The 57,348-nt window shown below is 67.2% G+C and carries 45 protein-coding genes (1 of these 45 only partly in view); 22 read left to right on the top strand and 23 right to left on the bottom strand.

What is annotated here, in order from left to right:
* The 3 genes in view from AC1DCU_RS18870 to AC1DCU_RS18860 are tightly spaced (at most 22 nt apart) and all read left to right on the top strand, a layout consistent with a single transcriptional unit that may run on beyond the window.
* On the top strand, positions 1–880 hold the 3' portion of the coding sequence (locus AC1DCU_RS18870; RefSeq protein ID WP_032975414.1) for an MFS transporter. The gene continues 650 nt to the left of window position 1, outside the view; the window shows 880 of its 1,530 coding nt (coding positions 651–1,530); its start codon lies beyond the left edge, outside the window; it ends in the stop codon at positions 878–880.
* 22 nt (positions 881–902) lie between these two features.
* Positions 903–1,985 (top strand): HlyD family secretion protein, encoded by a 1,083-nt coding sequence (locus AC1DCU_RS18865; RefSeq protein WP_032975415.1) that lies wholly within the window; start codon positions 903–905, stop codon positions 1,983–1,985.
* Positions 1,982–3,391 carry an efflux transporter outer membrane subunit gene (locus AC1DCU_RS18860; protein ID WP_282279606.1) on the top strand — a complete coding sequence of 470 codons (1,410 nt, stop codon included), beginning with the start codon at positions 1,982–1,984 and terminating at the stop codon, positions 3,389–3,391. The genes AC1DCU_RS18865 and AC1DCU_RS18860 overlap by 4 nt, the downstream gene beginning before the upstream one ends.
* Positions 3,392–3,485: 94 nt before the next feature.
* On the opposite strand, the gene AC1DCU_RS18855 is transcribed toward AC1DCU_RS18860, so the two are convergent.
* From AC1DCU_RS18855 to AC1DCU_RS18830, 6 genes are all read right to left on the bottom strand, one after another.
* Positions 3,486–3,884 (bottom strand): hypothetical protein, encoded by a 399-nt coding sequence (locus tag AC1DCU_RS18855; protein WP_051584927.1) that lies wholly within the window; start codon positions 3,882–3,884, stop codon positions 3,486–3,488.
* Between the two features lie 171 nt (positions 3,885–4,055).
* Positions 4,056–4,394, bottom strand: coding sequence for a hypothetical protein (locus tag AC1DCU_RS18850; protein ID WP_025874099.1), 339 nt, complete (start codon positions 4,392–4,394; stop codon positions 4,056–4,058).
* Positions 4,395–4,472: 78 nt separating this feature from the next.
* Positions 4,473–5,414 carry a DegV family protein gene (locus AC1DCU_RS18845; protein ID WP_032975417.1) on the bottom strand — a complete coding sequence of 314 codons (942 nt, stop codon included), beginning with the start codon at positions 5,412–5,414 and terminating at the stop codon, positions 4,473–4,475.
* A 95-nt stretch (positions 5,415–5,509) separates the two neighbouring features.
* A complete protein-coding gene (locus tag AC1DCU_RS18840; protein WP_032975418.1) occupies positions 5,510–6,142 on the bottom strand; it encodes a 2-hydroxychromene-2-carboxylate isomerase in 633 nt (210 codons plus the stop codon).
* 19 nt (positions 6,143–6,161) lie between these two features.
* Positions 6,162–7,424, bottom strand: coding sequence for an amidohydrolase family protein (locus AC1DCU_RS18835; RefSeq protein WP_032975419.1), 1,263 nt, complete (start codon positions 7,422–7,424; stop codon positions 6,162–6,164).
* Positions 7,424–8,833, bottom strand: a complete 1,410-nt coding sequence (locus tag AC1DCU_RS18830) for an amidohydrolase (RefSeq protein WP_025874103.1) — start codon at positions 8,831–8,833, stop codon at positions 7,424–7,426. The genes AC1DCU_RS18835 and AC1DCU_RS18830 overlap by 1 nt, the downstream gene beginning before the upstream one ends.
* A 153-nt stretch (positions 8,834–8,986) precedes the next feature.
* Here AC1DCU_RS18830 and AC1DCU_RS18825 point away from each other — a divergent pair, with 153 nt between their 5' ends.
* Together AC1DCU_RS18825 and AC1DCU_RS18820 are read left to right on the top strand one after the other, a co-directional pair.
* Complete coding sequence (locus AC1DCU_RS18825; RefSeq protein ID WP_025874105.1) at positions 8,987–9,763, top strand: AMP nucleosidase; 777 nt, start codon at positions 8,987–8,989, stop codon at positions 9,761–9,763.
* 43 nt (positions 9,764–9,806) lie between these two features.
* Positions 9,807–10,346, top strand: a complete 540-nt coding sequence (locus AC1DCU_RS18820; RefSeq protein WP_032975420.1) for a DUF924 family protein — start codon at positions 9,807–9,809, stop codon at positions 10,344–10,346.
* A 120-nt stretch (positions 10,347–10,466) separates the two neighbouring features.
* Here the strand turns inward: AC1DCU_RS18820 and grxD are convergent, their stop codons facing one another.
* Positions 10,467–11,393 (bottom strand): Grx4 family monothiol glutaredoxin, encoded by a 927-nt coding sequence (grxD, locus tag AC1DCU_RS18815; RefSeq protein ID WP_025874107.1) that lies wholly within the window; start codon positions 11,391–11,393, stop codon positions 10,467–10,469.
* 60 nt (positions 11,394–11,453) lie between these two features.
* Between grxD and AC1DCU_RS18810 the strand changes: the two genes are divergently transcribed.
* The gene (locus tag AC1DCU_RS18810; RefSeq protein ID WP_282279607.1) at positions 11,454–12,233 is read left to right on the top strand and encodes a polysaccharide deacetylase family protein; all 780 of its coding nucleotides are present in this window, start codon (positions 11,454–11,456) and stop codon (positions 12,231–12,233) included.
* A gap of 253 nt (positions 12,234–12,486) precedes the next feature.
* On the opposite strand, the gene AC1DCU_RS18805 is transcribed toward AC1DCU_RS18810, so the two are convergent.
* The 3 genes from AC1DCU_RS18805 to AC1DCU_RS18795 are packed head-to-tail and all read right to left on the bottom strand — an operon-like array spanning position 12,487 to position 15,118.
* Entirely contained in the window at positions 12,487–13,218 is a 732-nt protein-coding gene (locus tag AC1DCU_RS18805; RefSeq protein ID WP_032975423.1) for a class I SAM-dependent methyltransferase, read from the bottom strand.
* A 4-nt stretch (positions 13,219–13,222) separates the two neighbouring features.
* Complete coding sequence (locus AC1DCU_RS18800) at positions 13,223–13,840, bottom strand: SGNH/GDSL hydrolase family protein (protein WP_032975424.1); 618 nt, start codon at positions 13,838–13,840, stop codon at positions 13,223–13,225.
* Between the two features lie 3 nt (positions 13,841–13,843).
* Positions 13,844–15,118, bottom strand: a complete 1,275-nt coding sequence (locus AC1DCU_RS18795; protein ID WP_025874111.1) for a pyridoxal phosphate-dependent aminotransferase — start codon at positions 15,116–15,118, stop codon at positions 13,844–13,846.
* Positions 15,119–15,230: 112 nt separating this feature from the next.
* On the opposite strand from AC1DCU_RS18795, the gene rsgA reads away from it, so the two are divergent.
* Entirely contained in the window at positions 15,231–16,340 is a 1,110-nt protein-coding gene (gene rsgA, locus AC1DCU_RS18790; RefSeq protein ID WP_478013651.1) for a ribosome small subunit-dependent GTPase A, read from the top strand.
* Positions 16,341–16,532: 192 nt separating this feature from the next.
* Positions 16,533–17,786, top strand: coding sequence for a flavohemoglobin expression-modulating QEGLA motif protein (locus AC1DCU_RS18785; protein ID WP_032975427.1), 1,254 nt, complete (start codon positions 16,533–16,535; stop codon positions 17,784–17,786).
* Positions 17,787–18,232: 446 nt separating this feature from the next.
* Here AC1DCU_RS18785 and AC1DCU_RS18780 read toward each other — a convergent pair whose 3' ends face one another.
* The 4 genes from AC1DCU_RS18780 to AC1DCU_RS18765 form a co-directional block, all read right to left on the bottom strand.
* Complete coding sequence (locus tag AC1DCU_RS18780) at positions 18,233–20,521, bottom strand: TonB-dependent receptor (RefSeq protein WP_081323768.1); 2,289 nt, start codon at positions 20,519–20,521, stop codon at positions 18,233–18,235.
* Positions 20,522–20,697: 176 nt separating this feature from the next.
* Positions 20,698–21,438, bottom strand: coding sequence for an acetoacetyl-CoA reductase (gene phbB / locus AC1DCU_RS18775; RefSeq protein WP_442252359.1), 741 nt, complete (start codon positions 21,436–21,438; stop codon positions 20,698–20,700).
* Between the two features lie 25 nt (positions 21,439–21,463).
* Positions 21,464–22,792, bottom strand: coding sequence for a CitMHS family transporter (locus AC1DCU_RS18770; protein WP_025874116.1), 1,329 nt, complete (start codon positions 22,790–22,792; stop codon positions 21,464–21,466).
* Between the two features lie 75 nt (positions 22,793–22,867).
* Positions 22,868–24,004, bottom strand: coding sequence for an OprO/OprP family phosphate-selective porin (locus tag AC1DCU_RS18765; protein WP_051584929.1), 1,137 nt, complete (start codon positions 24,002–24,004; stop codon positions 22,868–22,870).
* A 327-nt stretch (positions 24,005–24,331) separates the two neighbouring features.
* On the opposite strand from AC1DCU_RS18765, the gene AC1DCU_RS18760 reads away from it, so the two are divergent.
* The 4 genes from AC1DCU_RS18760 to AC1DCU_RS18745 all read left to right on the top strand — a co-directional run bounded on the left by AC1DCU_RS18760 (position 24,332) and on the right by AC1DCU_RS18745 (position 28,186).
* Complete coding sequence (locus AC1DCU_RS18760; RefSeq protein WP_025874118.1) at positions 24,332–25,021, top strand: response regulator transcription factor; 690 nt, start codon at positions 24,332–24,334, stop codon at positions 25,019–25,021.
* Complete coding sequence (locus tag AC1DCU_RS18755; protein WP_032975453.1) at positions 25,014–26,405, top strand: sensor histidine kinase; 1,392 nt, start codon at positions 25,014–25,016, stop codon at positions 26,403–26,405. The genes AC1DCU_RS18760 and AC1DCU_RS18755 overlap by 8 nt, the downstream gene beginning before the upstream one ends.
* A complete protein-coding gene (locus AC1DCU_RS18750; protein ID WP_478013649.1) occupies positions 26,402–27,457 on the top strand; it encodes an ABC transporter substrate-binding protein in 1,056 nt (351 codons plus the stop codon). Before AC1DCU_RS18755 ends, AC1DCU_RS18750 begins: the two co-directional genes overlap by 4 nt.
* Positions 27,458–27,529: 72 nt before the next feature.
* A complete protein-coding gene (locus AC1DCU_RS18745; RefSeq protein ID WP_033831979.1) occupies positions 27,530–28,186 on the top strand; it encodes a response regulator in 657 nt (218 codons plus the stop codon).
* Positions 28,187–28,245: 59 nt separating this feature from the next.
* On the opposite strand, the gene AC1DCU_RS18740 is transcribed toward AC1DCU_RS18745, so the two are convergent.
* From AC1DCU_RS18740 to AC1DCU_RS18730, 3 genes are all read right to left on the bottom strand, one after another.
* Positions 28,246–28,857 (bottom strand): hypothetical protein, encoded by a 612-nt coding sequence (locus tag AC1DCU_RS18740; RefSeq protein WP_152543283.1) that lies wholly within the window; start codon positions 28,855–28,857, stop codon positions 28,246–28,248.
* A 319-nt stretch (positions 28,858–29,176) separates the two neighbouring features.
* Positions 29,177–31,828, bottom strand: coding sequence for a hybrid sensor histidine kinase/response regulator (locus tag AC1DCU_RS18735; protein ID WP_032975434.1), 2,652 nt, complete (start codon positions 31,826–31,828; stop codon positions 29,177–29,179).
* A 68-nt stretch (positions 31,829–31,896) separates the two neighbouring features.
* A complete protein-coding gene (locus AC1DCU_RS18730; protein WP_059065060.1) occupies positions 31,897–33,066 on the bottom strand; it encodes an OprO/OprP family phosphate-selective porin in 1,170 nt (389 codons plus the stop codon).
* Between the two features lie 331 nt (positions 33,067–33,397).
* Here AC1DCU_RS18730 and AC1DCU_RS18725 point away from each other — a divergent pair, with 331 nt between their 5' ends.
* Both AC1DCU_RS18725 and AC1DCU_RS18720 read left to right on the top strand, forming a co-directional pair.
* Positions 33,398–34,753, top strand: a complete 1,356-nt coding sequence (locus AC1DCU_RS18725; protein WP_025874125.1) for a dicarboxylate/amino acid:cation symporter — start codon at positions 33,398–33,400, stop codon at positions 34,751–34,753.
* Between the two features lie 229 nt (positions 34,754–34,982).
* The gene (locus AC1DCU_RS18720; RefSeq protein WP_025874126.1) at positions 34,983–37,274 is read left to right on the top strand and encodes an NADP-dependent malic enzyme; all 2,292 of its coding nucleotides are present in this window, start codon (positions 34,983–34,985) and stop codon (positions 37,272–37,274) included.
* A gap of 504 nt (positions 37,275–37,778) precedes the next feature.
* Here the strand turns inward: AC1DCU_RS18720 and AC1DCU_RS18715 are convergent.
* Together AC1DCU_RS18715 and AC1DCU_RS18710 are read right to left on the bottom strand one after the other, a co-directional pair.
* Entirely contained in the window at positions 37,779–38,534 is a 756-nt protein-coding gene (locus AC1DCU_RS18715) for a basic secretory protein-like protein (protein WP_478014248.1), read from the bottom strand.
* Positions 38,531–41,875 (bottom strand): GH92 family glycosyl hydrolase, encoded by a 3,345-nt coding sequence (locus AC1DCU_RS18710; protein ID WP_442252230.1) that lies wholly within the window; start codon positions 41,873–41,875, stop codon positions 38,531–38,533. The genes AC1DCU_RS18715 and AC1DCU_RS18710 overlap by 4 nt, the downstream gene beginning before the upstream one ends.
* A gap of 436 nt (positions 41,876–42,311) precedes the next feature.
* On the opposite strand from AC1DCU_RS18710, the gene AC1DCU_RS18705 reads away from it, so the two are divergent.
* From AC1DCU_RS18705 to AC1DCU_RS18690, 4 genes are all read left to right on the top strand, one after another.
* A complete protein-coding gene (locus tag AC1DCU_RS18705; protein ID WP_025874129.1) occupies positions 42,312–42,509 on the top strand; it encodes a zinc-finger domain-containing protein in 198 nt (65 codons plus the stop codon).
* Between the two features lie 15 nt (positions 42,510–42,524).
* Positions 42,525–43,640, top strand: coding sequence for a glycosyltransferase (locus AC1DCU_RS18700; protein WP_025874130.1), 1,116 nt, complete (start codon positions 42,525–42,527; stop codon positions 43,638–43,640).
* Positions 43,621–44,952: an O-antigen ligase family protein gene (locus tag AC1DCU_RS18695; RefSeq protein ID WP_032975439.1), complete on the top strand. Its 1,332-nt coding sequence runs from the start codon at positions 43,621–43,623 to the stop codon at positions 44,950–44,952. The genes AC1DCU_RS18700 and AC1DCU_RS18695 overlap by 20 nt, the downstream gene beginning before the upstream one ends.
* Positions 44,953–45,367: 415 nt before the next feature.
* Positions 45,368–45,817 carry an REP-associated tyrosine transposase gene (locus tag AC1DCU_RS18690; RefSeq protein ID WP_025874132.1) on the top strand — a complete coding sequence of 150 codons (450 nt, stop codon included), beginning with the start codon at positions 45,368–45,370 and terminating at the stop codon, positions 45,815–45,817.
* Positions 45,818–45,920: 103 nt separating this feature from the next.
* Here AC1DCU_RS18690 and AC1DCU_RS18685 read toward each other — a convergent pair whose 3' ends face one another.
* On the bottom strand, positions 45,921–46,838 hold the full coding sequence (locus AC1DCU_RS18685) for an LpxL/LpxP family Kdo(2)-lipid IV(A) lauroyl/palmitoleoyl acyltransferase (protein WP_025874133.1): 918 nt from the start codon (positions 46,836–46,838) through the stop codon (positions 45,921–45,923).
* A gap of 60 nt (positions 46,839–46,898) precedes the next feature.
* Between AC1DCU_RS18685 and waaA the strand changes: the two genes are divergently transcribed.
* Positions 46,899–48,197 carry a lipid IV(A) 3-deoxy-D-manno-octulosonic acid transferase gene (gene waaA / locus AC1DCU_RS18680; protein WP_025874134.1) on the top strand — a complete coding sequence of 433 codons (1,299 nt, stop codon included), beginning with the start codon at positions 46,899–46,901 and terminating at the stop codon, positions 48,195–48,197.
* Between the two features lie 235 nt (positions 48,198–48,432).
* Complete coding sequence (locus tag AC1DCU_RS18675; protein ID WP_442252231.1) at positions 48,433–49,755, top strand: amino acid transporter; 1,323 nt, start codon at positions 48,433–48,435, stop codon at positions 49,753–49,755.
* Positions 49,756–49,839: 84 nt separating this feature from the next.
* Here AC1DCU_RS18675 and AC1DCU_RS18670 read toward each other — a convergent pair whose 3' ends face one another.
* From AC1DCU_RS18670 to AC1DCU_RS18660, 3 genes are all read right to left on the bottom strand, one after another.
* Positions 49,840–51,198: a TolC family outer membrane protein gene (locus tag AC1DCU_RS18670; RefSeq protein WP_025874136.1), complete on the bottom strand. Its 1,359-nt coding sequence runs from the start codon at positions 51,196–51,198 to the stop codon at positions 49,840–49,842.
* Positions 51,199–51,214: 16 nt separating this feature from the next.
* Complete coding sequence (locus tag AC1DCU_RS18665) at positions 51,215–51,862, bottom strand: protein-L-isoaspartate O-methyltransferase family protein (protein WP_032975442.1); 648 nt, start codon at positions 51,860–51,862, stop codon at positions 51,215–51,217.
* A gap of 136 nt (positions 51,863–51,998) precedes the next feature.
* Positions 51,999–52,679 (bottom strand): TetR/AcrR family transcriptional regulator, encoded by a 681-nt coding sequence (locus tag AC1DCU_RS18660; RefSeq protein ID WP_032975445.1) that lies wholly within the window; start codon positions 52,677–52,679, stop codon positions 51,999–52,001.
* 123 nt (positions 52,680–52,802) lie between these two features.
* Here AC1DCU_RS18660 and AC1DCU_RS18655 point away from each other — a divergent pair, with 123 nt between their 5' ends.
* Positions 52,803–53,939, top strand: a complete 1,137-nt coding sequence (locus tag AC1DCU_RS18655) for an efflux RND transporter periplasmic adaptor subunit (RefSeq protein ID WP_442252232.1) — start codon at positions 52,803–52,805, stop codon at positions 53,937–53,939.
* Between the two features lie 3 nt (positions 53,940–53,942).
* Entirely contained in the window at positions 53,943–57,104 is a 3,162-nt protein-coding gene (locus tag AC1DCU_RS18650) for an efflux RND transporter permease subunit (RefSeq protein WP_154881033.1), read from the top strand.
* Positions 57,105–57,348 lie beyond the last annotated feature (244 nt).

Raw genomic sequence — 57,348 nt, 5'->3', positions numbered from 1 at the left:
CGGCGTCGGCCTGATGCTCGGCCTGCCGGCGCTGGTGCTGCTGGTACTGGGCCTGGTGCAGGGCCCGCGCCTGAACTGGTTCGACTCGTCGTTGATCACGCTGATGCTGGGGGGTGGTGCGGGTCTGCTGGTGCTGTTCTTCATCAACGAGTGGTTCCATCCACTGCCGTTCTTCAAGCTGCAGCTGCTGGCCAACCGCAACCTCAGCTACTCGCTGATTACCCTCGGTGGCGTGCTGTTCGTGCTGCTGGCGGTGATCTCCATTCCTTCCGGCTTCCTCGCCAGCGTGCAGGGCTATCGCCCACAACAGACCGCGCCGATGCTGCTGTGGGTGGCGGTGCCGCAGGTCATCGCGCTGCCGTTGGTCGCCGCACTGCTGAACATCCGTGCGATCGATTGCCGTTGGGTGCAGGCCACCGGGCTGGCGCTGCTGGCGCTGGCCTGCTGGCTGGGCGCGCATCTGGACGTCAGCTGGATACGCGACAACTTCCTGTGGGTACAGCTGCTGCAGGTGTTTGCGCAGCCGATGGCGGTGCTGCCGCTGCTGATGCTGGCCACCGGCGGCTTGGCGCCACAGGACGGTCCCTTTGCCTCGGCGTGGTTCAACACGGTCAAGGGCTTTGCTGCGGTGCTGGCCAGCGGCGTGCTGGAAGCGGTCGCGCAGGGACGCCGCCATTTCCACTCCACCGTGCTGGTCGAGCGACTTGGCGAACAGCCGTGGCTGGCCGAAGGGCCGCAGCTTGGCGCGCGCCTGCATGCGCAGGTGCAGGCGTTGACCTCGGCCGATCTCTACCTGCTGGTCGCGTTGGTCGCGCTGGCCTTCATTCCCCTCATTGCCTGGATGCCCACCCGCATCCATCCGCCACGTGCCGTGGCCTGATCCCCTTCGCAGGAACTCCCCCATGACAATCAATCGAACGTATCTCAACGCGGGCCTCGGCCTGGGCGTACTGCTTCTGGCCGGTGGTGCCTGGCTGCTGCTGCGCGATGGCCGCCACCAGACCACCAACAACGCCTATGTGGTCGCCGACTACACCGTGGTCGCACCGAAGATCGCTGGCTTCGTCAGCGCGGTGGAAGTGCAGGACAACCAAGCGGTGAAGGCCGGTGACGTGCTGGCCCGCATCGATGACCGCGACTACCAGGTCGCGTTGCTGGCCGCCCGCGCCGACCTGGGCAATGCGCGCGCGCAGCTGGCCAACGCGCAGGCGGCGCTGGCACAGCAGGGCTCGCTGATCGAACACGCCCAGGCGAGTGTGGATGTCAGCCGCGCCGAACTGACCCTGGCCAGCGCCGACCAGCAGCGTTACCGCGAGCTGGCCCGCAACGGTGCCGGTACCGTGCAGAACGCGCAGCAGGCGCAGTCGAAGCAGGCCGTGGCCAGTGCACATCTGCAACAGGGACAGGCCGCGTTGTCGACCGCACGCCAGCGCACCGACATCCTCGCTGCCGGGGTGCAGGCCGCACAGGCGGCCGTGCAGCGCGCCGAAGCCGCGCAGGCGCGTGCCGAACTGGATCTTTCGCACACCGAGCTGCGTGCACCGATTGATGGCGTGGTGGGACGCCGCGCAGTGCGCGTCGGCGCCTACCTGACCCCGGGCACGCCGGTGGCCGCGGTGGTGCCGCTGCAGCGCGCCTTCGTTGTCGCCAACTTCCAGGAAACGCAGATGACCCGCATGCAGCCGGGGCAGCAGGTCGAACTGACGGTGGACGTGTTCCCCGGCACGCGGCTGCGTGGCCATATCGACAGCATCGCCCCGGCCACGGGGGTGACGTTCGCCGCGGTGGCGCCGGAAAACGCGACCGGCAACTTCACCAAGGTGGTGCAGCGCATTCCAGTGAAGATCGTGCTAGAGCCGGAGCAGGCATTGCTGGGCCAACTGCGTGCCGGCATGTCGGTGGAAGCCAGCGTGGATCTGCAGCGTCCGCAGCGGGTGCAGAGTGCGCAGCGCGAGCGGCACCGCACGGGCGGGGAAGGCGCATGATCCGCGTATTCCCGCGTGGACTGGCTGCAGCGGCACTGTGCACGGCGTTGACCGCCTGCACGCTGGGCCCGGACTTCGTGCGCCCGCAGGCCGAGCTGCCCACGCAGTGGCAGGGCGAAGCGGTGGCTTCAGCTGCGCTGGATGACGACGCCAGCTGGTGGTCCGGTTTCGATGATCCGCTGCTGGGGCAACTGGCGACGCAGGTACTGCAGGCCAATCTCGACCTGCAGCTGGCCGCCAACCGGGTGCAGCAGAGCCGCGCCGCGCGTGGCGTCACCGCGGCCGACCGGCTGCCCAGCGTCGGCGCCACTGCCAGTGGCGTACGCGCGCGCAACAGCGAGGTAGGCCTGAACGATCCGTCCGGTAATGGCGGTCGCGATGACTATGGGCTGTTCCAGGCCGGCATCGGCATGAGCTGGGAACTGGATCTGTGGGGACGCGTACGCCGTCAGGTGGAAGCGGCCGACGCACGCGTGCAGATGGCTGAGGAAGATGCACACGCGGCGCGCATCGCGCTGCTGGCCGAGACCGCGCGTGATTACCTGCAGTTGCGCGCAACGCGCCAGCTGCTGGCCATCACCGAGGACAACCTCAGCATCGCCCACGACATCAAGCGGCTGACCGAAGCGCGCCAGCGCCAGGGCGTGGCCAGCACGTTGCAGGTCTCCAGTGCGGCGGCGCAGGTGGCATCGCTGCAGGCTCGCATCGCACCGCTGCGGCACCGCGAATCGCAGCTGCGCAATGCACTCGCGTTCCTGCTGGCACAGCCGCCGCAGGCACTGGATACGCAGCTGCAGAGCGCGCGCCGCGATTGGCCCGCGTTGCCGACCGTGGCCGTGGGCGTGCCCAGTGAACTGGCCGAGCGTCGCCCTGATGTCCGCCGTGCCGAGGCTGCGCTGCATGCTGCCACGGCGGGAATTGGCGTGGCCAAGGCCAGCTTCCTGCCGCGCATCACCTTGAATGGCGATGCCGGTTTCCAGGCCAGGCAGCTGGATGATCTGGATGGCTGGAACGCGCATCGCTTCAGTATCGGCCCGTCGATCAGCCTGCCGATCTTCCAGGGCGGACGCCTGAAGGCCAACCTGGCGCTGAGCAGGCTGCAGCAGCAACAGGCGGCCCTGCAGTTCCGCCGTACCGTGCTGCAGGCCTGGCATGAAGTGGACGATGCCATCGACGGCTATGCCGCCGAACAGCAGCGTGCCGCGCAGCTGCACGTGGCGGTGGATGAGAGCGAGACGGCGCTGGGTGCGGCGCGTCGGCAGTACCAGGCCGGCGTGGTCGACATGCTGGATGTATTGAGCACCCAGCGCATCGCGCTGGACAACCAGGCCGCGCTGGCCAACAGCCGGGCGACCGCCGCGATTGCACGCGTAGAGCTGTATCGCGCCCTGGGCGGCGGTTGGTAAGGCGCAGGTTGGGTAGTGCCGGCCGCTGGCCGGCAGGTGCCGTCTGCATGAGTTGCCGGCCAGCGCCCGGCACTATCCTGGCAGGCAGCCCGCGTCAGGCCGCCGGCTTTTCGCGTTTGCGGAACAGCAGATAAGGCCAGATACCGATCAACACCGCTGCGATGACCGTGCCGTAGACCAGCGCGAGCACTGACTTGCCCGGCTCGGTCCAGACCATGCCCAGCAGAAGCAGGCCGAACACGATGGTCGGCCCGCCCAGCAGGATCATGGCGAAGGTCTTTATCCGTCCACTGGTGGGCGCATTGGCGAGCTTTCCGACCATGTCGGTACCACCGAAATGCACCTGCAGTGCATCGCTGGTGGAACGGGCGGGCTGCGGTTTTGCGGGTTCCGGCGGTGCCACCGGCTGCTGCAGGTCCATTTCCCGAGGCGCCGGCGGCAGCAGGTCCGACAGGTTGGTCTGCTCGATGAGCGCTTTCAGCTTGGGGTCCATGTGCAATCCGTGCGGTCACCGTTGGCGGCGGCACGATACCAGCACACCCAGGTGCCGGGTAGTGCCGGCCGCTGGCCGGCAGCTCGGCAAGGTGAAGCCGGTAGTGGCCAACCTTGGTTGGCAGCCTTCAGGAAAGCGCCAACCAAGGTTGGCGCCTACCAGAGGCGGAACTCAACGCACGTCGCGCAGTTCCCAGTGGTGCCCGGCCAGCAGGCGCAGGCGCTGCTTGAACACGTCACTGTCGATGCGGGTGGTGGCCACCAGGTTGATGCGCAGGTCCTTCTGCTCACCGGTCACGGTGGCCTCCGGATCGGTCGCGCCCCACTGCGGCTCCACCGCATCCGGGTCCGGCTGCTTGTCGCGCCAGCGCTCGAACAGGCTGCCATTGCGCAGCGCGTTCTGCAGTTCTTCGGCGAAGCCGGCAGCGCCCTGCGAATGGAAAGACAGGTCGGGGTCGTTGCCGCGGGCCTTGGACGGTTCGGGCAGGCTGATGTGGTACTGCGCAGGCATGTTGATCTCCTTGAGGTGCGGCTAGGCTGGCATAGGCGCGGTGGAATCGATGTGCAGATTCCAGAGCGCGGTTGGCCTTCATTCAAATCGATGCGGCCCATCGGCAAAACCCACGGTGACCGCGCCCTTGCCGACGTTGACCATGCCGGTCAGGCTCATCACCGATTCGTACACGGTCACGCCATGGCCGGCGCAGACCTCCTTCATCTGCGCATAGCCGGGCAGGGCACGCAGCTCGTCCAGTTCGCCGCCGTAGCTGACGCACACGGTCGGCGTCATCAGGCCGGCGCGTACGCGCTGGCCGACCACGCCGAACAGCTTCAGCACGGCATTGTCGAAACCCTTGATCTTCGCCACCGGCCCGGTCTGCCCGCGATAACCATGCAACACCGGCTTGATGTCCAGCGCACTGCCCAGTGCGGCGCTGAGCAGGCCGACGCTTCGGTCGCCCTTGTGCCGGGCGCGGGCACGCATGTAGTACAGGTCGCGGGTGACCATGTAGCCGTGCACGTTGCCGGCCAGTTCTTCCAGGCGCTCGCGGATCTGCTGCACGCTGGCATCACTGGCGCGCAGCCGCACCGCTTCCACCGCCGTCACCGCCTGGGCGGCGAACAGGTTCTGGGTATCCAGCACGCGCAGCGCGAACGGCGAGTTGAAGCCGGCCGCCTGCCGCACCGGCTTGTAGTCGTTGAGGATGGCGAAGCTGGCCTGCAGTGCATTGTCGTGGATCGGGCTGCGGGTCTTGGTGATGGTCATGCAGAACACATGGTCGTAGTCGATCACCAAGCGTTGCAGGAACAGGTCGCGGATCTGGTTGACGCTGAAGGGGATGGTCTCCGCTTCGGCGCCGTGCTCGGCGACGTGCGCGTGCAGGAAGCTGAGCGTTGCCTGCTCGTCGCGGTGGTCGGCGAGCACCGCTTCGCCGATCCGCACGGTGATCGGCAGCAGCACGATGTTGTGCTCGGCAATGAAGTCCTGCGGCAGGTCGCAGGCCGAGTCGACGACGATTCCGATGCGCATCCGCGGCTCCCCCTCCAGGGCGGTTGTAGGTTCGGAAATGTGAAAACTATCTCAAAACGGGGGCGGGCGCGCGAGGGAAACGCGCCGCTCCCTGTTCAGCGACTGCGCTGCACCGCCACCGGCAGGGCCACCGCCTGCTGCCAGTCCGGCCGGTCCAGCAGGCTGGGGTCGTCCAGCACCGCCGCCATCAGCGGGTGGGTATCGTTGCCCCAGAACAGTTCGCCGTCGATGGCCAGGGTCGGCACGCCGAACACCCCGGCCTCGATCGCCGCCTCGGTGTTGCGTCGCAGTTGCTCCTTGATGGCCGGCTCGCCAATGGCCGCCTCTACGTCGCTGATACCCAGCCGGGCGGCGGGTTCGCGCAGGGCCTCGGCCGTGTCGCCGGCGTGGCCGTCGCGCCAGATCCAATCGAACAGCACGTCCACTGCCGCAGTGCTGGCACCGGCGGCCAGGCACAGGCGCAGGGCCGCCAGCGGATTGAACGGGTGCCCGGGCGGGAAGCGCAGTGGCGTGCCCTCGGCCTGCGCGGTCCACAGCAGCTGGCGGTACATGAAGCGGCGCTTGGCCGGGATCTCCGCCGGGCCCAGGTTGCCCAGATGGTGCAGTACCGCACCAAAGGCGATGGGCACCGGTTGGATGCGCCCGAACTGCGGCAGCTGCTTCACCTTCTGCCAGTGCAGGTAGGAATAGGGCGAGACGAAGTCGAAATACCAGCGCAGGGTGGGCATCGATGGCTCCTGGTTACGGTCAGGGTTGCGCGTTGCGCTGCAGGTAGCGGTCGCGCAGTTCGGTCTGGCGCGAGCGCATCGGCATCGCGCGGCCGCCCAGCCAGACCTGCTCGGCATAGTGCGCCACATCCAGCGGATCGCCTTCCCACAGCACCAGGTCGGCACGCTTGCCCGGCTCGATGCTGCCGATCTGGTCGGCCACGCCCAGCACCTCGGCCGGTACCCGGGTCAGCCCGGCCAGTCCGTCGGCCCAGGGCAGGCCGTTGGCCACCGCATTGCCGGCCAGCTGGCGCATCTTGCGTGCGTTGTGCGAGGCATCATCGCGCTGGGCGAAGGCCACCGGTACGCCCGCGCGCTGCAACCGCGCGGCGTTTTCCAAGGTGGCGCCGATCTGGTCGAAGGTCGTCGGCAGGTTGCCCAGTGCGTCGACGAACACCGGCACCTTGGCCGCTGCCAGTTCCGGTGCCAGCTGCCAGGCCTCGGCACCGCCGGCGACGGCGATCTTCACCCTCTCGCGGGCCGCCCAGCGCAGCAGCTGGCGGATGTCGGCCGCGCGGTCCACTTCCACCACGATGCGGCCCTGCCCGGACAGATAGCGGGCGAGCGTGCGGCGGCCGGCCGGGGTCAGCAGCGCATGCGGCGAATCGGCGGCCACCTGGCCGCGTGCCTCGTCCACCATCTGCTGCAGCAGCATCCACTGCGCCGCGCGCGATTGACCGGTCAGTTCAGATGCTGCAGCACCCAGGCGCAGGAACAGCGCGCGCGGGCCGATCGGGTCGGCACTGCCATCGAAACGCACCACGCCGCCCTGGCCGGCGACGAAGCCACCGCCGGTGGCCGCGCCCAGCGCAGTGAAGCCGATGCCGTCCAGGCGCGCCACCGGAATCAGCACGGATGCCGGGTTATAGGCCAGTGTCACGTCGAACTCCGGGCGTAGCGGCTGCTCGCCGATCTTCAGTGCGCTGTCGACCGTGCTTGATTCACCGGATACTTCCTCGATGCCGATCTCGGTGATGCCACCGAACAGGGCAGGGGTCAGCATGCGTCCCTTGGCTTCGACCACCGGCACACCGGCCGGTGTGGACAGGCCCCGGCCCACCGCACGGATGATGCCGCCCTGCACCAGCACATCGGCATCTTCCACGTTGCCACGTGCGCTGGCGGTAGCGACCGTCGCACCGCGCACCAGCAGGTCCTGCGCCGAGGCTGCGGTTGTCATCACCAACAGCGCAACCAAGGTAGCGCCGGGCCATGCCCGGCGGCGCTTGTTCAACATGCCCATCAGCGCAACTCCTGTCCAAGCTGGAAATCCGACCGCGGCGTTGCCGATGGCGTGCTGCGGTCGTACACACGGCGGCCATCGACGAACACCTGCTCGGCCAGTGCATACGAACTGAAGGGATTGCCGTTCCAGATCACCACGTCGGCCATCTTTCCGGCCTCCAGCGTGCCGGTCTGCGCCTCGATGCCCAGCGCCTTGGCGGCGTTGGCGGTCATCCAGGTGATCGCGCGTTCCGGCGCGATCTCCGGCATGTGCGCGCGGCGCGCGGCGGCCATCACCTTGGCTGCCTCCTGGTTCAGGCGCTGGATGCCCTCGGGCGAGTCGGAGTGGACGATGGCGCAGCTGTTCTTCGGCCGGTCGACCAGCGCGATGTTCTCGGCGATGCCGTCGAAGGCTTCCATCTTGAAGCCCCACCAGTCGGCCCACAGTGCCCCGCACACGCCTTCGGCCGCCAGCCGGTCGGCCAGTTTGTAGGCCTCCACGCCGTGGTGGAAGGCGGCCACCTTGAAGCCGAATTCCTTGGACAGGTCGAGCATGGTGGCCATTTCATCGGCGCGATAGCAGTGGATGTGCACGCGGATATCGCCCTGGATCGCACCGGCGAGCGTATCCAGCTTGAGGTCGCGCTTGCCGCCGGCATCACCGGCGCTGTCGCCCTTGTCGCTGCCGAACCAGCCCTTGCGCTTGGCCGGCTTCGGCTTGTTCTTGGCGATGTAGTCGGCTGCGTCGATGAAGGCTGCGCGGTAACCGGCCACGTTGCCCATCCGCGTTGCAGGTGCCACGCCCTTGCCGCCACCGTAGACGCGCTTGGGGTTTTCGCCGCAGGCCATTTTCAGGCCCCACGGCGCGCCGGGGAACTTCATTGCCTGGTAGGTGGTGGCAGGCACGTTCTTCAGCGTTACGCCGCGGCCACCGACCAGGTTGGCCGAGCCGGGCAGCACCTGCATGCTGGTCACTCCGCCTGCCAGCGCCGCCTGGAAACCGGGGTCCTGCGGCCATACCGAGTGCTCGGCCCAGACGTTGGCGGTGACCGGCGCGGTCATCTCGTTGCCGTCGCTGTGCGCGCCGACACCGGGGCTGGGATAGACGCCCAGGTGCGAGTGCACGTCGATCAGGCCGGGCGTCACCCACTTGCCGTCGGCGTTGATGCGGGTGACGCTGGCATCGACCTGCAGCGCATCGCCGACGGCGACGATGCGGCCATCGCGCAGCAGCACATCGGCGTTGTCGAGGCGCTGGCCGGTGCCGGTCAGCACCGTTGCGTTCTGGATCAGCAGCGGCCCATCGGGGTGCGCCTGGTAGGTGCTCGGGTAGGGATCGGCCACGAAGCGCGAAGCGCCCACGGCCGGCGCCGTGCTCAGCGATACCAGCGCCAGACCCAACCCGGCGCGCAACAACGTCGATGTCATGCAGATCCCCTTGGCAGCGTGTTCAACCCACCGACGCTAGCCGGGGAGCGGCGTGCTTGCCAAGTGTCCTTTTTCACGGGTCGCCATCGGCCATCTCGACGGCAACGACCGCCTCCCGGAAAATGGTGCTCCCCACGCCGTACCGGAGCGCCCATGAAGAGCAAGCAGGACATCGTCGACAACTGGCTTCCGCGCTATACCGGCGTGCCTCTGGACCAGTTCGGCCAGCACATCCTGCTGACCAACTTCGGGGGCTACCTGCATACGTTCTCCGCGCTGACCGGGGCGCCGGTGATCGGCCTGGACCGGCCGATGGCCAGCGCCACCATCGACGGCATCACCATGATCAACTTCGGCATGGGCAGCCCCAATGCCGCGATCATCATGGATCTGCTGTCAGCGGTGATGCCCAAGGCCGTGCTGTTCCTGGGCAAGTGCGGCGGGCTGAAACGCAAGAACGAGCTGGGCGACCTGGTGCTGCCGATCGCGGCCATCCGCGGCGAGGGGACCTCGGGCGACTACCTGCCGCCGGAAGTGCCGGCCTTGCCGGCCTTCGCCCTGCAGCGTGCGGTTTCGACCATGATCCGCGACCTCGGCCATGATTACTGGACCGGCACCGTCTACACCACCAACCGCCGGGTCTGGGAGCACGACGAGGCCTTCAAGGAGCGGCTGCGGGCGATGCGCTGCATGGCCATCGACATGGAAACCGCGACGATCTTCGCTGCCGGCTTCGCCAACCACATTCCCAGCGGGGCCCTGCTGCTGGTTTCAGACCAGCCGATGATCCCGGACGGGGTGAAAACCGAGGCGTCCGACGCCAAGGTCAGCTCGCAGTTCGTGGAAAACCATATCCAGATCGGCATCGAGGCGCTTAAGCTTATCCGGCGCAACGGCAAGTCGGTCCGCCACCTGCGCTTCGACGAATGATGATGATGGCCTGGCGCGGCGCGCCGGCCCTGGGGAGTAGGTGATGGACGTTGCCGCGCAAGTGGTGGAATTCTGGAAGGACGCGGGCCCTGAAAAGTGGTTTGCCCGCGATGATGCGTTCGACGCGCGGTTCCGTACGCTGTTCGCGGACGAACACCACGCTGCCGCATCGCGCGCGCGCGAGCACTGGCTGGGCAGCGCCGAGGGCGCGCTGGCGCTGATGCTGCTGCTGGACCAGTTCCCGCGCAACTGCTTCCGCGGCACGGCCCATTCCTATGCCACCGATGGCCTCGCACGGCACTACGCCACGCGCGCGATCGAGGAGGGGCTGGACCTGCAGCTGGTCCCCAAACTGCGCGCCTTCATCTACCTGCCGTTCGAGCACTCCGAAGATCCGCTGGACCAGGACCGCTCGGTCGCGATGTTCGACGTGCTGGGTGACAAGGAATACCTGCAGTACGCCGAACTGCACCGCGACATCATCCGCCGCTTCGGCCGGTTCCCGCACCGCAATGCGGTGCTTGGCCGCATTCCGTCGCCGGAAGAACTGGATTACCTGGCCGAAGGCGGGTTCGCCGGGTAACCGGAACGTCAGCCCCCGCGCTTGGGACACGGAAGGAGTAGATCCACGCCATGCGTGGATGGGCTCAACAGAAAACGCCGGCTTTCGCCGGCGTTTTTCCTGTGCATCAAGCGCAGCCGATCAGTACTTCGGCACGCCGTTGTCCACTTCGTCCGACCAGGCATCGATGCCGCCGGTGACGTTGAACACCTTGCTGAAGCCCAGCGCACGGAACTGCTCTGCTGCCTGCGCGCTGCGGCCACCGTGGTGGCACAGGAAGGCCAGGGCGGTGTCCTTGGGCAGGGCTTCCAGCTCGGCGCGGCCGTTGCCATCGAAGCTCTTGAACGGCACGCCGACAGCGGCAATGGCGCGTTCTTCGGCCGGGCGCACGTCCACCAGCATCACGTTGCCGGCACGCACCAGGTCGTCGGCATCACGCACGCTGATTTCCTGCACCGGCTTGGGCGCGTTCGGGTTGTCGATCGCCAGGCCCTTGCCACGGATGTCGTCGACCCAGTCGATGGTGATGCCATCGGCGCGGCGGGCGCTGGCCAGGTCGAACTGCACGCGCAGGCCGTTGGACTCGGCGGCGATCGCGCCTTCATCGTACGGGGCCAGCTGGAAGTTCGGCTGGAAGCGGGCATCGATGCCCAACTGCAGCGACGCACCCGGCGAATCGGCCAGCGCGCCCTTCAGCATTTCCACCGCGGCCGGGGTGACGGTGATGCGCGGCGGGGTGCGGTCCGGTGCAGCCAGGCCCAGCACGCTGCTCAGCTCGCCGCTGGCGGCCATCTGCAGCACGATGTCGCTGCCGCCGACCAGTTCGCCGTCGATGTACAGCTGCGGGATGGTCGGCCAGTCGCCATAGGCCTTGATGCCTTCACGGATCTCCGCGTCAGCCAGCACGTTGACGTGGGCGAACTCCACGCCCAGGTCCTGCAGGGCACCCACGGCCTTGGCCGAGAAGCCGCACTGCGGCATCGACGGCTGGCCCTTCATGAACAGCACGACGCGGTTGTCGTTGAGGATGGTTTCGATGCGCGAACGCAGGGCGGGATCGAGGGACATGGCAGTCATGGGTCCGAAAAATTCGAATCATCAATTCTACCCCCCATGGCATCATGGGGCATGACCAACGCAGGAACATTGCATCGCATCCCGACCCAGCCCTGGCGCTGGGTGCCCTGGCTGGTGCTGTCGCAGCTGGCCGTGATCCTGGTCTGGGTGCTGGCGGGCTGGCACTGGGGCCTGGCCCTGATGGTGGCAAGCCACGCGTTGTTCATGGTGCCGGTGTTCCTGCCCAACAGCCGCTTCTACGCGCCGGTGCTGAGCCGGTTGCCCGAGGCTGGCAACAGCGTCTGGCTGACCATCGACGACGGCCCCAGTGAACAGACCCCGGCGGTGCTGGATCTGCTGGACCGGCACCAGGCGAAGGCGACCTTTTTCCTGGTCGGCGAGCGCGTATTGGCGCATCCGGCCCTGGTGGAGGAAATCCTGCGTCGCGGACACGACCTCGGCAACCACAGCCACAGCCATCCGCAGGCGCGCTTCTGGCGGCTGGGCCCGGGCACGATGGCGGCGGAGATCGAGGGCTGCCAGCGAGCGCTGCAGGCGGTGAGTGGGCGACCGGTGCGCTGGTACCGCTCGGTGGTGGGCATGACCAACCCGTTCGTGGCGCCGGTACTGCGCAAGCTGGGCCTGGTGCGCGTGGGCTGGAGCGCCCGCGGTTACGACGGCGTCGGCTGCACCCCGGATGGCGTGCTGGCGCGTCTGCTCCCGGACCTGCGCCCGGGCGCGATCGTGCTGCTGCATGAAGGTGCCGCACATGGCCACAACCTGGCCATCATCGAACGGGTGCTGCAGGTGCTGGACGAGCGCGGCCTGAAAGCCGAACTGCCGGCCAGGTGACCGGTGGCGCCGGGCCATGCCCGGCGAGCGCGCAGCGCGGCAAGAGCGAAGCGACCCGCGTTTGCCCTTCGCTTTTCTCCTGTCTTCCGTGGTGGACGCGCCCGTAAACCGTCCGTGTCCGGGTGGGGTGGGCTGCGCGGGGTATCCGCGCCATGGATGGCGCGGCTAAGCCCCCAAGGAGGGGTTCACGGCGTCCCCGCGCAGCCCATCCCGCCCGGGCAGCCCCCGTAGACAGCCGCCCACCACGAGGGGCTCAGCCGTTGGCCGCAGTTCCCGGCCGCTCGGCCACCAGCAACCAGCTGTTGAACGGCGTGCGCCCATGCAGCGGACGCAACGGAGCCACCTGCATGCCGGCAGCCGCCAGCGTGGCCTGCAGCCGCTGCGGATCCGGGTAATGGCGCGGTCGCGTGCCCATCCAGCCGACCAGCCAGGCCAGTCGGTCAGCCACCCGCGTGGTGCGGTCGCGGCGGTCGCCGGTCGCCAGCGGCGTGCGCAGCAGCAGGCGGCCACCGGGCGCGACCCGCGCGCTCACCGCGCGCAGCAGCTCCAGTTGCGGCGCTTCGTCCAGGTACTGCAGCACATCCAGCAGCAGCACATGTCCACCATGCACCGGCAACGGCGCCTGCACATCCAGACAGTCGAACCGTACGTCGGCCAGGCCACTGCCGGCGCGCTGCGCACGGGCGATCTTGTCGCTGTCCACGTCGACCCCGAGATACCGCTGCTGGCGGCCGCGCTGGCGAAGCACATGCGCGAACAGGCCCAGCCCGCAGCCCAGGTCGAGCACCGGCTGGCCGTCATCGGGAAGGTGCTGCAGTACGCCGTCATACAGCGGGTCGCTGCCCAGCTTGCCGCGCGTGTAGTAGTAATCGCGGCGGCTGCCCCAGGCCTGCATCGGCCGGAAGGACTCGGCGATCAGGCGCGCCTGCCCGGCATCCAGCGGCGAACAGGGCAGGGGCGTGCCGTTCCGTGGCGTGCCGTCCATCGTCTCAGTCCGTCCTGCCCAGCAGGTGTGCGGCCACCGGCAGCGCACGCGCGCTCCACAGCCCGTACATCCGTGCGGACGGGTGCAGGCCATCCTCGGCGATCATCGCCGGGTCAGCGCCGGTGTCGCGGCTGATATCGGTGATGTCGACGAAGGCCACGCCCTGCTGGGTGCTGATCACCTCGGCGGCAGCGTTGAACTCGTCGGTTTCCAGTTCGATCTGGCCCAGGTCGCGTCCGCTGCCTGCACCGTACGGCGTGGTGCCCCAGTCCGGGAAGGACAGCACCAGGACCCGGTCCGCACGGTCGCCGGCAAAACCAATCGCGCGCTGCAGCAGGGCCTGGAACTGCACCTGGTACTCGTCCAGCGGACGCCCGCGATACTGGTTGTTGACGCCGATCAGCAGGCTGACGAAGTCGAACGGCCCTTGCGGCGCCACTTCGTCGATGCCGGCGTCGAGCTCGTCGGTGGTCCAGCCGGTGGTGGCGATGGTCTGCGGGTCGCCCAGCGCGATGCCCTGCGCGCGCAGGGCGGCGGCGAGCTGATGCGGCCAGCGGCCGTCGACCGCGACCGCTTCACCGATGGTGTAGGAATCGCCCAGGGCCAGATACGACAAGCCCATCGATCAAGCCACCGACCGGCGGGGCTTCAGCGGCACCACCTTGGTGGCGTCTTCGGCACGGCGGGCGAGGGCGCGGTCGATACGGGCGAACACGTCACGCATCACCGACGCCTCCGGCAGCAGGGTCACGCGGAAGTGATGGCGGTAAGGCACGTTGAAGCTCGAGCCCGGCACCACCAGCACGCCGTCGTTGTTCATCAGGTCGAGCGCGAAATTATGATCGTCGAAGCCCTTGGCAGCGGCACCGACCACGGCCGGGAACGCGTACAGCGCGCCGGCGGGGGCAACCAGCGACAGGTGTTCGCTGGCCTCGCAGGCTTCGATCACCGCACGACGGGTTTCATACAGGCGGCCACCCGGTGCGCACAGTTCCGAAATGGTGTCCGGGCCGTTCACTGCGGCGTCGATGGCGTACTGGCCCGGTACGTTGGCGCACAGGCGCAGTGCGCCCAGCAGGTCCAGCGCGGCGCGGAAGTCGCCCAGCCGCGCGTCGTCGCCGCTGAGGTGCGCCCAGCCCACCCGCCAGCCGCAGGCGCGGTGCACCTTGCTCAGGCCGCCGAAGGTCAGGCAGGGATGGTCACCGGCCAGCGGTGCGACCGGCTGGAACACCGCGTCGTCGTACAGGATCTGGTCGTAGATCTCATCGACCAGCAGCAGCAGGTTGTGGCGGCGCGCGATCTCCACCACCTGCTCCAGCAGCTCACGCGGGTAGCTGGCACCGCTGGGGTTGTTCGGATTGATCAGCACGATGGCGCGCGTGCGCGAGGACACCAGCGTCTCGATCTCGCTCGGGTCCGGCTGGAAGCCGTTCTCGGCGGCACAGCGGTAATACACCGGGCGGCCATCGTTGAGGATGGTCGAGGCCGACCACAGCGGGTAGTCCGGCGAGGGCACCAGCACTTCGTCGCCCGGGTTGAGCAGCGCACGCAGCGACAGGTCGATCAGCTCGCTGACACCGTTGCCGACGAACACGCGGTCCGGATGGGCATCCGGTGCGCCACGGCGGGCGTAGGCGGCGGCGATGGCCTCGCGGGCGACCGGCAGGCCCTGCTGGTGGGTATACGGATCGGTGCGGCCCATGTCATCGGCGATCGCGCGCTGCAGGTGTTCCGGTGCACGGAAGCCGAAAGCGCCGGGATTGCCGATGTTGAGCTTGATCAGCTTGTGGCCCTGCGCTTCCAGCTCCCGGGCTCGCCGTGCCAGTTCTCCGCGGATTTCGTAGCGCACTTCGGAAAGGCGCTCGCGGATGACCAGGGGTTTGGGCGAGGGAGTGGACATGGGCGGTGGGCCGCAAAAGGCATGGGGCTTCCATGGTAGCGGAATTGCTGCAGCGCATGGCAAGGGCCGCAGGGCCCGCCAACATTGGGCTGGGCGGCACCACACAGGTAGAATGGCGGCGATGACCCAGACCCCCGATTTCACCGCTCTGCAGACCATTGGCTGGCCCTGGCCGGGCCCGCCGCAGCAGGCCGACTGGCAGGCCGTGATGGCCGCACACCCGCAGGCCCACCCGGCGCGGGTGATCGAGCAGCATCGCACCCACTATGTGGTGGCTGATGGCCCGGAGGCATCGATCAAGGCCGAATCGCTGCCGGAGTGGCAGCGCCCGCGCTTCCCCAGCCACGAACGGCCGGCGGTGGGCGACTGGGTGCTGCTGGATGGCATCCGCATCGTTGCCCTGTTGCCGCGACGTACCGCCATCAAGCGTGGCGCTGCCGGTGAGCATTACCACCAGCAGGTGATCGCCGCCAACATCGATACCGTCTTCATCGTCTGTGGCCTGGATGCTGACTTCAATCCGCGCCGTATTGAACGCTACCTGCTGCTGGTGGGCGGTGGCGGTGCCGAACCGGTGGTGGTGCTGACCAAGGCCGACCAGACCGAGTACAGCGAAGATGCGCTGGCGGTACTGGAAGAACTGGAGATGCAGGGCATCGCCCTGCATGCGATCAATGGCCTGGATGCCGACAGTGTTGCAGTGCTGGAGCCGTGGCTGGGCCCCGGCCGCACGGTGGTGCTGGTGGGTTCTTCCGGTGCGGGCAAGTCGACGCTGACCAACACGCTGCTGGGCGAACAGCGGATGAAGACCAATACAGTGCGCGCCAACGATTCGCGCGGCCGCCATACCACCACCCACCGCGCACTGATGCCACTGCCGATGGGCGCCTGCCTGATCGATACGCCGGGCATGCGCGAACTGAAGCCGACCGGCGAAGAAACGCTGGCCGAAGGCGGTTTCGCCGACATCGAAGCGCTGGCCGCGCAGTGCCGCTTCCGCGACTGCATGCACCAGCAGGAACCCGGCTGTGCCGTGCGTGCGGCGATCGATGCCGGCGAGATCGAAGAGAGCCGGCTGCTGAACTACTTCAAGTTGAAGGAAGAAGTGGCCGCCGCCGCTGCCAAGCTGGCCGTGCGCCAGGCCGAGACCGTGCAGGAACGCGGTGGCCGGAAGGGCAAGAGCCAGCAGTTCCGCCCGGCGGGCAAACCGCGCCGGCGTTGACCCCGCGGTGCCGGAAACCCGCTTCCGGTAGATGCCAACCTTGGTTGGCACGGAGGCGTCCGAAGCCGGCCTCTGCCCGCTCTTGGTGGGTGCCAACCTTGGTTGGCACGGAGGTGTCCGAAGCCCGCCGTCGGCGGATGCCAACCAAGGTTGGCACCTACCAACGCGCGGGCAGGGCGTTATAGTCCGCCCATGGAACCGACCGCGACGCTGGACCGTGACGTGGCCCACCATGCAGCGCTCGATGCGCGCCTGGTCGAGGCCGTAGGAGGCATCCGCCTGCTGGGCCTGACCAGCTGGCCGGCGACACTGCAGGCACCCTTCCTGGACAGCGTGGCCCGTGGCCAGCCGACGCTGCCGGTGGTCGACTACCCGAAGCTGGACTTCAGCGACGAGCGTCGCGCGCTGGCCGCGCTCGCTGCCGAGTGTGACGAAAGCCATCCGCTGGGCCATTACGTGCAGCAGTCCGCGCAGAGCTGGGATCTGGCAGCGCAGCTGCTGGAAGGCCTCGGTACCGCGGCCGTGGATGCCTGTTCGATGCAGTTGTTCGGTTCGCCCGAGCAACCGTTGCCGGGCAACGGACCGAGCACGCGCGATGCGGCGCGCCACTTCATCCAGATTGCTGCCGAACTGGATCACGAACTGCTGGCACCGGAAGAGCAGGTGCCGGTCTCGGCCATCGCCCTGCAGTTGCAGCTGCAGAATGATCTCGATGCGTTTTTCGAATCACGCATCATCCAGGTGCAGCTGGATCCGGAACTGGTCTCGAAGGCGGCTGCCGGACCGACCCGCATCCGCCTGCGCACCAGCGCGCGTTTCAGCGCTTACGATCGCGCGCAGCTGTTCCACCACGAAGCGCTGGTGCATTCGTTGACGGCGTTGAACGGTCGCGCGCAGCCGGTGCTGCCGAGCCTGGCGCTGTCTTCGCCACGGGTGACGGCCACCCAGGAAGGACTGGCGACGTTTGCCGAGCAGATCACCGGCAGCATCGACATCGAGCGCCTGAAGCGCATCAGCCTGCGTACCGAGGCGATCGCGATGGCGCGCGAAGGTGCGGACTTCATCGAGGTGTTCCGCTACTTCTGCGATGCCGGGCAGAACCCGGAAGAGAGCTTCGCGTCGGCGCAGCGGGTATTCCGCGGTGTGCCGCCGAGTGGCGGCCTGGCCTTCACCAAGGACACGGTGTACCTGCGCGGGCTGGTGTCGGTGCATACCTTCTTCCGCCACATGCTGGCCGAGGATCGCCTGCAGGTCTGCCGCTGGTTGTTCGCCGGCAAGATGAGCCTGACCGATGCGATCGCGTTCGCCCCGCTGTTCGAATCGGGTGTGCTGAAGCCCCCGCGCTGGCTGCCGCACTGGATGAGCCGGGCCAACGGCCTGGCTGGCATGCTGGCGTTCTCGCTGTTCGCCAACCGCATCCGGATGGACCAGCTGGCGCCGGAATGAAATGCGTTGGCGGGATGATGCGCTGGCGCCTCGATTGATATCGGTTGGCGGCGGTGGGGCACCCTGGCCAGGACACGCCGTAAACCCATCCATGGGGGCTCGATCGGCGCATCCATGCGCCTCACGGTCCTGGCCAGGGTGCCCCACCGCCGCCAGACAGTTTCCCGCGCGGGCGGCAGCACATCACCGCGCCGAAGGGATTGCGCTTGAAAAGCAAAGAGCCGGGCACTGCCCGGCTCTTTGCTTTTGCTCTTGCTCTTGCTTTCCATTGCCTCCGCGCCGGCGCGGGGAACTGTCCAGCGCGGGTAGGCAGGCCCATGCAGGACCGTTGGCGCCATGGATGGCGCCATCGAGCCCCCATGGACGGGTTTACGGCGTGTCCTGCATGGGCCTGCCTGCCCGCGCCATGCAGGAACAATCAATGCGCCGCAGCGCCCGCTTTCGACTTAGAACTCCGCCGCCACCGTCATGAAGATCTGCCGCGGCGCACTCGCATGGATTGCATACCGCGTGCCCTTCGGATCGGTCGGTGCGAACGAACTCAGCTGGCCCGCATAGCGCTTGTTGGTCAGGTTGGTCGCGTTCAACGACACCCGCACGTTGCGCAGGCCCATGCCCGGGCCGAAGTCGTAGCCGGCGCCGGCATCGAAGGTGGTCACGCCCGGCACCGACTGGTCGTTGGTGTAGGTGTAGTACCGCTTGCCGGTGTACTTGGCGCGCAGGCTGGCGAAGAAGCCATCGCGGTTCCAGCTGATCTCGCTGGACGCCATGCGCTGCGGCGTATCCACGGTGATCTTGCCGGCCACCGGTACGATCGCACCGCCCGAGGTGTAGTCATCCTCGTAGGTGGTCTTGTTCCAGGACAGCGCGTTGTACCACTGCAGGCCATCGACCGGCTTGAGGATGAAGGTCAGCTCTGCGCCATGGCTCTTCACCGAACCGACGTTGATGAAGCGCGTCACGCACTCCGGACGCGTGCCTACCTCGATGCTCGAGCACGGGTTCAACGACAGCAGACGGTTGTCGAACTTCACGTTGTAGGCCGCGATCGACGCCTGGTATTTCTCGCCGAAGGTACGGAAACCAGCTTCCAGGCTCTTGGACTTCTCCGGCTCGAGGCCGGCGCTGGCCGCGAACGATTCCGGCGACACCTGCAGCGGGCCACCGCTGCCGCCGCCGACGAAGGCGGCGATGTTCTCGGCGTACGAGGCGAACACTTCATTGTTGGCGTTGAGCTTGAAGCCCACGCCCAGCTGCGGCAGCACCGATTCCTTGGCGGTCAGCGTACCCGAGGCGATGCTGGTTTCCACGCCCGGCTGGGCCTTGGCAGTCATGCGCGTGTTGGGGCTCTTGATGCCCACGTCCACGGTCAGGCGCTGGTCGAGGAAGCGCATGCGGTCCTGCACATAGAACTGGCGGGTACGGATGTCGAAGTCCTGGTTGAACAGGCGGCGGTCCGGATTCTGCAGGTACAGGTCGTCCAGGAACGGGCCGCTGATGTAGTAGAAGTTGCGCGAGACGTTATGGTCGTTCTGTTCGTACCACACACCGGCTTCCAGTTCGTGGATGCCCAGCGTCCACGACAGCGCAGCGGTCACGCCATCGCGGTTGATGGTGTAGTTGGTGCTGCGGATCGAGATCGGCAGCATCCTGTCGGTGCCCGGGTAGGACGGCTGGCCCGGTGCCCACCAGTGGCCCTGGCCACGGTTTTCGTGGTGGTAGCCCAGTAGTTTCAGGCGGCCCTGTTCACCCAGGCGGATGTCGGCGTCGATCGAGTACAGGTTGTCATCGCGCAGCGCACGGCTCTGGTAGTAGGCATCGTCGATGCTGTTGACGCCGCCGCTGAATGCACAGCGTGCCTTGTTGTAGGTGCCCGGTGCGCAGTATGCAGCCGCGACGGCGCGATCCCAGTCCGGTGCATAGATGTTCCAGTCATAACCCAGGCCGCGCGCCAGCATGTCCTTGGACAGGTAGGCATAGTTGGCCTGGCTGGCGCGCGAGGTGGCGACGAAGGCACCGAAGCGGTTGTCGCCCACGTTCCATACCGCCTTGGCATTGAACTGGCGGGTGGTCTGGTTCTGGTACGGCGCGGCCCACATGTCCTGGTCCTGGTGCACGCCGGACACGTAGGCCGAGAAGCCGTTGATGTCGCCGGTGTCCACCCGCAGGTAGCCGCGGCGCTGGTTGTCATCGCCGACGGTGATGCTGGCGCGGCCGCCGAATTCGGTGGACGGGTCCATCGAGAAGTACTGGATGGTGCCGCCAAGGTTGCTGGTCGAGGCCACGCCCAGCGAGCCGATACCCTGCGACAGCTCGGCGCCGGCCAGGTTCTCGGCGATCAGTGCACGGGCGATGCTCAGGCCGTTGTAGTTGCCGTAGCTGTTGTCGCCCAGCGGGATGCCGTCCAGCGTGTAACCCAGGCGGCTCTTGTCGAAGCCACGCAGGCTGATGGTCTGCGATTCCTCATTGGCACCGAATGCATCGTTGGACTGCACCGACACGCCGGGCAGGCGGTCGAGGATCTTCTGGCCGCTGGTACCCGGCGGCAGCACCTGCTTGTCGACGGTGGTGATGCGCTGCACCTGGCGGGTCTCGCCCTGGCCGATGACCGAGACGGTATCCAGCGTCTGCGCGCTCAGCGCGGTATCGGCGGTGGCGTCGGTGGCTTCAGCGGCATGGGCGCTGGCGGCGGAAAGCGCGATCGCCACGGCGATCGTCAGGTATCGGGTCTGCATGATGGTCCGTTGCATGGGGGATGGTCACCGGCCCGGGGGCGTGGTGCACGGCCACTATGCGAACGGAACATGAAACCTTGTTTACGGAAAACCAACGAACGGCGTCGTGGGGGAAGCCGCGCAGGGCGTGAATCTGCCGGGGGAGGGAAGCAGACCCACGCCCTGCGCGGAGAGGGCTAGCCCATGTACAGGCCACCGTTGACCGGATAGTCGGCACCGGTCACGTAGGAGGCTTCATCCGAAGCCAGCCAGGCACACAGGCCGGCCACTTCTTCCGGGCGACCCAGGCGCCGCACCGGTACCGACGCGGCCAGTCGATCCAGCACGTCCGGTGGGAAGCTGCTGATCGCCTGGCTGGCGATGTAGCCCGGCGACAGCGTGTTGACGGTGACCCCGCGCGAGGCGACTTCAGCGGCCAGCGCACGGCTGAAACCGTGCATCGCGGCTTTTGCCGTGGCGTAGTTCACCTGGCCGATCTGGCCCTTGTGGGCGCTGACCGAACCGATGTTGATGATGCGGCCCCAGCCACGCGTGGCCATGCCATCGACCACCTGCTTGGTCAGGTTGAACAGCGAATTGAGATTGGAGGCGATCACCGCATTCCAGTCCTCCACCGTCATCTGCCGGAACAGCAGGTCGCGGCTGCCGCCGGAGTTGTTGACCAGCACGTCCACCTCGCCGACCTCGGCACGCACTTTGGCGAAGGCCGCGGTGGTCGACGCCCAATCGGTGGCGTTGCCTTCGGAGGCGATGAAATCAAAGCCCTGTTCGCGCTGCTCGCGCAGCCAGTTGGCCTTGCGCGGCGAGTTGGGCGCGCAGCCGGCGACCACGGTATGGCCGGAATGGGCCAGGCTCTGGCAGATGGCAGTGCCGACACTGCCCATCCCGCTGGTGACGTAGGCGATGCGAAGAGTCATTGCAGAACGCTCCTTGGTAAGGAAATCAGGCCGTGAAGGGATAGAGCCCGAACAACAGGCCGCCGATCATCAGCAGCAGCGAAATGGCGATCGCCCACTTCAGGGTGAATTTCTGGTGGTCGGCGAATTCAACCTTGGCCAGCCCCACCAGCAGATAGGTGGAAGGCACCAGCGGGCTGAGCAGGTGCACCGGCTGCCCGGCCAGCGACGCGCGGGCCATTTCCACCGGGGTGATGCCGTAGTTGCCGGCCGCCTCGGACAGGATCGGCAGCACGCCGAAGTAGAACGCGTCGTTGGACATGAAGAAGGTGAACGGCATCGAGGCCACGGCGGTGATCACCGCCAGGTACGGGCCCCAGCTGTCTGGGATGATCGCCAGGAAGCTGTGCGACATCGCCTCGACCATGCCGGTGTTGTTGAGGATGCCGGTGAAGATGCCTGCGGCGAAGATCAGCGCCACCACCGACAGCACGCTGCCGGCATGGCTGACCACGCGGCGGCGCTGTTCGGCCAGGTTCGGGTAGTTGATCACCAGCGCGATGGCGAAGCCGATCATGAACAACACCGGCATCGGCAGCACACCGATGATGAGCGCGCTCATCAGCGCCAGGGTCAGCACCAGGTTCACCCACAGCAGCTTGGGGCGCTTGGTGTCTTCGGCGTCTTCCACGGTCGGCAGCGTGTTGCCGTCATCGGACACGCTGTTGTCCATCCAGCTGCCGCCCTTGGGCAGGGTCACCACGCCCAGGCGACGACGCTCCTTCAGGCCCAGGTACCAGGCCAGCAGCAGCACGCCAGCGCAGGCGATCACCATCGAGGGAATCAGTGGCACGAACACATCGGCAGGATCCACGTGCAGTGCGGTGGCCGCGCGCGCGGTCGGGCCGCCCCACGGGGTCAGGTTCATCACGCCACCAGCGAGAATGGTCACGCAGGTCATGTTCAGCGCGTTCATGCCCAGCCGCTGGTACAGCGGCAGCATCGCCGAGACGGTGATCATGTAGGTGGTCGAGCCATCGCCGTCGAGCGAGATCAGCATCGCCAGCACGGCGGTGCCAAGCACGATCTTCATCGGGTCGCCCTTGACGAAGCGCAGGATGATCCGCACCAGCGGATCGAACAGGCCTGCATCGATCATCACGCCGAAGTAGAGAATGGCGAACATCAACATCACGCCCGTCGGCGCGATCTTCTTGATGCCTTCCAGCATCATCTCGTCGATGCCGGCGGCGAAGCCACCGATCAGGGCGAAGATGATGGGAATGGTGATCAGGGCAACGAGCGGCGACAGTCGTTTGCTCATGATCAAGTACATGAACGTAATGACCATGCCAAAGCCGAGGATGCTCAGCATCATCTGCGGACTCCTAGAGGAAACAGGACGTGGGACGTGGAAGGGGCCCGAGCGTGCGTGCCCGGGGAAAACGCGTTAGAAGTCGAACTGCAGGCGCCCGGTGACCGCGCGCGTGCGATCCACCGTGGCGCCGGCGAGGCGGTCGCGGTTGCGGCTTTCGATCACGTTGAGCATGAAGCGCAGGTTGTCGCGCAGGTACCAGTTGCCGCCCAGCGTCCAGCCTTCGGTACTGCCACGGCGCAGGTCCGGCGCACCATCGAGGTGCTGCGCGCCCCACATCTGGTCGTAGCGCAGGGCCACTTCGAAGGCACCGGCCTTGTGGCGGATGTTCTTGACCCGGGCGAAGCGGCCGGTCTTGCGGTCGTAGGCGCGGCTTTCGCCGGTAACGAACCAGCTGAGCATGCCGTAGGCGGCCATCACGTCACCGCGCTGGGCGCCATCATCGAAGGTGGCGCCGCTGAACTCGCCCTGCCATGACAGCGGGCCGCGCACCTGCGCATATTCCAGCGACCACTTGTTGACGTCGGTATCGCGGCCAGCGGAGAAGTCGACCAGGGTCAGGCGGCTTTCGTCGGACAGATGGCCGGCCGGACGCGGACGGATCTTCAGGCCCGGGGTGCCGTTGCCGCCCGGGTTGTCATAGGCCTCGCGGGCCAGCGACAGGCCCAGGTGCAGCACGTCGCCCTCGCTGGGTGACGGCGCCCAGGTAACGCGTCCACCCGCAGCGCGGCCCTTGACCTGCCAGGCATCGATGCTCTCCAGGCTGTACACGCTGGCCGCCCAGGTGAAATCGCCCGGGTTGGCCTGCCACGAGGCGCCCAGCCGGTACAGCGGCGCCAGCGTGGTGCCGGCGTTGCCGCGCTCCAAGAAGCTGCCGTAGTTGGAACCGGTGCGGTCGTCCAGCGAGAAATACTGCTTGAACTGGCCCACGGTGAGGCGACCGGCATCGCCGAAGCTGCGGCTCAGGTAGACGTCCTTGGCCTCGACACGGTCGCCGGAGAAATCGGCTTCCAGCTTGTAGTCGACCACGAAGAACTTGCCGGACACGTCAACCCAGGCGCGGCGGATCTCGGTGTCGTCCTTGTTCGGCGTACCCCGGTTGTCGTTGTCGAAGGTGGCGAAGTCCAGGTGCAGGCGGCCGCCCACCGTGGCGGTCACTGGACGCTCGTCTTCGGCGAAGGCCGGCGCGGCCAGCGCAGCCAGGGCCATCATGGCGGCAGGACGCCGCCAGGCAATGCTCAATTCCACAAACCCTCCCAGGTGCGCGCCAGGCGCGCGGCAATCGTGGGCACCGGACGGTGCGCGGCCGCAGTCTGTGTCGCGCAAGCTGTCATCGTCCTGTCAGCGGTTTGTGCGGTGCAGCGTAAATGGTCTCCGCTGCGCTCCCCGGGCATGGCCCGGCGCTACCCGGCGACGATGCACCCAGGGGCGCCGATCCATGACCGGAGGAACAGGTCAGCATCGGTAGCGCCCGGCCATGCCCGGCGAGCGCAGCGGCGCCATGCGGTAGCATTCGTTTCCCCTCCCACTGTTGTGCCCATGCGCCTGCTGCTGGTCGAAGACAACCCGGACCTGGCCGATGCGATCATCCGTCGCATGCGCCGCAGTGGTCACGCGGTGGACTGGCAGGCCGACGGCCTGGCCGCCGCCAGCGTGCTGCGTTACCAGAGTTTCGATCTGGTGGTGCTGGATATCGGCCTGCCAAAACTGGATGGGCTGCGGGTGCTGGCCGGCATGCGCGAGCGTGGTGACAGCACACCGGTGCTGATGCTGACCGCACGCGATGGCATCGAAGATCGCGTGCAGGCACTCGATGTCGGTGCTGATGACTACCTCGGCAAGCCATTCGACTTCCGTGAATTCGAAGCGCGCTGCCGCGTGCTGCTGCGACGTGCACGCGGGCAAGCCAGCGAAGTGGTGCAGATCGGCGGCTTCCAGTTCGACAACGCTGCGCACCGGGTGACCCTGGATGGCGAGCCGATCGAGCTGCCCAACCGCGAGTATCGGTTGCTGGAGATCCTGGTCGGGCGCTTGGGCCAGGTGGTGGGCAAGGATGAGATCGGCAATGGCCTGTTCGGCTTCGATGACGAAGCCGGGCCGAATGCCATCGAGCTGTACATCGGTCGCCTGCGCAGAAAGCTGGCGGGCGCGCCGCTGCGCATCACCACGGTGCGTGGTGTCGGCTATCTGCTTGAAGCCAGCGACGGCCCGGCCGATGCCGATGGCTGACGCGCGCAGCGCAAGTGCCGCCCCCGGGTCGCTGCGGCGCACCCTGCTGCTGTACCTGGGCGCGTTGCTGGCGGTGTTCGCGGTGGCGTTGCTGTTCGCTGCACGCGACTACGGCCAGCGCGCCGCCAACCGCTCCTACGACCATCTGCTGGTGTCGTCGGCCCTGTCGATCGCCGATTCGGTGGCATTGGTCGATGGCCAGTGGCAGGTGGACCTTCCGTATGCCGCGCTGGACCTTCTGGCGATGGCGCCGGAAGACCGCGTGTTCTACCGGATCGCCGACAGCCGCGGCAACCTGATCACCGGCTACGGTGACCTGCCTGCGTCGCCGCGGCGGCCGGGCACGCAACCGCAGTTGTTCGATGCGCCCTACAGCGGCGAGATCGTGCGTTTCGTGGTGGTCGGCCGCAGCTTTGCCGCGGCCTCCGCGCAGGGCGAGGTGCAGGTGCAGGTGGGGCAGACCCGGCGTGCACGCGAAGCGGTGGCGCAGGAACTGGTCACCCGCGCGCTGTTGGCCATCGGCGTGCTGTCGGGATTGCTGCTGGCACTGGTGGCGTTCGGCGTGCACCGCGCGTTCCGGCCGCTGGTGCGGGTCGAGCGCGAACTGTCACGCCGTGAGCCGTCCGACCTGAAACCGCTCGATGCGCGCGTGCCACGCGAGATGGACCAGATGGTGGCCGCGCTGAACCGCTTCATGGAGCGCCTGTCCAGCAGCAATGAAACCCTGCGCGCGTTCATGGCCGAGGCCGCGCACCAGATGCGCACGCCGTTGGCCGCGCTGCGTGCGCAGGCACAGCTGGCGCTGGACGACGACGATCCGGAAGACATGCGGCGCAGCCTGCAGGCGATCGAGCGCAACGCCACCCACATGAGCCGGCTGCTCAACCAGCTGCTCAGCGATGCCAGCGTGATCCATCGGTCACATCTGCAGCGCTTCGCCACCGTGGACCTGGCCGAGACCGTGCACCAGGCCCTGCATGAAGCGCTGCCGCAGGCAGGGCCCGCCCCGCGCGTGCAGCTGGCGATGACGGCCGAGCCGGTGCAGGTGCATGGCGACGCGCTGCTGCTGCGCGAAGCCATCAAGAATCTGGTCGACAACGCGCTGAAGTACGGCGGTGATGGCCCCTTGCAGATCGCGCTGACCGCTGAAGGCGGACAGGCCGTGCTCACCATCGCCGACCACGGCACCGGCATCGCCGCCGCCGATGCCGAACGCGTGTTCGAGCGTTTCGCGCGCGGCGAGGGCGCACCCTCCGGCGGTGCAGGCCTTGGCCTGGCCATCGTCAAGCGGGTGGTCGACAGCCATGGCGGGCAGATCGATCTCAGCAATCGACCGCAGGGTGGCCTGGTCGCCACCATCCGCCTGCCCCGGAGCAGCACATGATCCGCCTGTTCGTCGTTGTTGTTGCCCTGTTGCTGGCGATGCCAGCACTCGCCGCGCCGGGCGATGTACGCCGCTTCCCCGCCCAAGGCGCCGCCACCGCGCAGCTGCGCATCCACGGCACTACCGATATCGAGGTCTTCGCCGAGGTCATCGCCGATTACCAGCGGCTGCATCCGGGCAGCGAGGTGGTGTACGAAGACATCATCACCCAGGACCTGTACGCGCGTTACCTGCGCGACCGCAGCGGGCCTGCGTCGCCGGACCTGCTGATTTCCAGCGGCATGGACCTGCAGACCAAGCTGGTCAACGACGGCCACGCGTTGCCACACCGCTCGCTGCAGACCCAGGCGCTGCCAGCGTGGGCGCAATGGCGTGGCGAGGCATTCGGCATCAGCTACGAACCGGTGGTGATGGTCTACAACACCCGCGGGCTGCCGGCCGCGAAGGCGCCGCACACGCGTCGACAGCTCCTGGACCTGCTGCGCGCGGAAGGGGCGCCGTTGCGCGGCAAGGTCGGTACCTACGATATCGAACGCAGCAGCGTGGGCTACCTGCTGGCGACCCAGGACGCCCAGCGCGGCAGCATCGCCGGGGCCCTGCTTGGTGCGCTGGGGGACAACGCGGTGGTGCGCGAGGAGCGCACCGGCGTGCTGCTGGACCACGTGGCCAGCGGCCAGTTGTCGCTGGTCTACAACGTGCTGGGCTCGTATGCGCAGGCGCGTATCGATGCGGGCGCACCGCTGGCCATCGTCGAGCCGGAAGACTACACGCTGGTGGTACTGCGTACGGCGGTGATTCCGCGTACCGGCGCGCACCCGCAGGAAGCGCGGCGCTTCCTCGACTACCTGCTGTCRCCACGTGGCCAGCAGGTGCTCGCGCGGGAAGCGCGGCTGATGCCGATCGTGCGCAGCGATGCAGGCGGCGGGGATGCCCCTGGCCGCAGCCGTCGCCCGATCCAGCTCGGCCCCGGCCTGCTGGTCTACCTGGATGCGCTCAAGCGCCGCCAGTTCCTGGATGCATGGCGCAGCAGCGTGGAGCCGGCGGGGCGGTAGCGCCCGTACTGGTGCTCCGGTAGCGCCGGGCCATGCCCGGCGGAGGCAGTTCGCTGCCCGTACAATGGCCGCATGAGCGAATACACCATCCTGATCGCCGATGACCATCCGCTGCTGCGTTCGGCGGTGGTGCAGTCGTTGCGGCAGAGTCTGCCGCTGGCGCAGGTACGCGAGGTGGCCAGCGCCGAAGCACTGGCCACCTCGCTGGACGCACAGCCCGATGTGGATCTGGTGCTGCTGGACCTGACCATGCCGGGCGCACATGGATTCTCCGCGCTGCTGCACGTGCGCGGTTCGCACCCGGACATTCCGGTGGTGATCCTGTCCTCCAACGACCACCCGCGGGTGATCCGCCGCGCGCAGCAGTTCGGCGCGGCCGGCTTCATTCCCAAGTCCGCGCCTGCCGAAACCATCGGTGAAGCGGTGGCAGCGGTGCTCGATGGTGGCCTGTGGTTCCCGGCGATGGCCGCTGAGCGTTCCGAGGCCGACGCGTTGCTGGCCAGCCGCCTGGCGCAGCTGACGCCGCAGCAGTTCCGGGTGCTGCTGTGCCTGGCCGACGGGCTGCTCAACAAGCAGATCGCCTATGAACTGGGCTTGGCCGAAAACACGGTGAAGGTGCACGTGACCGCCATCCTGAAGAAGCTCGAATGCCACAGCCGCACGCAGGCGGCAGTGCTGGTGAAGGCGCTGGAGCCGGAAGGCGATGCGCGCGTTGGATTGGATGGCTGACAGAGACGGGACGTTGGCGCATGTACTGCGTCGTTGTGGATGCTGTTCCGCTTTCCTGATCAGTTCCCGCTGATCGAATTCAGTTCGGGATCGGTAGAGAACATGAATCTGTTCTCGTATCCCGCGCCGAGCTTCTCAGATACTTCGGCGTAGCTGTATGTGGGAGATGATCGGTCTGACGCCAGTCTGTGGCCCCATGCTTCGTGATCGGCACTGCTTTGGGCGCGAGCGATACCAATGCATATGCTCAGGCCGCACGCGAGGCGATCAAGAACCCCGTCCTGACCCATTGCGCGCTCGAGAGATGATCGATAGTGCCTGGTCAGGTCCTGGGCATCAGGGCTGGACGCTGCGTCGATGGTCATACGGTCGATTGCATCAGAGCTGCTGCGGCTGGATCGCAAAAGGGTTTCAGCTGTCTGGTTCGAGATGCCCCCGTTTGCCATGAATCCGGATTCGACTTGAAGGTACTCGAATGTGCGTTCTCTACGATTGCTGGCCGAAGCTGAAACAGCTTCATTCGAAGACGTTCGGCCGGACCGGCCCGCTGGTTCGGGTAGGTCCGGATGAAAGTAATTGATGCCGCCTTCTTCTGTGGATCTCTGTTGATTGCGGTCTGCTGTTTGTGATTTGCCATCGACGCATCCGCTGCAGTACAGGCCGAGAAGCATTGCCGCGATCAGGCCGAAGTGTCTTGTAGATGCAGGGGGCACGGGACGAGGGAGCACGGTTGTTGCCTCTGGTCTGGCTGGCCGGTTGGCCCGGGCACGCAATTGTCTGATCTTCAGCAACGTTGGTAAGTAGGGCGATTGCTCGTTTGTTGTTCGGACTATGCCCATGCTTCGTCACGAGTACGTCGCTTCCCTTCCTCCTCTCAAAGAGCGGATGGCAAGCGAAGGATGTCTGGCCATCAAGTGGCGGAGCACCCGCTCACGTCAGAGCGTGAACGCTCTGACGCGGGCCGATGGTCCTCGCTCAGGTGCGACTGACTTACCCGCGATGCCGCAACAGCAGCTGCGTCATCAACGCCCGCAGCGCCGGCGGCCGCACGGGCTTGAGCAGGAAGCCCCAACCGTTCTCGGCAGCATGCACTTTCAGCGCATCATCGCGCTCAGCGGTCACCAGGATCACCGGTGGCCGCGCCTTCCACAGCGTGCACAGCGCTTCATACAGGTCCGGTCCGTGCCATTGCCCCATGCGTACGTCCAGCAGCAACAGCTGCGGCACGTTCAGCGCACTGGCGATTTCCAGTGCCCCCTGGGGGCCATCGGCAAGTTCCACATGGCAGCCCCAGCGTTCCAGCAGGGCACGGGTCGCCGCACAGACATGCGGGTCATCATCGATGCTCCAGACCCGACATTGCCGCAGCGGGCTGTCATCGGACGGCTCGGTCGCGACGACCGGCGCCGCCGGCGGCGCAATCACCTCGTCGGCGCGCCCGAGTGCCACGCTCACCGCGAATACGCTGCCCTTGCCCAGCGCGGAACGCAGGCTGATGCGGTGTCCGAGCAGTCGACCGATGCGTTCAACGATGGCCAGGCCCAGGCCGGCGCCCCGTTCCTGCTCCACGCCGTCGTTGAGGCGACGGAATTCTTCGAAGATCTCGCCCTGCAGGCTTTCCGGAATACCTGGTCCCTGGTCATGCACCTCGATGCGCAGCTGGTCGCCTGCACGCCGGCAGCCGATCAGCACGCGGCCACGTGGCGTATAGCGCAGCGCATTGGACAGGAAGTTCTGCAGGATGCGCCGCAGCAGTGCTTCGTCGCTGACGATCACCGCACGAGTGTCCACCCAGTCCAGCTGCAGGCCGCGGCTCTGTGCGGCGATGCCGAACTCGCGCGCCAGGGTTTCCAGCAAGGGAGACAGCGCGAATGCGCGCACCCGTACCTGCAACGACCCCGACTCCAGCCGTGAAATATCCAGCAGGCTGTTGAGGATCGCGTCCTGCGCGGCCAGTGCGGCGTCGATATGGTCGCTGGTCTGTTGCTGTTCGGGGTCGGTGAGCTTGCCGCGCAGCACCGACACGAACATGCGCGCGGCATTCAGCGGCTGCAGCAGGTCGTGCACGGCCGAGGCGACGAAGCGGGTCTTGTAACGGTTGGCCTGCTCGGCTTCGCGGCGGGCTTCGTCCAGATCCTGGGTGCGTTCGGCCACGCGGTGTTCCAGCGCATCGGCCAGCGAACGCAGCTCGCGTGCAGCGTTCTTGTAACTGGTGATGTCGGCATAGCTGGTGACGAAGCCACCGTCGGGCAGCGGGTTGCCGCGGATCTCCAGCACCGTGCCGTCGTCCTTCTCGCTCTCGCGCATGTGTGGGCGGCCACTGCGCAGGTGGGTCAGGCGGCGTTCGATGGCCTCGTCGATCGGGCCGGGCCCCAACAGGCCGCGACGTGCGTTGAAGCGGAACAGTTCCTCGATCGGGCGGCCCACCCGCACCAGTCCCGCCGGGAAGCGGAACAATTCCAGATAGCGCGAATTCCACGCGACCAGACGCTGTTCCTTGTCGATCACCACCACGCCCTGCGGCAGATGTTCGAGGCTGCGGCTCAAGCCAACGTCTGCATCGGTCGCGGCTTCCAGCAGGCCGTCCTGGGCGGTCCGCAGTTCCTGTGCATGCTGCTTGAGCAGGGTTTCCAGTTCACGCCGGCTGCGCTGGCGGTGCTTGGACAGGCGACGCCGTTGCTGCACGAACAGCACCAGGAAACCCAGCGCCAGCCAAGCGGCGGCGCCGGCCACTGCCGCGCCGCGGCCGGCGCTGGTGGCCGCGCTGGCGTCGTGCAGCAGGTGCAGGCTCCAGTCTTCGTCGGGCAGCGCCAGGGTCTGCCACAGCATCGCCTGCGGCAGTGCCGGGTCGAGCAGGCGCACCATGCGGCCGCCATCGGCCAGCACATCTTCGGTGCGCACGCGCAGCGGCTGCAGCGAGCGGTCGGCATACTGCCGCGCCGCGCGCATCTCGCGGCGTTCCTCCGTGCCGAGCGGACGCAGAAGGCGGTAGCGCCAGGCATCGCGGTTGGCCAGGAACACCACGTCGTGGTTGTCGCTGGTCAGCACCACGTCCGGGCTGTTCAACCATTCCTGTTCCAGTGCCGACAGCTCGATCTTGATCACGATCACGCCGATGCGCTGGCTGTCGGCATCGAGGATGGCCTCGGACATGAAGTAGCCGGGCACGCCGGTGGTCATGCCGATGCCGTAGAAGCGACCACGACCATGGGCCAGCGCCTGCTGGTAGTACGGACGGTAGCTGTAATCCTCGCCGACGTTGCTGGTCGGCTGGTCCCAGTTGCTGGCGGCCACGGCCACGCCATCGCGGCCGACCAGGGTCAGTGTCGAGGTGCGGGTAACCTGGTTGGCGCGCTGCAGTTTGAGGTTCAGGCGCTGCCGCTCGGCGGGCTGGGGCGGCACCTGCAGTGCATGCAGCAGGTCCGGGTCCAGCGCCATCACCTGCGGCAGGGTGCCGAACCGGTCGATGCGCTGTTGCAGGCCCTGGCCATACAGCTGCAGCTGCCGCTGCACCTGCGCGCTTTCGGTGCCCAGCGCGCGACGCCAGGCGTAGTGGCCTGCGGCGGCCGCGCACAGCACGGTGCCGGCCACCATCACCAGAATAGTCAGCAACTGCAGGCGGTGTCGGCTGAGCCAGTACATGGCGGCAGTCTACGCAGGGCCGGCGGGCGTGGCATGCACGCCCGCCGGGATCTGACGCGTGGAAGGGATCAGAAGTGCATCTGCGCGCGAAGTTCGAAGATCTCCGGGGTGCTGCGCACACCGCGACGGCTGGCGTCGACCTTCACGTAGTTGGCCTGGAACTTGAAGTGGCTGGTCAGGTACCAGTTCGCGCCCAGGGTCAGGTCGTGCTGGCGGCCACCGAGGATGCTGCCGTCGTCCAGGTCCAGGCGGCTGTAGCGGGCCACCAGTTCCACCGCACCGTAGTCGTGCGCCGGCTTGATGTTGGCAACGGCGCCGGCGTTGTACGGGCGTGATTCGCCGGTCAGCACCCAGCTGGCCATCGCGTACTGACCGTGGCCGGTGTAGTCGGGCTTGCCATCATTGCGGGTGACGGTGGCCTGCAGCGCTTCGGCCTGCAGCGAGAACGGACCGCGGATCCAGATGCCTTCCAGGCCGGTGCGGCGGATCTGGTCGGCGGTGACCAGCGCCCCCGAATCGACCAGGCGGATGTCGGTCAGGCCGGCTTCCGGACGGGCCCGCAGGCGCGCGCTGGCTTCGTGGTGCACGTCGCGGCCATCGTGGTAACCGCGCGGATTTTCCTGCGAATAGGCCAGGCCGAGGTGGATCACATCGCCCGGTGCCTTCACCGGCGTCCACACCGCACGCACCGCCTGGGTGGTGCCGGGGTTGTCGCCCTGCAGGTCCTTGCCGCCATAGGCGCCGGCCTGCAGCAGGTACTGCGGACGCTCCAGCACCCATTCCACGCCGGTGCGGCGGCCTGCGTAGAACGCCTGCACGGGCAGCGCGGTTTCCAGGAAGCTGCCGGCGCGCGAGGAGGTGTTGGCATCCAGGCCGACCGGGGTCTTCATGTAGCCGAAGCGGAAGCGGCCGACATCGCGGCCGAAGAACGCCTTGCTCTCGAAGCGCACGAACACGTCCAGCCAGGTATCGGCCTGGAAGTCGTAGTAGACCATCGCGTCGTACACACCCTTCTTTTTCAGGGTCGCGCCGAACTCCTTGCGACGCACCGCATCGTCATCCTCGATGCCGCTGGCGGACGAGAAGTCGTTGTAGTCGTAGGCGATGTTGGCGGTAGCGGCCAGCTCGGTGCCGTCGCCGAAGGCGTACTTGGTCGGCCAGTTGTCGAAATCCGCAGCGGATGCGAAGGCGGGGAGGGCGGCCAGGGAAAGGGCCAGCAAGGTGGGAATCGGGCGCATGGGTGGTGCGGCTCTCTCGGATTGCGTGTGGACAGGACAACAACGGCCGCGATGGCCGGAACTTTCGCAATGACGCGCCCGGCCGTTCAGGTCGGGCCACCGGCGTCCCCGCGATCAGGGGTGCGGCGCCAGTGTAGGCAGCGCAGCCACCTGAACCGGGGGGCTAGTACCAATAGGTTATCTGCGCTGGCGTGCCCGGCGCGTACAAAGGCGTCCATTGGTCGCACCCCTGCGCCTGCAGTCACGGGGCGTGCGGTCAGTTTCCACGGTAACGGTTCCCGTGCATTTCCGGGGCCGTACGTGCCTGAAAACGCCCCTTCCGGAGTCCGCCATGCACATCCCGACCGCTGCGCCGGTGCCCAGCAAGCCGTTGCCGCTCTACCGCCAACTGTATTTCCAGGTGATCGTGGCGATCGTCCTGGGTGCTGTCCTCGGCCACTACGAGCCGCTGATCGGCGAGAAGATGAAGCCGCTCGGCGATGCCTTCATCAACCTGGTGAAGATGATCATCGCCCCGGTGATCTTCCTGACCATCGTCACCGGCATCGCCGGCATGACCCACCTGCGCACGGTGGGCCGGGTGTTCGCCAAGGCGATGGCGTATTTCCTGTTCTTCTCCACGCTGGCGCTGATCGTCGGCATGATCGTGGCGCACGTGGTGCAGCCCGGCGCCGGCATGAACATCAACCCGGCCGAGCTGGACCAGACCGCGGTGCACAGCTATGTCGAGAAGTCGCACGACCTGACCCTGGTCGGCTTCCTGATGGACATCATCCCGAAGACGCTGATCAGCGCCTTCGTTGACGGCAACATCCTGCAGGTGCTGTTCGTGGCGGTGCTGTTCGGCATCGCGCTGGCCTCGGTGGGCGAGAAGGGCAAGCCGATCCAGAACTTCCTGGAAGCGCTGGTCGCGCCGGTGTTCAAGCTGGTGCACATCCTGATGAAGGCCGCGCCGATCGGTGCCTTCGGTGCCATCGCCTTCACCATCGGCAAGTACGGCGTCGGCTCGCTGGTCAACCTGGCCTGGCTGGTCGGCTCGTTCTACCTCACCGCGTTCCTGTTCGTTGCCGTGATCCTGGGCGTGGTCTGCCGCCTGTGTGGCTTCTCGGTGTTCAAGCTGGCCCGTTACCTGAAGGCCGAGCTGCTGCTGGTGCTGGGCACCTCGTCGTCGGAGTCGGCGCTGCCGTCGCTGATGGAGAAGATGGAACGTGCCGGCTGCAGCAAGTCGGTGGTCGGCCTGGTGGTCCCCACCGGTTACTCGTTCAACCTGGACGGCACCAACATCTACATGACCCTGGCCGCGCTGTTCATCGCCCAGGCCACCAACACCGAGCTGACCCTGGGCCACCAGATCGCGCTGCTGCTGGTGGCGATGCTCAGCTCCAAGGGCGCTGCCGGCGTCACCGGTGCCGGCTTCATCACCCTGGCCGCCACCCTGGCGGTGGTGCCGGAAGTGCCGGTGGCCGGCATGGCGCTGATCCTGGGCGTGGACCGCTTCATGAGCGAGTGCCGCTCGCTGACCAACTTCATCGGCAACGCGGTGGCCACGGTGGTGGTCTCGCGCTGGGAAGGTGCGCTGGACCGCGACCGCCTGAAGCTGGCGCTGGATGGTCGCGAAAGCGAACTGCCGCCGCCGGTCGATGCCGTGCCGCTGGCGATGACCGAGGCGCTGCCCGCCAAGGGCTGATCCGGGTGTGTGGTACTGCGGGGCCGGTCACGACAGTGGCACGGCCCCGCAGCGTTTCAAGGCGTCCCACGGCTGTCATCGCCAGCGCCGAAGCTGTGCTCTGGTAACGTCGCATACGCCATGGAATTGTGCGGTCGCAGCATCACTGCGACAGCATAGCGACAGGTCCGACCGCTCCAACGGGGGTATGATCCCCTGTCCCTTCTGCCCATTCATGTAACCCACATCGATGTCCAACGAAGATTTCAAACAGGCCGCCCTCGATTACCACCGGATGTCTCCGCCCGGCAAGATCAAGGTTTCCGCTACCAAGCCCATGCTGACCCAGCGCGACCTGTCGCTGGCGTATTCGCCGGGCGTGGCGTACGCCTGTGAAGCGATCAAGGCCGATCCGCAGCAGGCCAGCGAGCTGACCGCCCGCGGCAACCTGGTGGCGGTGATCTCCAACGGCACCGCGGTGCTGGGCCTGGGCAACATCGGCGCGCTGGCCGGCAAGCCGGTGATGGAAGGCAAGGGCGTGCTGTTCCAGAAGTTCGCCGGCATCGATGTGTTCGACATCGAAGTGGACGAGAACGACCCGGACAAGCTGGTCGACATCATCGCCTCGCTGGAGCCGACCTTCGGCGGCATCAACCTGGAAGACATCAAGGCACCGGAGTGCTTCATCGTCGAGCGCAAGCTGCGCGAGCGCATGAAGATCCCGGTGTTCCATGACGACCAGCACGGCACGGCGATCATCGTCGGTGCTGCGGTGCTCAACGCCATGGCGATCACCGGCAAGAAGATCGAAGAAGTGAAGCTGGCGACCACGGGCATGGGCGCGGCCGGCATTTCCTGCGTGAACATGCTGGTGCAGCTGGGCCTGAAGCCGGAGAACATCCTGGCCTTCGACCGCGAAGGCGTGATCCACACCGGCCGTACCGACCTGGACCCGGAAAAGCTGCGCTATGCGCGCGACACCGACAAGCGCACGCTGGCCGAGATCGTCGATGGCGCGGACATCTTCCTGGGCCTGTCGGCGCCGGGCATCCTGACCGCCGAGATGGTCAAGACGATGGCGCCGGACCCGGTGATCTTCGCCCTGGCCAACCCGACCCCGGAAATCATGCCGGAACTGGTGCGCGCCGCGCGTCCGGACGCGATCATCGGTACCGGCCGTTCGGACTACCCGAACCAGGTCAACAACGTGCTGTGCTTCCCGTACCTGTTCCGCGGTGCGCTGGACGTCGGTGCGACCGCGATCAACGAGGAAATGAAGATCGCCTGCGTGCGCGCGATCGCCGCGCTGGCCCGCCGCGCCGCCACCGACATGGGCTCTGCCTATGGCGGTGAGACCCCCAGCTTCGGCCGCGAATACCTGATCCCGCGTCCGTTCGACCGTCGCCTGCTGGTGGAGCTGTCGGCCGCCGTGGCCCAGGCCGCGATGGATTCGGGCGTGGCCGCCCGTCCGATCGCCGACATGGAAGCCTACCGGCAGAAGCTGTCGCAGTTCGTCTACCGCACCAGCCTGATGATGAAGCCGGTCTACGACCGCGCGCGCAGCGACAAGCAGCGCGTGGTGTATGCCGAGGGCGAAGAAGAAGTGGTGCTGCAGGCGGTGCAGAACGTGGTCGACGATGGCCTGGCACATCCGATCCTGATCGGTCGCCCGGAAGTGATCGAATCGCGCATCGAACGCCTCGGCCTGCGCCTGAAGATCGGCGAGAACATTGAAGTCACCAACATCAATGACGACCCGCGCTTCAACGAATACTGGCAGTACTACCACGGCCTGACCGGCCGTCGTGGCGTCACCGTGGCCGCCGCCAAGAACCTGATGCGTTCGCGGCCGACCCTGATCGCTGCGGTGATGGTGGCCCGTGGCGAAGCCGATGCGATGCTGACCGGCATCGTCGGCCGCTTCCACAAGAAGCTGGGTTACGTGCGCAGCGTGCTGCCGCTGGAATCGAAGGTCACCTCGACCTCGGCGATGACCGGCGTGATCAACCAGCAGGGCGTGTTCTTCTTCGTCGATACGCACGTGCAGGAAGACCCGACCGCAGAGCAGCTGTGCGAAGCGACCCTGCAGGCCGCTTACCGCATGAAGTTGTTCGGCGTCGAACCGAAGGTGGCGCTGCTGTCGCACTCCAACTTCGGCAGCCACGATTCGAAGGATGCGCTGAAGATGCGCCAGGTGCGCGAGCTGCTGCTCAAGCGCAACCCGCGTCTGAACGTGGACGGCGAAATGCAGGGCGACACCGCATGGGATGAAGCCCTGCGCCAGAAGCTGCTGCCGGGCTCGACCCTGCAGGGCCGTGCCAACCTGTTCGTGCTGCCGAACCTGGAAGCGGCCAACATCGCCTACAACCTGGTGCGCGTGTTCACCGATGGCGTGGCGATCGGTCCGATCCTGATGGGCGTCAACAAGCCGGTGCACATCCTGACCACCAGCGCGACCTCGCGCCGGATCCTGAACATGACCGCGATCGCCGCGGTCGATGCGCAGATCCGCAAGCAGATCGAAGCGGAAAAGAAGGCATAAGCCTTCGTTCCGCTGCGATCTGCAGAAACGCGCCCCACGGGCGCGTTTCTGTTTCCGCCCAGCGGAAACCGGATCGGGTAGCGCCGGGCCATGCCCAGCGAGCGCGCAGCGCGGCGCTTCCCGTGTTCCGCCGGGCATGGCCCGGCGCTACCGGAGAAGCAACGCGGAAACGGTAGTGCCGGCCGCTGCCCGGCAACCGCGCAGCGCGGCGCTTCCCGTGTTCCGCCGGGCATGTTCCGCCGGGCATGGCCCGGCGCTACCGGAGAACTGCAGCCGCCCGGTAATCGCCCTGCAACCTTGCTGCGGCCCAATACGCCCACGCGGCCTGGCCGTGGGAAGGGACCGGACCGGCCTTCCCACCCTGGGCCCGACCAACTTTCCATGGGCGGAGCAATGTCATGCGCAGTCGAGTGAGCAAGCGGTATTTCCAGCAGCTGTTCGCGCTGTACGCCGGTTTCGTGCAGTCGCGTTGAAGGCCGGGGCATCGCCCCGGCAACATCGAACTTACCGCCGCTTCGCGCGTCGCGCGGGCGGCGGCGCAGGGGCCGGGGAGCGCGGCTTGGCATACTCCGCCCACAGCGCCGGCAGGGGCTTGCCGGTGTGCTTCTGCCACAGCGCCGGTGCATAGCGCCCGTCGCGCAGATCCTTGTCCAGTGCCAGCACCAGTCCCGGGTGCGCCGCTTCGGCCCACTTCAGGAAGGCACCGGTCACCCGGTAGCCGCTTTCCACCGTCTGGCCCTGGCTCAGCTTGTCCGGCAACGCCCAGCCGGCAGCGGCGTTGTTCATGCCGTAGCGATCGCGGGCGTAGTCGGCGATGCCCTCCACCAGCCAGCCCGGCACGCGCTTGTCGCCGTAGCTGGGGTAGCCCTGCACGATGTGCATCGCTTCGTGGGTGACCAGATCGATGTCATCCGGGTGCTGGACCAGCCAGCCCGGATTGATGGTGATGGTGCTGGCCTTGTCCTTGTCGYCGACGAAGGCGACGCCGTTGTACGCCGGATCGATCACGATGCGCACTTCGTTCGGCGCGGCCGGGCGGAAGTCCGCACGCTCGCGCAGGTAAGCAAAGTAGAACGTATCGATGATGCGCTTGCGCACCGGCGCGGCCAGCGCGCCGGTGGCATCCTGGTAGTACAGGGTCACCCCGTCACGGCTGACCTGGCCATCGAAGGCCTGGGTCTGCGGTTGTGCGTGGCTGAGGCTGGGAAATACAAGGGCGGCAAGAGCGAGGGGGAGCAAACGTAGGCGCATGGACGTCATTGTAGGGGGGAGGGCGCCAACAGTTCGATCTCGGCCAGCTGCAGGCGCCCCGGCGCAGCCAGGCGCAGACGGTACTCGGCGTAGCGTGAGGGCGAGGCGATACGGAACGGGCGGGTCTGCCGCGCCGAGGTGAAATCTTCGCCGCGTCGCTGGTCCAGCGTTACCCAGCGCCCGTTGCCGGCACGCGCTTCCAGCGTCCACTCACCGCCACGGATCGTGCCGTCACCGCTGGTCAGCGTGTACATCGTCGGTACGCCATCGCCCACGTGGCTCAGTGCGATGGTCACGCCGCCGCCCAGCGGCACGGCCGTGTTGGCATCGTCGTCGATCAGCGCGGGCAGGGCGCGGCCATCAGCCAGTGCCGCCTGCGCGCCGTTGCCGAGCAGATCGTGCAGCAACTGCGGGCGCTGGCCGCGGGCGGTCAGCGAGCGCGGTACATCATCCACGCCGCTGCCCCAGCGTGACGGCTGCGGGCCCATCACGAAGTCCAGGGTTGCACCCTTGGCGATCACTTCGTGCGGCACCCAGGTTTTGCTCCACGGCTTGCCGTTGATCTTCAGCGACTGCACGTACACGTTCTCCGGCGAATTCTGCGGTGCATTGACGGTCAACACCGCGCCGCCCTGCAGCTCGACGCGCGCATGCTGGAACGCCGGCGAACCAATCACGTACTCCGGCGCACCCATGCGCAGCGGATACAGGCCCAGCGAGGCCAGCACGTACCACGCCGAGGTCTCGCCGTTGTCCTCGTCGCCCGGATAGCCCTGGCCGATCTCGCTGCCGACATACAGCCGCGACAGGATCTCGCGCACATGCTGCTGGGTCTTCCACGGCTGCCCGGCATACAGGTACATCCACGGGATGTGGTGTGCCGGCTGGTTGCTGTGCGCGTACATGCCCATGCGCACGTCGCGCGCTTCGGTCATCTCATGGATGGTGCCGCCGTAGGAGCCGGCGAATGCGGCGTCGGCGGTTTCCGGGGTGGCGAAGAAGGTATCGAGCTTGGCGGCCAGCTTGTCGCGGCCACCGTACAGCGCGGCCAGGCCTTCGCCATCGTGCGCGGCGGTGAAGGCGAACGTCCAGCCATTGGACTCGGTGTAGTCGTGGCCCCACACGCGCGGGTCGTAGTCCTTGGCCTGCAGGCGCCAACTGCCATCGGGCCTGCGGCCCTGGAAGAAGCCGGCGGCCGGATCGAACAACGTCGCGTAGCTGCCGGCGCGGTGGCGGAAATAGTCGGCCTCGGTGGCGTAGCGTTCGCGTGCGGACGGTGTCGTCGCGCGCTTGGCCAGGGCATCGGCCATGTTGGCGATGCCGAAATCGTTGAGTGCACCTTCCATCGTCCACGACATGCCTTCATGCACGTCGGCGCTGGCATAGCCGCGGAACGTCGAACGATCCATGCCCTTGCGGCCGACGTGGCGGTCCGGTGGCACCACGGTGGCGTTCTTCAGCGCTGCGGCGTAGGCCTCTTCCGGATCGAAGCCACCGATGCCCTTCAGCCACGCATCGGCGAAGGCGACGTCCGAGCTGGTGCCGACCATCAGGTCCGCGTAGCCCGGCGAGGACCAGCGCGCGACCCAGCCACCGGCGCGGTACTGCTCGATGAAACCCTGTACCAGCTGCCCGGCATCATCCGGGGTGAACAGCGCATACGCCGGCCAGGTGGTGCGGAACGTGTCCCAGAAGCCGTTGTTGACGAAGACCTTGCCGTCGCGCACCGGTGCGAAGCTGCGCGTCGCGCTGCCGTCGGTGTTGTCATCGGCGGCGCTGGCCTGGCTGGCATAGCGCCACTCGGGCGCGGCGGCGGTGCCCACATTCTCGTGGCCGGAATTGGGGTACAGGTACAGCCGGTACAGGCTGGAGTACAGCGTGGTCTTCTGGTCGTCACTGGCATTGCCGATGTCGAAACGGGCCAGGCGCGCATCCCACGCATCCTGTGCGCGTCCGGCCACGCTTTCCAGCGTATCGGCGGCGGCGATTTCCAGTGCCAGGTTGTGCCGCGCCTGCTCGACGGAGATCAACGAGGTGGCGATGCGCATCGTCACCCGGCGCTCGCTGCCTGGGTCGAACTTGATGTAGCCGGTCGGGCGGCCGGTGCCGATCTGGCCGCTGCTGCGCCACGGCCTGTCGAAGCTGGCGACCACGTACATGCGGGTGGCGCCGTTGGACAGGCCGCTGCGGGTATCGGTGTAGCCGGTCAACGTCTGCGTGGCGGCATCGAGGGTGAGTCCGCCGCGGGCATCGACGTTGTCGAACAGCAGGTTGGCGTCGCCACCTTCGGGAAACTCGAAGCGGAACAACGCGGCATGGTCGGTGGGGGCGATGGACGCGGCGATGCCGTTGTCGAAGCGCACGTCGTAGCGGTACGGGCGCGCGTTTTCCTGCGTGCGGTCGAAGGACAACGCCCGCTTGCTGCGGTCCGCTTCGGGCACACCGCGCGTGGCGGAGGGCATCACCTGGAAGGTCTGGCGGTCGCCCATCCACGGGCTGGGCTGGTGGCTCAGCGCCAACGCCTGCAGCTGCGGCCGGTTCTTCGCATCGTTCTGCTCGTTCCAGCGGTACAGCCAGTTCAGTGCGCTGGCATCGGTCACCGGCGTCCAGAAGTTGAAGCCGTGCGGTACCGCAGTGGCCGGGAAGTTGTTGCCGCGCGAGAAGGTGCCGTTGGCCTGGGTTCCGCGCGTGGTCAGTACCCAGTCGGAGACGCGCTGCGGCGCCTGCCGTGGCTGCACGTCCAGGCGCACGTCGTCGATCCAGCCCGACACAGGCGCGCCATTGGCGCTGGCCACCTCGAGCTCGATGGCCAGCACGCGGCGGCCCTTCAGCGCCGGCATGTCGCCCAGCCTGACCGCCTTGCGCGCCCACTGCTGCGGGTACAACGTCTTCGAATCGCCCTGCGCCCGTGCGCCCAGCGCTACGCCGTGCTGGTCGCGCGCGCCGCTGGCGGAGACGCGGCTGCCATCGTCCAGCAGCAGGTCCAGCGAGACATAGGTGGAGGCCACGGTGTCCTTGCCGACGATCTCCGGCAGTACCAGCCAGGACAGCGTGGTGTCGGTGTCGATGGGCAGATCGGTCTTGAACAGTTCGCGGCGTGCCTGGCCGCCACTGGTGCTGTAGTGCAACGCATGCAGGCCGCTGTAGCCGACGTTGCGCTTGGCCGCGTACGGCGCGCCGGGGCCGCTGCCGACGTCGACGGACAAGGTGCCATCGGACCTGGCCGGTGCCGGTTCGCCCGGCTCGAAGGAGGTCTGCAGCCCTTGCGCCAGCACCGGCGTCGCAGTGGTCGCACAGGCCAGGGCCAGGGCGAGCGGAAGCAGGGCGCGGCGCGGATCGGACAGGGTCATGCAGGGTCTCCCGGTAGGGCAGGCGGCAGGCAGAACCCGCATCGGCGAACACCACGGACAGCATCGCCCCTTCCGCCGCAGGGCAGTCGGGAGGCGATGCAGGTCCGGTGGGGGACGGGCCATGCGATCGGGTCAGGAATGGATCGCTGCCGATGCTGCAACAGCCGGCAGCGCCCTGACAAGTGCCATTTAGTTCGATCCAAATGCGGGAAATTCGAACGACGGCCGATTCCGCGCGGAACTGACTGGCCTGCCTGGGATTTCCCGCCGATGGGGCAGGGCAACGGCAGCGCGGGAGGGGCAGGGCGGTCGCACGTGGCTGCACCGGCGAAGGCTGCAAGCGGGCCGCCGCGCGCAGCGGCCACGCCGCGCACGGTGTTTGCCGGGCCCAGATGCTAGAATCGCAGGCCTCGCAATCCGTTCATCGACATCCGCCATGAGCCATACCGCCACCGCGCCCGCCAACGCCGAAAAGCGCTACACCGTGCACCGCAGCGATCTGCCGCTGAGCTGCCCGACCCCGGAAATGGCGCTGTGGAACTCGCATCCGCGGGTGTACCTGCCGATCGAAGACGAACCCAACGGGCAAGCGCAGTGTGCTTACTGCGGCGCCGTGTTCGTGCTGGCCGACTAAACGGCTGCCCCCTCGATGCGCCGATTGACCGTGGTGCAGTTGCTGCCGGCGCTGCACTCCGGCGGTGTCGAGCGCTCGACCCTTGAAATCGCCGCGGCCCTGGTCGCTGCCGGCCATCGCGCGCTGGTGGTGTCCGCTGGTGGTCGCCTGGTGCAGCCGCTGCTCGACAGCGGTGCCGAGCACCTGACCCTGGATATCGGCCGCAAGTCGCTGCTGACGCTGCGCCATCTGCCTACCCTGCGTCGCCTGTTCACCGAAGTGGGCGCCGACATCGTCCACGCCCGTTCGCGCCTGCCGGCGTGGCTGGGGCTGTACGCGATCCGTGCGATGCAGCCGGCGCAACGCCCGCATTGGGTGACTACCGTGCATGGGCTGAATTCGCCCAGCCGCTACAGCGCGGTGATGACCAGCGGCGAACGCGTGATCTGTGTGTCCAACAGCGTGCGCGACTACGTACACACGCATTACCCGACGGTGCCGCACGACAGGCTGCAGGTGATCCCGCGCGGGGTGGATGTCAGCCAGTTCCCGCGCGTGGCACGCGCTGATCGGCGCCCCCGGCTGGCGCTGGCGGCCGACTACCCGTGGCTGGCCCAGGTCGACGGACCGCTGTTGCTGCTGCCCGGTCGCGGCACCCGCCTGAAAGGGCACGCCCACGCGTTGCAGCTGCTTGCCGATGTCCGTGCAGCAGGCGTGCCGGCACAGTTGTGGATGCTGGGCACCGACGAGCCTGGCCGGGAAGCCTATGTGGCAGAGCTGCGCAGGCAGGCGGCCGCACTGGGCGTGACCGGGGCGGTGCACATCAGCACGCCGACTGCGCGCATCGCCCAGGCGTACGCCGCCAGCGATCTGGTGCTGCAGCTGTCGGACAAACCGGAAGCCTTTGGTCGCACCGTGGTCGAAGCGTTGTCGGTCGGCCGCCCGGTGCTGGGTTGGAACCATGGTGGGGTCGGCGAACTGCTGCAGCAGCTGCAACCCAGTGGCGCCGTGCCGCTGGGCAATGCGCAGCTGCTGGGTGAACGTGCGCTGGCCCTGTTGGCACAGCCGCCGTCGCTGCCAGGCCGTATCCCGTTTACCCTGCAGGCCATGCAGCGCGATACCCTCCGTCTTTATGCCGACCTCGCTGGCTGACGCCACGCCGCCCCTGCGCGATGAGCGCGCCGGCCGCTGGGCACCCTGGTGGGTGCTGGCCTACGTCGCGTTGTGGCCGCTGCCGGGTATCGCCGAAACAGTGCTGGGCCTGGGGGCGTTGTACGCCGCCGCACGCATGGTCATCCGCCGGGTGCAGCATCGCCCTCATCTGCTGAGCCCGGCAGCGTGGGCACTGACATCGATTCTTTTCCTCGGCTACTGGTTGCCGCAGGCGTTCTCGGCCTTCGATGCCGTGGACCCTTCGGCGTCGTGGACCAAGGCTGCGGCCGGGCTGCGCTATCTGCCTTTCATGTGGCTGGTGGCGATCGCCGTGGCCACCCCGCAGCGGCGGCGCCTGACCCTGGGTGGGTTGGCGGTGATCACCGGCCTGTGGACGCTTGATGCGCTGGTGCAGGCACTGGCAGGCACCAGCCCCTGGTTCTGGTCGCTGCAGCAGATCAAGCTGGCCATCAGCGGCCACGCATTGTGCCCGGCTGAAGAAGCCGCGCTGGCCGACCGTCTCAGCGGCGCGCTTGGGCCGTGCAACCTGAAATTCGGCCAGGTGCTGGCCAGTCTTTCGCCGTTCCTGTTGTTGCCGGTGGCGCGCCGTTTCGGCAATGCGGGCTGGTTGCTGGCCGTCGCCGCGGTGGGCGTGGTGCTGCTGCTGGCCGGCTCGCGTGCCTCATGGATCACCTTCGGCCTGGTGGTCGCCTACAGCGGCGTGCGCCAGCTGGGATGGAAGCGGCTGGGCCTGCTCGCGCTGGTGGGTATTCTCTCGGCGAGCGTACTGGCCGCCAGCGTGCCGCAGCTGCGTGAGCGTGTGGCGCGCACGGCAATGGCCTGGGGCGGTGGCGAGGATGGGGTCGAGCAGGCACTGTCCGGTCGTACCCGCATCTGGAGTGCGGCGGCCTGCATGATCGAAGCACACCCGATCAATGGTGTCGGTGCACGCGGCTTCCGCGATGCCTATCCCCACTGCGTTGCGGATGAAGGACCGGCGGTGTGGGGCACCATGCCCGCGCTGCACGCCCATCAGATCGTGCTGGAGATCCTGGCTGAGACAGGTGTGCTGGGGCTGCTGCTGTGGCTGGCGGCGGTGGCACAGGCATGGCGGGCATGGCGTTTCGCCCCGGCCCCGGCGCGCGAACGTGCACGCCCGGCAATGCTGGCACTGGCGGTCACCGTGTTCCCGCTCAATACGCACCTGGCGTTCTATTCCGCGTTCTGGGGCGGCTTGACCGTCCTGCTCGCCGCGCTGTTCGTCGGCACGTTGCTGGCGCGCGAACCGGACGATCAGCCGGGCGCCGGGTAATCTCCGCATCCACGCAGGGCGTGGATCTACTGGATTGTGCGGGGTTGGGGAACGTCCTATCCACGCATGGCGTGGACCTACTGGATTGTGCGGGTTGGGGCCTATCCACGCATGGCGTGGATCTACTGGATTGTGCGGGGTGGCTGGTCGTATCCACGCATGGCGTGGATCTACTTGCGTGTGCGGGTTGGGGCCTATCCACGCATGGCTTGGATTTACTGGATTGTGCGGGGTGGCTGGTCGTATCCACGCATGGCGTGGATCTCCGGGGACGTGTCTGGCGGGGGAGCAGTAGATCCACGCCATGCGTGGATGGGCTTTCCCATGAACATTGGCCGGTGTCGCGGCTTTTCCCGACTGGCCGCAGGGTGGTCCGCCAATGCAAGGATGATCGGGCAAACCGCAGTCTGTCCCCATGGCAAGCCCCAGACTCCGCTACGGTCGCTACTCCCGCACGGGAAATGTCTATTCCCTGACCACAACAACGCGTGGCCGGGAGCCATTCTTCTCCGACGCAGGCAATGTCGCTGTGCTGGTGGACGCGCTGCGCTTCGTCGAACGCAGCGGCATCAGCCACAGCCTCGCCTGGGTGGTGATGCCCGACCACCTGCACTGGTTGATGGAGCTGCAGAAGGGAACGCTGGCCCAGTGCATGGCGTTGCTGAAATCACGCAGCAGCCGGCAGCTGAACCGGATATCGGGACGAAAAGGGCCGCTCTGGCAGCACGGCTATCACGACCATGCGGTGCGTACCGATGAATCCCTTCATGACAACGCGATGTACATCCTGGGCAATCCGGTGCGGGCCGGATTGGCTGGTGGGCTGGGGGACTACCCTCACGCCTGGTGTCGTTGGCCGTTGTAGATTCCGGCATCGGAAGAGAGAACATCCACGCATGGCGTGGATCTACTGATCGGCATTCCCAGTAGATCCACGCCATGCGTGGATGAGCCATCCAAATCTCACGTCACTTGTAGAAATCGCTGCGCCCGCCTGGCTGGCGCTTGAAGCGGCGATGGATCCACAGGTACTGGTCCGGTGCCTCGCGCACCATCTGCTCGATGGCCTGGTTGACCCGCGCGGTATCGGCTTCGACGTCCTCGCTGGGGAAATTCTCCAGCGGCGCGCCGATCTTCAGGAAGTACTTCCCGCCTTCGCGGCGATGGAAGTAGGGGATGACCGCACAACCGGTCATCCGCGCCAGCTGGTGGGTTGCGGTGATGGTGGAGGCGGTGTGGCCGAAGAACGGCACGAATACGGTGTCCTTGCCGCGCATGTCCTGGTCGGGTGCGTACCAGAGGAAGCCGCCCTTTTTCAGGTGGCGCACCGTCGCGCGGATGTCCTCGTTGGCGTACATCGCCTTGGCATAGCGCAGGCGGCCGAACTTCACCGCCCACTCGTACACCGGGTTCTTGTGCTTGCGGTACATGCCGGACAGGTCGACGTGGTCGCACAGCAGGCGGCCGCACATCTCCAGGGTCATGAAGTGGCCCGAGACCAGCAGCACGCCGCGGCCTTCGGCCTGCATCTGCTTGAGGTGTTCCAGCCCTTCGATGTGCACCTGCGGGCGGATGCTGTCGATGCTGCCCCACCAGGAACGCGCGCATTCGAAGATGCCCACACCCAAGGCGTCGAAGCTGTCGCGCACCAGGCGCTTGCGCCAGGCCTCGTCCTTCTCGGGAAAGCACAGCTTGAGGTTGACCTCGGCGGCATGGCGGCGGCTGCCGGCCAGGCGCCAGGCGATCGAGCCGACCCCGCGGCCCAGCACGCGCTGCAGCGTCCACGGCAGCCGGGCGATCCCGAAGGCAGTGAACATGACGGCAAACATCGGCCAGTTGCGTGGATCACGCAGCGACGGACGGACGGCGGTGGTGGCATCGGACATGCCGCCATTCTACCAATCCGGCCGCGTGTCTTTCCCGGGGGGCTCCCGTATCCTTGCCGCATGCGTAAAGACCCTGTCGAATGGATCCTGCGTGGCCTGTACTCGGCCGTGCTGTACCTCCTGCTGCCGATCACCGTGTACCACCTGGTCTGGCGCGGCTTCCGGGTCCGTGAATACTTCCGGCGCTGGGATGAACGCTATGCGTCCTATCCGCAGCCCAGCGGCCAGCCCCGGGTCTGGCTGCATGCGGTCTCGGTGGGCGAGGTCAACGCCGCTGCGCCGCTGGTCAATGCGCTGCGCGCGCAGCGGCCGGACATCCGCTGGGTCATCACCACCATCACCCCGACCGGCTCGGAACGGGTGCGCGCGCTGTGGGGCGATGCGCTGGACCATGTGTACCTGCCGTACGACGTGCCGGGCAGCGTCAACCGCTTCCTGGGGCACTTCCAGCCCAGCCTGGCGCTGATCCTGGAAACCGAGCTGTGGCCGAACATGCTGTTCGGCTGCCGCGACCGTCGCATTCCGGTGTACATCCTCAATGCGCGCCTGTCGGCCCGATCGCTGCGCGGCTACCGCGTGCTGGCGGCGTTGATCCGGCGTGCGCTGCGCACGGTCACCTGCGTGGCCGCACAGTCGCAGGATGACGCTGCGCGGTTCGTGCAGCTGGGCGCGGCGCCGGAACAGGTGCAGGCACTGGGCAACCTGAAGTTCGACATCGCCACGCCGGACGTGCAGCCCTTCATCGAACAGTTCCATGCCCATGTGCCGGCCACGCGCCCGGTGTGGATCGCGGCCAGCACGCATGATGGTGAAGAGCAGGCAGTGATCGACCTGCACCGCCGCCTGCGCCAGCAGCATCCGGACCTGCTGCTGCTGTGGGCGCCGCGGCATCCGGAGCGCTTCCCCAAGGTGGAGGCGCTGGCCCGCGAGCAGGGCTGGAACGTGTCGACGCGGCGCGCACAGCAGTGGCCGGACGCGCGTAGCGATGTCTTCGTCATCGACACGCTGGGCGAACTGATGCCGTTCTACGGCTGTGCCCAGGTCGCCTTCGTCGGTGGCAGCCTGCAGGCCATCGGCGGCCACAACCTGCTGGAACCGGCAGCGATGGGCACCGCAGCGGTGACCGGCCCGCATCTGCACAACTTCGCCGAGATCTCGCGGCGCATGCGCGAGGCCGGTGCACTGCTGATCGGCGAGGACGTGCAGGCGGTGGGTGATCTGCTGCTGCACCTGCTCGACGACGTGCAGGCGCGCGAAGACATGGCCCGCGCCGGTTGCACGCTGGTCAGCAATGGCCGCGGCGCGCTGCAGCGGACCCTGCAGCTGGTGGCTCCACACCTGCCGCCGCCGCTGGCCTGAGACCCCGCCTGTCGCCCTCAGGTGTTTCAAGGGCGCCCTGCCTTTGCGCTGTCGTGAACGCCTGCATCAAGCCTGCTTGATGGTGGTGAATCTGTCGTAGCTGGACCGCTCGCGCCGACCACGGCGTGCAAGCTGTCACATCATCGTTCGTATGGCGCAGATTCCGATTCCGCTTACCGCGTCAGGCTGCCAGCCTGTTGTCGACCACGCTTGGGCGACATCAAGGGAGCTTTGAATGATCGGCGACAACGGAGGCGCGCTGCACGCCAGCGCGAAGCCCGGGAGGCTGGGCACCGACCATCTGCTGGTGGTGGCGCTGACCCTGCTGTTGGGCGGCAGCGTTGTCGCCCTGGTCGGGCAGCACACGGCGGCACAGGCGGGGCCCGCCATTGTCCTCAGCCTGTTGCTGGCGGCGTTGGGCGCAGTGCCGATGCTGTATTGCCTGCGCATGGCGATGCGGCGCCTGCCGGATGCTTCGGGTCTGCATGGTCTGCTGCGTGCCGCCTGGGGCAGGCTGCCTGCCGATGTACTGGTGATTACCCTGCTGCTGGAACTGGCGGCGACCATCGCAGGGCTGGCGCAATCGATGGCGCGTCATCTGTACGCAGCCGCCGAGGTCATCGACGCTGCACCCGGGCAGTGGCTGCCCTTGCCGCTGGCGGCTGCGATTCTGGTGCTGCTGCTGGGGGCTGCCGCTGCAGTGCTGCGGACGCCGCGCGCGCTGTTGTTGGCCAGTGCACTGTTGACGGTGAAGCTGGGCGTGGGCCTGCTGCTGTTGTTGCTGGCAGCACGCCATGTGCACTACGCGCATTGGATTCCGTGGCTGCCATCGGCTACCGCGCCCTATCGCTTCGGGTTGGGTGGCGTGCTGGCAGCGGGCGTGGCATTGCTCGGCGTCCTGCTGGGTGCGGGCCTGCTGGCAGGGTTTTCCGGGCGGGTGCCGCGCCCTCGTTCGCAGGTTTCCAGAGCCGCTGGCGCAGCGGTGCTGATGGCGATGTTGTGGCTGATGGTACTGGCTGCGCTGCAGTCGGGCCTTGTCGAGTTTGCTGCGTTGGCCAGCACGCGGCCGCTGTCGGTGGCGTTGCAGGGGATCCCGCAGCTGCAGTGGTTGCTGCCACTGTTGCCGTTGGCGGGCGGCGCGGGGCTGGCGGCCCTGCAGTTGGTGCTGCTGCTGTTGGCAGCGCGGCTGGGGAGGGAAGTCTGGCCGCCGAAGTCCGGCGCAGTGGGTACCGGTGCGCGTTTGCTGCTGACGCTGGCGCTGACCGTGCTGTCGGCGGCGTTGGCGCTGTCGCTGCCGGAGGAGTGGCTTCCACAGTTGCCGGGGCCCGCAGGCCTGCTGGTCCTGGCCGCCGTGTGCCTCGGCGTTGCCCGCAGCCAGTGGCAGGTGCGGGCCGCGGCCGGCGAACGACGGCTGATCCCGATGGTGCTCTCCCCAGTGGCAACCGCACTGTGCCTGTTGCCGGCAGCCACGTCGCGGCTGTTTCTACCGGTGCTGGTGGTGCTGGCGGTCGTGTTGGCAGGCGTCCTGTTGCGTCGGCGCGCCGGGCGTTCGCGCTAGCGCCCCCACACACCGCAGGCCACCTGCAATCAATAAAAAAGCCACCCTCGCGGGTGGCTTTGTGACCAGGCCGGTCGCGCCGACTCAGTTCGTGGTCGTCGACGGGTTGCCCGCGTCCTGGGTCAGCAGGCGGTTGATGTCCTGCAGTTCGGCGACATCCAGGCCACCCACGGCCTGGCTCAGCAGCAGGCGGTTCTGCAGGAAGTTGTAGCGGGCCTGCGCGTAATCCAGCTGTGCGGAGAACAGGATGCGCTGGTTCTGGATCACGTCCAGCACGGTGCGGGTACCCACTTCCAGGCCGACCTGCGAGGCATCGTAGGCGCTCTGCGCGGAAACCACGGCCAAACGGCGCGCTTCCACTTCGCTGATGCCCTGCACCAGGGTCTGGTAGGCATTGCGGGTGTTGCGGTCCAGCGCGCGCTTCTGCTGCTCGAAACCATCCTGGGCGATGTCACGCTGGGCCAGCGCCTGGCGCACGCCGGACTGGGTGGCGCCGCCGGAGAAGATCGGCACGCTCAGGGTCAGGCCGATGCTGTTGGTGCGTGCATCGGGGGAGAGCGAACCGGCGCCGACGCTGTCGCCCCAGGTCGCGCTCTTGCCCCAGCTGCCGCCCAGCGACAGGGTCGGGTAGTGACCGCCACGGGCGGCCTGCACGCCGGCTTCGGCGGCACCGACCTTCAGCTCCTGCGCCTTCAGCGCCGGATTCTGCGTGGTCGCCTGCTGCACCAGCTGGTCCAGGTTGCCGCGGTTGGCCGGCACTTCCGGCCGGAAATCGGCCGGCAGGCCCTTCAGGTTGACCACGGGCTGGCCGGTCAGTTCGGTCAGGGCCTGGTAGTTATCGGCCAGGGTGTTCTGCGCAACGATGGTGTTGGCGCGCGCCTGGTCGTACTGGGCGCGGGCCTCGTGCACGTCGGTGATCGGCGCCAGGCCCACTTCCAGGCGCTTGTCGGCGAAGTCGAACTGCTTCTTCGCGGCCGCTTCATTGGTCTGTGCGGCGTTCAGCGATTCGATCGCCACCAGCACGTTGAAGTAGGCCGCCGAGGTGCGCACGATCAGGTTGTCGTTGGCCGAGTCGAGGGTGAAATCAGCCGCCTTGCTCAGCTCGCGCTGCGAGCGCAGGTTGTTGATCTGCGTCCAGTTGAACAGCGTCTGCGAACCGTCGATCGTGTAGTTGCGGCGCTTGCTGGTGACCGTGCCGGAGTTGGCGTCATGGTCGGCTTCGGTGCGGGTGCGGCTCAACTGGGCCTGGCCATTGATCTGCGGCAGCAGGGCAGCACGCGCCTGCACGGCGCCTTCCTTGTCGTACAGCCGGGTGGATTCGGCGGCGGACAGCTGCGGGTCACCATTGCGCGCCATTTCATAGACCTGCAGCAGGTCGGCGGCATGGGCGGACAACGGCAGCAGGGCAGTGGCCAGCGCAACAGCGAGGGATCGGCGGATCATTGCGGCTTCCTTGGACTCAGAGGTGGAACTGGGGGGCCGGGGCGGCACCACGCAGGTAATCGATATCGGTCTCGAACAGCGACTCGGTGCTGCCATCGGCCTTCACCAGCAGTGCTTCCATCGCCGGCGAACGGCCCTGGATGACATACAGGCGACCACCCGGACGCAACCACGAAGCAAACTGTGACGGCACCACGTCGACGGCGCCAGTGACACAGATCACGTCGAAGCGGCGTTCGGTCTGCCAGGCCAGGCCATCGGCCACTTCCACGCGCACGTTGGTGCCGAGGCCGGTGGCATCCAGGCGGGCGCGCGCAGCGGCGGCCAGTTCCGGGTCGATTTCCAGGCTCAGCACGTCGCGCGCCAGCGCGCCGATGCAGGCCGACAGGAAGCCGCTGCCGGTGCCGATTTCCAGCACTTCGTCACCCGGCTGCAGATCCAGTGCCTGCAGGGTACGGCCCTCGATGACCGGCTTCATCATCTTCTGGCCGTTGCCGATCGGCAGTTCGACATCGGCATAGGCCAGCGCCCGGTGCGCGTCGGCGACGAAGGCCTCGCGCGGCAGGCGGGCCAGGACGTCGAGCACCTTGATGTCCAGCACGTCCCAGGGACGGATCTGCTGTTCCACCATCAGTTCGCGGGCGTGGGCGTAATCAATCGTCATGAGGTTCAAATCCAGCGCAGTGGGCCGGCCATTTTACCGGTGCCGGAGGCCGGCGGCGCGCCCAGAGCATCAGCTGCGGGGTGGCCGGGGTCGCAGTGCCGGAAGTCATCGCGACCTCCGGTTCGTTCAGTTTTGGTTATCCAGCATTCCCAGCCCCCCGCGGCGCGTAGGCGCGCAGGAAGAAATCCACACTGGCGGCCACATGGATCGCAGCATCGGTCTCGACGGGGGACAGTGGCATGCCGCACATCATATGCATGTGCACTTCGCCCTTCACCAGGGTCAGGAACTGCTGGCCGGCGATGTAGCAGTCCGGGATATCCAGTTCGCCGCGCTCGGCACGCGAACGCATGAAGTCGGCCAGTGCCTCGCAGGTGCGTTGCGGGCCCGCCTGCCAGAACAGTTCGCGCAGGCGCTCGTCGGTCTCCGGCGCCATCATCATCCGCTGGATCGACAGGGCCGCGTCGGAGGTGATCATCTCGAAGAACGCCATGCCGATGCCCAGCAACTGGTCACGCAGGGGGCCTTCGACGTCGGCCACGAACAGCGCGTCGGGCAGCATCTCGATGCACTTGGACTGCACAGCTTCGGAGAACAGGGTCTCTTTGTCGCCGAAATGGCTGTAAACGGTCAGCTTCGAGACGCCGGCCTGGGCAGCAATGCTGTCCATGCTCACGCCGCTGTAGCCCTGTTCGATGAACAGTGTCTTGGCTGCCTCGAGTATTGCCGCGCGCTTGCCCAGATCCTTGGGGCGCCCGGGACCGGCAGCCTTGGCAGCGGGCTTGGCCGTCGGCTTTCGGGAAGTGGGAGAACTCATTCCGCTAATACTAGACCAAGCGGTTCGATATTTATACTATACCGACTGGTTCACTAATGTCCGCGTTGCAACAGTATGTTGCCGGCGCGTTCCCCCCGGATTTCTTTTCAGGTCCTGTACCTCATGAAAAACATGCGTTGGTTGGGCGTAGGCGTACTGGTCGTGGTGTTGGCAGCGTGCGGCAAGCAGGCCGCCGAGCCGGCGGCGGCCATCCCGGTGCTGGTGGTGCATCCCACCACGCAGGATGGACAGGCCGCGGCCGCCTACCCCGGCGAGGTGCGTGCCCGCCAGGAAAGCCCACTGTCGTTCCGGGTTGGCGGCAACCTGGTCAGGCGCTTCGTCGACGCAGGCGAGCGGGTGAAGAAGGGCCAGCTGCTGGCCGAGCTGGATGCGGCCGACTACGCCTCGCAGGCGGCGGCGTCGCAGGCGCAGCTGGCGGCGGCGGAAGCAGACCTGGTGCGCGCGCGCGATGACCAGAAGCGCTATGCCAAGCTGGCGGAAGACCAGCTGGTGAGCCGCTCGGCACTGGACCAGCAGACGGCGGCATTCAAGGCTGCACAGGGCCAGGCCAACGCCGCCCGGGCCAACCTCGCCGTGGCCCGCAACCAGGCCGAGTACGCGCAGCTGCGCGCGCCCGCCGATGGCGTGATCGCCAGCCGCCAGGCCGAAGCCGGCCAGGTCGTGAGCGCGGGGCAGACGGTGTTCACCCTGGCCGCCGATGGTGGCCGTGAGGTGCTGATCGCGCTGCCGGAAAGCAGCATCCGCGACTACAAGGTTGGCCAGTCGGTGCAGGTGGAACTGTGGAACCGTCCGGGCCAGCTGCTGCCGGGCACCCTGCGCGAGATCGCCCCGGCCGCCGATGCACAGGCGCGCACCTATGCCACGCGCGTGAGCCTGGCGCCGGAAGCACTGAGCGAAGTGGAACTGGGCCAGAGTGCGCGGGTGTTTGCCACCGCCGGGCGCAGTGGTGCGTTGCAGCTGCCGCTGGCGGCTGTGCTGCGCGGCAGTGATGGCAAGGCCAGCGTGTGGGTGGTCAATCCGTCCAACGGTGCATTGAAGGCAACGCCGGTGCAGGTGGGTGCCTACGGCGCGCAGGCCGTGCCGGTCGTGTCCGGCGTGGGCGCGACGGACTGGGTGGTCGCTGCCGGCGGCCATCTGCTGCGCGAAGGCCAGGTGGTGACGCCGGTCGACCGCCAGAACCGCCCGGTGCTGGCACCGTCGGCCGCCAAGCCGGCGCCGGCCGCAGGCAAGGGGCACTGACCCGTGCGCCGCTTCAATCTCTCCGAATGGGCGCTGGGCAACCGTGCGCTGGTGTTGTTCGCGATGCTGGCGTTCGCCGTCATCGGTGCCTGGTCCTACAAGCACCTGGGCCAGTCCGAAGATCCGCCCTTCACCTTCAAGGCCATGGTGGTACGCACGATGTGGCCGGGCGCCACCGCCGAGCAGGTCTCGCGGCAGGTGACCGAGCCGATCGAAAAAGCGCTGATGAACACCGGCGAGTACGAATTCATCCGTTCGTACTCGCGGCCGGGCGAATCGCAGGTGATCTTCATGGCGCGCGACAGCCTGCGCTCCAAGCAGATTCCGGACCTGTGGTACCAGGTGCGCAAGCGCGTGGGCGATATCCGCGCGACGCTGCCGAGGGAGATCGTCGGGCCCTTCTACAACGATGAGTTCGGCGACACCTTCGGCAACATCTACGCGTTGACCGGCGAAGGCTTCGACTACGCGGTGATGCGCGACTATGCCGACCGCATCCAGCTGGAGCTGCAGCGCGTGCCCGACGTCGGCAAGATCGACCTGGTCGGCCTGCAGGACGAGAAGGTGTGGATCGAGCTGTCCAACACCAAGCTGGCCACGCTGGGCGTATCGCTGCAGCAGGTGCAGCAGGCGCTGGCCGACCAGAACGCGGTCAGCGCCACCAGCTTCTTCGAAACCCCGACCGACCGCGTGCAGCTGCGCGTGACCGGTCAGTTCGATTCGATCGAGGACATCCGCAAATTCCCGATCCAGGCCGGCGAACGCACGTTGCATCTGGGCGACATCGCCGAGGTCAAGCGTGGCTTTGCCGATCCGGCCTCGCCGAAGATGCGCTTCATGGGCCAGGATGCGATCGGCCTGGCGGTGGCGATGAAGGACGGCGGAGACATCCTCAAGCTCGGTGCCACCCTGGATGCCGAGTTCGAACGCCTGCAGAAGACCCTGCCGGCCGGCATGCAGCTGCGCAAGGTGTCCGACCAGCCGCATGCGGTGGAAGAGTCGGTGGGCGAGTTCGTGCAGGTGCTCACCGAAGCGGTGGTGATCGTGCTGCTGGTCAGCTTCTTCTCGCTGGGCCTGCGTACCGGCCTGGTGGTGGGCGTGACCATCCCGTTGGTGCTGGCGATGACCTTCTTCGTCATGCACTACTTCGATATCGGCCTGCACAAGATTTCACTGGGTGCACTGGTGCTGGCACTGGGCCTGCTGGTGGACGATGCGATCATCGCGGTGGAGATGATGGCCACCAAGATGGAGCAGGGCTACGACCGCCTGCGCGCGGCCAGTTTCGCCTGGGAATCCACCGCCTTCCCGATGCTGACCGGTACCCTGATCACTGCCGCTGGCTTCCTGCCCATCGCCACGGCGGCATCCAGCACGGGTGAGTACACCCGTTCGCTGTTCCAGGTGGTGACCATCGCGCTGGTGGTGTCGTGGATCGCGGCAGTGCTGTTCATCCCGTACCTGGGTGACAAGATGCTGCCGGACCTGTTCAACCCGCAGCTGCCGAAGCCGGACAGCCTGGCCGGCCGCTGGCGCGCCAAGCGCCTGCAGTGGGCCGACCGGCATCCTTCACTCGCGCGCTGGATCGCACCGAAGGAGCATGCGCACGATCATGATCCGTACCAGCGGCCGTTCTACACGCGCTTCCGGGCGTTCCTGGATACCTGCCTGCGCCATCGCTGGTGGGTGATCGCTGCGACCATCGCCCTGTTCATCGGTTCGTTGATGTTGTTCCGCTTCGTGCCACAGCAGTTCTTCCCCGACTCGACCCGCCCGGAACTGATGGTGGACATCGAGCTGGCCGAAGGTGCGTCGCTGGCCGCGACCCAGGCACAGGCCGACAAGCTGGAGAAGCTGCTGAAGGGGCGCGAAGGCATCAGCAACTACGTGGCCTACGTCGGCACCGGTTCGCCGCGCTTCTACCTGCCGCTGGACCAGCAGCTGCCGGCCACCAACTTCGCCCAGTTCGTGGTGCTCACCGAAGACGCCAAGGCCCGCGAATCGACCCGCGATTGGATGCTGAAGGACGTGATCAATCAGTTCCCGGATGTGCAGATGCGGGTGACGCGCCTGGAGAACGGGCCGCCGGTCGGTTATCCGGTGCAGATGCGCGTGTCCGGCGAGCACATCGCGCAGGTGCAGGCGATCGCGCGCCAGGTCGAGGCCAAGGTGCGCGAGAACCCGCACGTGATGAACGTGAACCTGGACTGGAGCGAGCCGAGCAAGGTGGTGCGGCTGGTGATCGACCAGGACCGCGCCCGCGCGCTGGGCGTCAGCAGTGCGCAGGTCAGCCAGTTCCTCAGCAGTTCGTTGTCGGGCATGAGCGTGAGCACCTATCGCGAAGGCAACCGCCAGATCGAGATGCTGCTGCGTGGCCCGGACAACGAGCGAGCGCAGCTGGACCTGCTCGGCAGTCTGGCGATTCCGACCAGCAGTGGTACCGCGGTGACACTGTCGCAGGTCGCGCGGCTGGAATACGCCTTCGAGGACGGCATCATCTGGCACCGCAACCGTTTGCCGACGGTGACCGTGCGTGCCGACATCAGTGATGGCATGCAGCCGCTGGACGTGGTGCAGCAGATCGTGCCGACCCTGGATGGCATCCGTGCCGACCTGCCCAGCGGCTACCTGCTGGAGACCGGCGGCTCGGTGGAGGATTCGGCTCGCGGGCAGAACTCGATCAAGGCCGGCATGCCGCTGTTCCTGATCGTGGTGGCCACGTTGCTGATGCTGCAGCTGCGCAGCTTCTCGCGTGCGGCGATGGTGCTGGTGACCGCTCCGCTGGGCATCATCGGCGCGACGCTGTTCCTGTTGCTGTTCCGCGCGCCGTTCGGCTTCGTGGCGCTGCTGGGCACCATCGCGCTGGCGGGCATGATCATGCGCAACTCGGTGATCCTGATCGACCAGATCCAGCAGGACATCGATGCCGGGCATGACCGCTGGCATTCGATCATCGATGCGACGGTGCGGCGTTTCCGCCCGATCGTGCTGACTGCGCTGGCGGCGGTGCTGGCGATGATCCCGCTGTCGCGCAGCGCTTTCTATGGCTCGATGGCGATTTCGATCATGGGTGGATTGATTGTCGGCACGGTGCTGACGCTGGTGTTCCTGCCGGCGCTGTATGCGGCATGGTTCCGGGTCAAGCCGGACGAATCCGGGGCGTGATGCCCCGGGTTTCCCGGCCACCGGGCTGAGCCCCCTCTGCGGTGGTGGGCAGAAGCGGGATCGCTGGTCTGGGCCGGGTGGGTGGGCTGTTCGGCGGACGCCGCAAGTACGTCCTTGTAGCAACTGTGTTGCTGGAGGAGCGCCAGCCCTTCCGGTAAACGGGCACGGTAGTGCCGGCCGCTGGCCGGCAGCCTCAGGAGCAACGCCCTCTGGTGCGCTCAGGCGGGGATCGATCCGCCTTGAG

The organism is Stenotrophomonas sp. 10L48 (assembly GCF_056395105.1).
Note: the sequence above shows the minus strand (reverse complement) of the source record. Positions and strands in the feature narration are given on the sequence as shown.

Coding starts and splice junctions, on each gene's coding strand:
- AC1DCU_RS18865 (WP_032975415.1), top strand. CDS start 903: ATGACAATCAATCGAACGTATCTCAACGCGGGCCTCGGCCTGGGCGTA.
- AC1DCU_RS18860 (WP_282279606.1), top strand. CDS start 1,982: ATGATCCGCGTATTCCCGCGTGGACTGGCTGCAGCGGCACTGTGCACG.
- AC1DCU_RS18855 (WP_051584927.1), bottom strand. CDS start 3,884: ATGGACCCCAAGCTGAAAGCGCTCATCGAGCAGACCAACCTGTCGGAC.
- AC1DCU_RS18850 (WP_025874099.1), bottom strand. CDS start 4,394: ATGCCTGCGCAGTACCACATCAGCCTGCCCGAACCGTCCAAGGCCCGC.
- AC1DCU_RS18845 (WP_032975417.1), bottom strand. CDS start 5,414: ATGCGCATCGGAATCGTCGTCGACTCGGCCTGCGACCTGCCGCAGGAC.
- AC1DCU_RS18840 (WP_032975418.1), bottom strand. CDS start 6,142: ATGCCCACCCTGCGCTGGTATTTCGACTTCGTCTCGCCCTATTCCTAC.
- AC1DCU_RS18835 (WP_032975419.1), bottom strand. CDS start 7,424: ATGGGCATGTTGAACAAGCGCCGCCGGGCATGGCCCGGCGCTACCTTG.
- AC1DCU_RS18830 (WP_025874103.1), bottom strand. CDS start 8,833: ATGACATCGACGTTGTTGCGCGCCGGGTTGGGTCTGGCGCTGGTATCG.
- AC1DCU_RS18825 (WP_025874105.1), top strand. CDS start 8,987: ATGAAGAGCAAGCAGGACATCGTCGACAACTGGCTTCCGCGCTATACC.
- AC1DCU_RS18820 (WP_032975420.1), top strand. CDS start 9,807: ATGGACGTTGCCGCGCAAGTGGTGGAATTCTGGAAGGACGCGGGCCCT.
- grxD (WP_025874107.1), bottom strand. CDS start 11,393: ATGTCCCTCGATCCCGCCCTGCGTTCGCGCATCGAAACCATCCTCAAC.
- AC1DCU_RS18810 (WP_282279607.1), top strand. CDS start 11,454: ATGACCAACGCAGGAACATTGCATCGCATCCCGACCCAGCCCTGGCGC.
- AC1DCU_RS18805 (WP_032975423.1), bottom strand. CDS start 13,218: ATGGACGGCACGCCACGGAACGGCACGCCCCTGCCCTGTTCGCCGCTG.
- AC1DCU_RS18800 (WP_032975424.1), bottom strand. CDS start 13,840: ATGGGCTTGTCGTATCTGGCCCTGGGCGATTCCTACACCATCGGTGAA.
- AC1DCU_RS18795 (WP_025874111.1), bottom strand. CDS start 15,118: ATGTCCACTCCCTCGCCCAAACCCCTGGTCATCCGCGAGCGCCTTTCC.
- rsgA (WP_478013651.1), top strand. CDS start 15,231: ATGGCGGCGATGACCCAGACCCCCGATTTCACCGCTCTGCAGACCATT.
- AC1DCU_RS18785 (WP_032975427.1), top strand. CDS start 16,533: ATGGAACCGACCGCGACGCTGGACCGTGACGTGGCCCACCATGCAGCG.
- AC1DCU_RS18780 (WP_081323768.1), bottom strand. CDS start 20,521: ATGCAGACCCGATACCTGACGATCGCCGTGGCGATCGCGCTTTCCGCC.
- phbB (WP_442252359.1), bottom strand. CDS start 21,438: ATGACTCTTCGCATCGCCTACGTCACCAGCGGGATGGGCAGTGTCGGC.
- AC1DCU_RS18770 (WP_025874116.1), bottom strand. CDS start 22,792: ATGCTGAGCATCCTCGGCTTTGGCATGGTCATTACGTTCATGTACTTG.
- AC1DCU_RS18765 (WP_051584929.1), bottom strand. CDS start 24,004: ATGATGGCCCTGGCTGCGCTGGCCGCGCCGGCCTTCGCCGAAGACGAG.
- AC1DCU_RS18760 (WP_025874118.1), top strand. CDS start 24,332: ATGCGCCTGCTGCTGGTCGAAGACAACCCGGACCTGGCCGATGCGATC.
- AC1DCU_RS18755 (WP_032975453.1), top strand. CDS start 25,014: ATGGCTGACGCGCGCAGCGCAAGTGCCGCCCCCGGGTCGCTGCGGCGC.
- AC1DCU_RS18745 (WP_033831979.1), top strand. CDS start 27,530: ATGAGCGAATACACCATCCTGATCGCCGATGACCATCCGCTGCTGCGT.
- AC1DCU_RS18740 (WP_152543283.1), bottom strand. CDS start 28,857: ATGCTTCTCGGCCTGTACTGCAGCGGATGCGTCGATGGCAAATCACAA.
- AC1DCU_RS18735 (WP_032975434.1), bottom strand. CDS start 31,828: ATGTACTGGCTCAGCCGACACCGCCTGCAGTTGCTGACTATTCTGGTG.
- AC1DCU_RS18730 (WP_059065060.1), bottom strand. CDS start 33,066: ATGCGCCCGATTCCCACCTTGCTGGCCCTTTCCCTGGCCGCCCTCCCC.
- AC1DCU_RS18725 (WP_025874125.1), top strand. CDS start 33,398: ATGCACATCCCGACCGCTGCGCCGGTGCCCAGCAAGCCGTTGCCGCTC.
- AC1DCU_RS18720 (WP_025874126.1), top strand. CDS start 34,983: ATGTCCAACGAAGATTTCAAACAGGCCGCCCTCGATTACCACCGGATG.
- AC1DCU_RS18710 (WP_442252230.1), bottom strand. CDS start 41,875: ATGACCCTGTCCGATCCGCGCCGCGCCCTGCTTCCGCTCGCCCTGGCC.
- AC1DCU_RS18705 (WP_025874129.1), top strand. CDS start 42,312: ATGAGCCATACCGCCACCGCGCCCGCCAACGCCGAAAAGCGCTACACC.
- AC1DCU_RS18700 (WP_025874130.1), top strand. CDS start 42,525: ATGCGCCGATTGACCGTGGTGCAGTTGCTGCCGGCGCTGCACTCCGGC.
- AC1DCU_RS18695 (WP_032975439.1), top strand. CDS start 43,621: ATGCCGACCTCGCTGGCTGACGCCACGCCGCCCCTGCGCGATGAGCGC.
- AC1DCU_RS18690 (WP_025874132.1), top strand. CDS start 45,368: ATGGCAAGCCCCAGACTCCGCTACGGTCGCTACTCCCGCACGGGAAAT.
- AC1DCU_RS18685 (WP_025874133.1), bottom strand. CDS start 46,838: ATGTCCGATGCCACCACCGCCGTCCGTCCGTCGCTGCGTGATCCACGC.
- waaA (WP_025874134.1), top strand. CDS start 46,899: ATGCGTAAAGACCCTGTCGAATGGATCCTGCGTGGCCTGTACTCGGCC.
- AC1DCU_RS18675 (WP_442252231.1), top strand. CDS start 48,433: ATGATCGGCGACAACGGAGGCGCGCTGCACGCCAGCGCGAAGCCCGGG.
- AC1DCU_RS18670 (WP_025874136.1), bottom strand. CDS start 51,198: ATGATCCGCCGATCCCTCGCTGTTGCGCTGGCCACTGCCCTGCTGCCG.
- AC1DCU_RS18665 (WP_032975442.1), bottom strand. CDS start 51,862: ATGACGATTGATTACGCCCACGCCCGCGAACTGATGGTGGAACAGCAG.
- AC1DCU_RS18660 (WP_032975445.1), bottom strand. CDS start 52,679: ATGAGTTCTCCCACTTCCCGAAAGCCGACGGCCAAGCCCGCTGCCAAG.
- AC1DCU_RS18655 (WP_442252232.1), top strand. CDS start 52,803: ATGAAAAACATGCGTTGGTTGGGCGTAGGCGTACTGGTCGTGGTGTTG.